The sequence below is a fragment of the Streptomyces sp. CB01635 genome (assembly GCF_002803065.1).
Classification (GTDB): Bacteria; Actinomycetota; Actinomycetes; order Streptomycetales; family Streptomycetaceae; genus Streptomyces.
Genome location: NZ_NNBL01000002.1, coordinates 738,023 through 793,499, shown reverse-complemented (window position 1 = coordinate 793,499; position 55,477 = coordinate 738,023). Strand labels below are relative to the sequence as shown.

Genomic DNA, 55,477 nt, shown 5'->3' with positions numbered 1-55,477 from the left:
CTGGTGGTGATCGGCAATCCGACGAACCCGACGTCGGTCCTGCACCCGGCCGCGCTCATCGCTGAACTGGCCCGTCCCGGGCGGGTGTTGGTGGTGGACGAGGCATTCATGGACGCGGTCCCCGGCGAGCGGGAGGCCCTCGCGGGCCGGAGCGACGTGCCGGGGCTCGTGGTGCTGCGCAGCCTGACGAAGACGTGGGGGCTGGCGGGGCTGCGGATCGGCTACGTGCTGGCGGAGCCGGACACGATCGCGGAGCTGGAGCGGGCGCAGCCGCTGTGGCCGGTGTCCACGCCGGCGCTGGCCGCGGCCGAGGCGTGTGTGTCGCCGCGCGCCCTCGCGGAGGCGGCGCACGCGGCGCACCGGATCGCGGCCGACCGGGCCCATCTGATGGCGGGGCTCGCGGAGTTCGCGGCGGAGGGCGTGTCGGTGGCGGGCCCTGCGGAGGGTCCGTTCGTACTCGTACGGGTCCCCGGTGCGGCGGCGCTGCGCGCGCGGCTGCGGGAGCGGGGTTTCGCGGTGCGCAGAGGCGACACGTTCCCGGGCCTCGGCACGGAGTGGCTGCGTCTCGCGGTGCGGGACAGGGCGACGACGGGCCGGTTCCTCCAGGCGCTCGACCAGGCGCTGACGAGCACCTGACGGGGCACGCCGAGGGGCGGGAGTCCCCAACTCCCGCCCCTCAGCTCCCCTCCGGTCCCCCCTCGGGCCCTCGGGTCAGGAGCGCCCGCGCCGCGCGACGGCGACGGCTCCGCCACCGGCAACCAGCAGCACGATGGCACCGCCCGCGATGTACGGCGTCATCGAGTTCCCCCCGGTCTCCGCGAGGTCCGCCTTGGCGGCGGGCTTGGCGATCGGCTCGGCGGCGCCGCCCTGGGGCTTCACGTCGTCGGCCGACTTGGCCGGGGGCTTCTGCGAGGGCGCCGCCTCGGGCGTCTCGCAGGTCGCGCCGGCGAGGGTCACCGTGCCCTCCACCTCCGCCACGTTCAGCTTGAGCGGGTTGACGGACACCTTCAGTTCGAGCGCCGAGGCGGCAGCCGTACGGGATGTGGTGTGCGTCTTCGAGAGGTCCAGCCGGACCTCGCCCACGCCCGGGACCTTCACCTCCGTGGTGCCGCCCGCCGACAGGGTCACCTTCTTGCCGAGGACCGTGACCGCGCCCAGGACGTTCGACTCGGCGACGGGGCGCTTGCCCGTCTCGCAGACCGCCTTCGACGTGACCTGGCCGACCTCGATGAGCGAGAGCAGCGGCAGGCCCGGGATGTGGACCTTGGCGTGGGCGAGGTTGCTGTAACCCTCCGCCTTGTGGTCGTCGACGGTGGCCTTCGCGGTCGCCACGTCCGCCCGCAGGACGTTGAACGGCCGCCCGCGGTCGACGCCGTCCAGCTTCACGGTGAGGGCGGTCTTCTCGGCACTGGCGGGGGCCTGCACCTCGTTGAGCGTGGCCGTGAGCGGGACGTTCACGGTCTTGTTGAGCAGGGAGACATCCAGGCCGGTGCGCAGGACGACGGCGCTCGACCTGCCGCCGTGGCCGCCCGTCGCGTGCGCGGTGCCCGCGGTGGCGAGCAGCGCCGGGGCGACTGCCAGGGCCGTGGCGGCGGCCGACGCGGCGAGGCGGCGTCCGGGCGTACGGAAGGTGGTGCTGGGCATGCTGATGGGACCCCCACGAGAGAAATGGAGCCGTCGGCCCCGCCCCGCCATGGGGGACATCGCTGGGGCGCGCCGTCGGCCTCGATGCAGGGAATCTTTACGCACTGAGAGTGAACGGGCAGCAACCTGACGTCAGTTCACTCCAAAGTGAGGTTTCCGAGCTGGTCTTCGAATCTTTGGGCTCGGTTGTTCCCTGTTACCCCACTGTTGTCACCCGGTCGACCGGCGCTTGCCGAACGCGCCGGTCGGCCGCGCGGGCGCGCACGAGTGGTGTGCAACGAGCGGGCGGGCGTCGGCGTCACGTTCCGTCAACCCGCGTCCTCCGCGGCCGGTTCAGCCCACGATGCGGCCGCGCAACACCACGCGCCGGGGCGAGGCCAGGACCCGTACGTCGGCGCGGGGGTCCGATTCGTAGACCACGAGGTCGGCCGAGGCGCCCTCCTCGAGGCCGGGCCGGCCGAGCCAGGCGCGGGCGCCCCACGCCGTCGCGGAGAGCGCGTCCACGGCCGGGAGTCCGGCCTTGACCAGTTCGGCGACCTCCCCGGCCACCAGGCCGTGCGCGAGCGAACCGCCGGCGTCGGTGCCGACGTAGACGGGCACCCCGGCGTCGTACGCTGCGCGCACCGTGTCGTAGCGGCGCTCGTACAGGCGGTTCAGATGGGCCGACCAGCGGGGGAACTTGGTCTCGCCGGCCGCCGCGATCTGCGGGAACGTGGCGATGTTGACGAGGGTCGGGACGATCGCGACGCCGCGCTCGGCGAACAGCGGGATGGTGTCCTCGGTGAGGCCCGTCGCGTGCTCGATGCAGTCGATGCCCGCCTCGACGAGGTCGCGCAGCGAGTCCTCGGCGAAGCAGTGGGCGGTGACGCGCGCGCCGAGCCGGTGCGCCTGAGCGATGGCGGCCTCGACCTCCTCGCGGGGCCAGCACGCGGTCAGGTCGCCCGCGTCCCGGTCGATCCAGTCGCCGACCAGCTTCACCCAGCCGTCGCCGCGCTTCGCCTCCCGCGCCACGTAGGCCACCAGCTCGGGCGGCTCGATCTCGTGCGCGTAGTTGCGGATGTAGCGGCGGGTGCGGGCGATGTGCCGCCCGGCCCGGATGATCCTGGGCAGGTCCTCGCGGTCGTCGATCCAGCGGGTGTCCGAGGGGGAGCCCGCGTCGCGGATCAGGAGCGTGCCGGCCTCGCGGTCGGTGAGGGCCTGCTTCTCGGCTACGTCGGCGGGCACCGGGCCGTGCGTGTCCAGGCCGACATGGCAGTGCGCGTCGACGAGTCCGGGCATGGCCCACCCGTCGACGGTGGTGATGTCGAGGCCGGGCCCGGCCGGCCGGTCGTACGTCACCCGCCCGTCGACGACCCACAGCTCGTCCCTGACGTCGTCGGGTCCGACGAGGACCCGCCCCTTCACGTGCAGCACCGTGCGCTCACTCATGTCGGAAGCCTATGAGGCCGGTGGGTACGCTCGGAACGGCAGCCCGCCGTACGAACTCGTGAACGAAGATCACGGGCGACGTGAGCGAAGAGAGCGAAGAGAGCACGATCGTGACCCACCCTTTTCTTGACCTGGCCCCCCTGAGCGCCGAGCACTTCGCCTCCATCGAGCGGCGCGTGGCCGGGCTGCTCGACACCTCGCAGGACGTCGTGATCATGCAGGGCGAGGCGCTGCTGCCCCTCGAAGGCGCGATCCGTGGCACCGCGCGCCCCGGCACCGTGGCCCTGAACATCATCACGGGCCCCTACGGCCAGACCTTCGGCGACTGGCTGCGGGACAGCGGCGCGACGGTGTACGACCTGGCGGTCCCCTTCCACACGGCCGTGACGGCCGAGCAGGTGCGCGACGCGCTCGCCGAGCACCCCGAGACCGACTTCGTCTCGCTCGTGCACGCGGAGGCCGCGACCGGCAACACGAACCCGGTCGCCGAGATCGGCGAGGTGGTGCGGGAGCACGGCGCGCTGTTCTACCTGGACGCGGTGGCGTCGATCGCCGCCGAGCCGGTCCTGCCCGACGCGTGGGGCGTGGACCTGTGCGTGATCGGCGCGCAGAAGGCCATGGGCGGCCCGGCGGGCGTCTCCGCGGTGTCCGTCAGCGCGCGGGCGTGGGAGCGGATGGAGTCCAACCCGCAGGCGCCGCGCCACTCGTACCTGTCGCTGCTCGACTGGAAGCACCGCTGGATCGACGGCGGGCGCAAGGCGCTGCTGCACGCTCCGGCGCAGCTGGAGATGCTCGCTCTGGAGGCGTGCGTCGAGCGCATCGACGCGGAGGGCCTCGACGCTTTGACGGCCCGTCACGCCGGCGCTGCCGCGGCCACGCGGGCGGGTGCGCTCGCGCTGGGCGGCGGCATCGAGCCGTACGTGTACGAGGCGCGGGACGCGGCGCCGGTGGCGACGACGCTGCGTGCCCCGGCGGGGATCGACGCCTCGGAGCTGGTCGCGCGGGCGCTGGCGGTGGACCCGGTGCTGCCACTGGTGGCCGGCGGCGGGGCGCTCGCCAAGGAGATGATCCGCGTCAACCACTACGGCCCGCAGGCCACCCGGGGCGTCGTGCAGTCCTCGCTCGCGGCGCTCGGCGGTGCGCTCGCCGAGATGGAGGGGTCCGGCGCGCCGGTGGACCTGGAGGGCGCGCGCAGGGCCGTCGCGGCGGCCTGGGTGCAGCCCCTGTAGTCCCGCGACTTCACAAAGTAAGGCGCCGCCCCTTCAATGGGGTGGCGCCTTCTTTTCTTTTCCGAGTCAATTCTCGCGCATTTCTCAGCACAGCTTCCCATATTCTTCTGCCCGCTTTCCGGGGACGTAAACACTAAGATTTCAACAACGGGAATCGCCGTAATTCGGACGCGTCTCGCGCGGGTTTCGCTCTTGTGACGCACTCCACACCGTGGGCGATTTGCGCACTTCACCCCGGTAAAATCGGCACATATCACCGAGATTTCGCGTGCGCGCCCCCACCCGCGCGATAACACAGAGGGAGCGTTTACGTAACCCCTGCTCGCGATGCAATCCCAGAAATTGCTCGGTAAATTGAATTCACATGACCGCGCAATTCCTGGAAATGCCCGAGAGCCTGCGGATCGACCGGCCCGAGGTGGCCGACGGAGCCGCAATCTGGCGCATCGCCCGCGACTCGAAGGTGCTCGACCTCAACTCCTCGTACAGCTACCTGCTGTGGTGCCGGGACTTCGCCGCCACGTCCGTCGTGGCGCGTGACTCCGCCGGCTCCGTCGCCGGGTTCATCACCGGATACATCCGGCCCGAGAACCCACACACCCTCGTGGTGTGGCAGGTGGCCGTCGACCATGCGCACCGGGGGCGCGGTCTGGCCGGGGCACTGCTCGACGGCCTCTGGGCGAAGGTCGTCGCCGACGGCGCGACGACCGTGCTCGAGACGACGATCTCGCCCGACAACGCCGCCTCGCAGCGCCTGTTCGCCTCGTTCGCACGCCGCAACGGCGCGGAGGTCGCGCAGACGGTGCTGTTCGACGCGGGCCTCTTCCCGGACGACGGGCACGAGCCCGAGGTGCTCCACCGCATCGGGCCGATCGTCTGACCCACGACCGGCCTCCCATCACTTCTCTGCAGCGCAAGACCGCAGACCGCACGACCTCTTCCACGCCACCCCCACTCCCATCTCCCAGGAGATTCGCTGTGACCATCACCCAGCCGGACCTGAGCGTCTTCGAGACCCTTGAGTCGGAGGTGCGCAGCTACTGCCGCGGTTGGCCCACCATCTTCGACCGGGCGCAGGGCAGCCGCATGTTCGACGAGGACGGCCACGAGTACCTCGACTTCTTCGCGGGCGCGGGATCGCTCAACTACGGGCACAACAACCCGGTCCTCAAACGCGCCCTGATCGACTACCTGGAGCGCGACGGCGTCACGCACGGGCTCGACATGTCGACGACGGCGAAGCGCGCCTTCCTGGAGTCGTTCCAGAACATCATCCTGCGCCCGCGCGACCTGCCGTACAAGGTCATGTTCCCGGGCCCGACGGGCACCAACGCCGTCGAGTCGGCCCTGAAGCTGGCCCGCAAGGTCAAGGGCCGTGAGTCGATCGTGTCGTTCACGAACGCCTTCCACGGCATGTCGCTCGGCTCCCTCGCGGTGACCGGCAACGCCTTCAAGCGGGCGGGCGCCGGCATCCCGCTGGTGCACGGCACCCCGATGCCGTTCGACAACTACCTGGACGGGCAGACGCCGGACTTCATCTGGTTCGAGCGCCTCCTGGAGGACTCGGGCTCGGGCCTGAACACGCCCGCCGCCGTGATCGTCGAGACGGTGCAGGGCGAGGGCGGCATCAACGTCGCCCGCACGGAGTGGCTGCGCAAGCTGGCCGATGTCTGCAAGCGCTGGGACATGCTCCTGATCGTCGACGACATCCAGATGGGCTGCGGCCGCACCGGTGCGTTCTTCTCCTTCGAGGAGGCGGGCATCACACCGGACATCGTGACCGTGTCGAAGTCCATCAGCGGGTACGGGCTCCCCATGTCCCTGTGCCTGTTCAAGCCGGAACTCGACGTCTGGGAGCCGGGAGAGCACAACGGCACGTTCCGCGGCAACAACCCCGCGTTCGTGACGGCCGCCGCCGCCCTGGAGACGTACTGGACCGACGGCCCCGCCATGGAGAAGCAGACGCTCGCCCGCGGCCAGCAGATCGACGAGGCCCTCGGCGCGCTCCGCGACGAGTTCCGCGACGACACCGTCGAGTACCGCGGACGCGGCCTGGTGTGGGGCCTGGAATTCCGCGACAAGGACCGGGCGAACAAGGTCGCCAAGCGCGCCTTCGAGCTCGGTCTGCTCATCGAGACCTCCGGCCCCGAGAGCGAGGTCGTCAAGCTGCTTCCGGCGCTGACGATCACGCCCGAGGAGCTGGAAGAGGGACTGCGCACGCTCACCCGGGCCGTGCGCGAGACCGCCTGATTTCCGCTCGAGCGGGCAGGCGCCCCCTCACCACGTAGAAGAGAAAGGCAGCAACTCACCGTGATCGTCCGTTCGTTCAAGGAGATCGAGAACACCGACCGGCACGTGAAGTCGGCGACCGGCACCTGGGAGAGCAAGCGCATCGTCCTTGCCAAGGAGAAGGTCGGCTTCTCACTGCACGAGACGATCCTCTACGCGGGCACGGAGACCGACATGTGGTACGCCAACCACATCGAGGCCGTGCTGTGCGTCGAGGGCGAGGCCGAGCTCACCAACAAGGAGACCGGCGAGAAGCACTGGATCGAGCCGGGCACGATGTACCTCCTGAACGGCCATGAGCGCCACACCCTGCGCCCCAAGACCGACTTCCGCTGCGTGTGCGTGTTCAACCCTCCCGTGACCGGACGGGAGGACCACGACGAGAACGGCGTCTACCCGCTGCTGACCGAGGAGGCCTGATCCTGATGAGCACGGAGACACGTACCGACCTCTACCCGACCCGCGGCGCCTCCGAGGTGGCGACGCCCCGCGTCGACCCCGTCGTCTGGTCGCCGCCGGACGCGCGCGGTCCGATCCGCCAGTCGGACCTCGCGGGCTTCGAGCGGGACGGCTTCCTTGCGATCGAGGAGCTGATCGGTCCGGACGAGATCGGCACGTACCAGGCCGAGTTGAACCGGCTGATCACGGATCCGGCGGTCAAGGCCGACGAGCGTTCCATCGTCGAGCCCACGTCGCAGGACGTGCGGTCCGTCTTCGAGGTCCACAGGATCAGCGAGGTGTTCGCGAACCTGGTGCACGACGAGCGGGTCGTGGGCCGGGCACGGCAGATCCTCGGCTCGGACGTGTACGTCCACCAGTCGCGGATCAACGTGAAGCCGGGCTTCGGTGCGAGTGGCTTCTACTGGCACTCGGACTTCGAGACCTGGCACGCGGAGGACGGCCTGCCGAACATGCGGACCGTGTCCGTCTCGATCGCGCTGACCGAGAACTACGACACCAACGGCGGCTTGATGATCATGCCGGGGTCGCACAGGACGTTCCTGGGCTGCGCGGGCGAGACGCCGAGGGACAACTACAAGAAGTCCCTCCAGATGCAGGACGCGGGCACACCGTCGGACGAGGCGCTGACCAAGTTCGCGGACCGGCACGGCATCCGCCTGTTCACGGGCAGCGCGGGCTCGGCGACGTGGTTCGACTGCAACGCCATGCACGGCTCCGGGGACAACATCACCCCGTATCCGCGCTCGAACGTCTTCATCGTGTTCAACAGCGTGGAGAACACGGCGGTGGAGCCGTTCGCGGCTCCGGTGCGACGGCCCGCGTTCATCGGGGCACGGGACTTCACGCCGGTGAGGTAGCGCTGCTCCCGGCTGGGGGTTCGGGGGGCGCCCCCCGAAAGACACAGCATCGGGGCACGGGACTTCACGCCGGTGAAGTGACCTTCGTGCGCGCACAGTTGGGGCGGCTCCCGGTCGGGGGCCGCCCCAACTCGCGTATGCGGAAGCGGTCAGGCGGAAGGGCTCAGGCGGTGAGCGCCGGGTAGTCCGTGTAGCCCTTCGCGGCGCCGCCGAAGAACGTGGCCGGGTCCGGGGTGTTGTACGGACCCTGCGTCTTCAGGCGGGCCGGCAGGTCGGGGTTGGCGAGGAAGAGCGCGCCGAACGTGATGATGTCGGCGATGCCGTCCTCGATCACCGAGAGTTCGCCGTGCCCGGTCGGCCCGTCGCTGAGGACGTTGATGACGAACGTGCCCGAGAACTGCTTGCGCAGCGCCAGGGTCAGCTCGCGGATGTCGGAGCTCTCGAGGACGTGCAGGTAGGAGATGCCGAGCGGCTCGATCTCCTTGACCAGGGCGGTGTACGTCGGCTCCGGGTCGCTCTCCTCGATGGAGTTGTACGAGTTGCCGGGCGAGATCCGCAGGCCGGTCCGCTCGGCGCCGATCTCGGCGACGACGGCCTTGACGACCTCGACGGCGAAGCGGATGCGGTTCTCCACGCTGCCGCCCCACTCGTCGTCGCGCAGGTTGGTGTTGGGCGCGAGGAACTGCTGGATGAGATAGCCGTTGGCGCCGTGCAACTCCACGCCGTCGAAGCCGGCCTCGATCGCGTTGCGGGCGGCGGTGGCGAAGTCGGCGATCGTGGCGCGGACCTCGTCGCCGGTCAGCGCGCGCGGGGTGGTGAAGTCCTTCATGCCCTCGGTGGTGAAGCCCTGTCCCGCCGGGGCGACCGGGGACGGGGCGACCGGGGTCTCCCCCTCGGGCAGCAGCACCGGGTGGCTGATCCGGCCCGCGTGCATGATCTGCGCGTAGATCGTGCCGCCCTTGGCGTGCACGGCGTCGGTGACCTTGCGCCAGGACGCGATCTGCTCGTCGCTGTGCAGGCCGGGGGTCCATGCGTAGCCCTGCCCGACGGCGGACGGCTGGATGCCCTCGGTGATGATCAGGCCGGCCGAGGCGCGCTGCGCGTAGTACTCGGCGGTCAGGTCGGTGGCGGTGCCGCCCTCGCCGGCCCGGCTGCGGGTCATCGGGGCCATGGCGATGCGGTTGGCGAGCTGGACGCCGGAGAGGTCGATCGGGTCGAAGGCGGTGGTCATGGCTACTCCATCCAAGGGCAGGCAACGTAACGCCGACCAATATGTGGTCGGCCAAGTAATCGAGCCGTGTGCCACTGTAACCCATTCATTGGCCGACCAAGGTAATCTCTGGGTGAAGACCGAACCCCCGTGGAGAGACCGGACTCCACGGCGAGGCCGGAACCGATCAGGAGTCGCCATGACGGACGAGCCAGCCTGTAGTGAGCACCTGCCCGAGGCCGCCCGTTGCGGTCCCGTCAGCCATGCGCTCTCCCGCGTGGCGCGGCTGCACCGGATCACCGCGGGCAAGCTGCTGCGCGGGCTCGGCCTCTATCCGGGCCAGGAGTTCCTGATGATGCACCTGTGGGACAGGGGGCCCGTGCGCCAGTCGGAGCTCATCAAGGCGGTCGACCTGGACCCGTCCACGGTGACGAAGATGCTCCAGCGGCTCGAACAGGCCGGTCATGTACGCCGCTCCCCCGACCCGCGCGACCGGCGGGCCGTGCTCGTGGAGACGACGGACGCCAGCTGCGGCCTGCTCGGCGACGTGCAGCACAAGTGGGGCGACCTGGAGGACCACACGCTGCGCGGCCTCGACAAGGAGGAGCGGACCGAACTCCTGCGGCTGCTCGCCAAGGTCGAGGCGAATTTGTGCACGGATCCGGCGAGCTGCCCGGGGGCGGAGCCTGCCGACGGGTGATCCGGGGATTGCGGGCGGGCCTGCTCCGGACGGTTGGCGGAGGCCGGAGCGGCCCGACGCGCAGGGTCGGCCCGGCGGGTTCAGCCCGACAGCGCCTCAAGGAGCCGGTCGACGTCGGAATCCGTGTTGTACAGGTGGAAGGCCGCCCGCAGGTTGCCCGCGCGGTTGGAGACCTCGATGCCGGCCCGGCTCAGCTCCGGCTGCCGAGCGCCGAGGCCCGGGACGGAGACCACCGGCGAGCCCGGCGCGGGCACGGGCTCGTGGCCAAGTGTGGCGAGGCCCGCGCGGAAGCGCTCCGCCAGGGCGAGGTCATGGGCCCGGATCGCGTCGACGCCGAGTTCCTCGATGAGCGCCAGGGAGTGCCGCGCGCCCGCGTACGAGAAGAGGCTGGGGCTCTCGTCGAACCGCCGCGCGGAGTGGGCGAGCTCCTCGACGGGTCCGTAGCAGCTGTCCCACGGGTGCTCGCCCGCGACCCAGCCCGCGAAGACCGCGCTGAGGGATCCCATGTCCTCCGGGACGACCAGGAAGCTCACGCCGCGCGGGCACAGCAGCCACTTGAAGCCGACGGTGGACGTGTAGTCCTGCGCGTCCGCGTCGACGGGCAGCCAGCCCGCGGCCTGGGAGCAGTCGATGTAGGTGCGGGCGCCGTGGGCGCGGGCCGCCTCGCGGATCGCGGGCAGGTCGGCGACGCGTCCGTCGGCGGACTGGGCCGCGCTGACGGCGACCAGCGCGGTGCCGGGCCGAACGGCGTCGGCGATCCCTTCCAGGGGCGCGGTGCGGACCTTGAGGTCGCCGCGTACGTAGAAGGGGTTCACGGTGGAGCTGAAGTCGTCCTGCGCGGTGAGGACCTCGGCGCCCGCCGGGAGCGAGGCGGCGATGACTCCGGTGTAGACGGCCACCGAGGCGCCGGCCGCCACCCGGTCGGCCGGAACCCCGGCAAGCCGGGCGAAGGCGGCGCGGGCGGCCTCGACGTCCGCGAACATGTCGGCGGGGCGGCCGGCCGCGACGGAGGCGACCGCGTCCTTCATGGCCGCCACCGTGCGGGACGGGAGCAGCCCGGTGCTCGCGGTGTTCAGATAGCTGGTGACGGGTGCGAACTCGGCGCGCACGAGCGCGTGATCGAGAGTCTCCATGAGTCCACTGTGCCGCCTGGCCAACTATCGGTCCATTGCGTGTTGTTGAGCAGTACCCCTAAGCGTCTCTTATAAGTGCTGCTCCGGGGGCTGCGTGCCGCTCCCGCGGCCCGTGTCAGTTCTGCGGGACCGCGCATCCGTCCGGGCCACAGGCCTCGGCGTCGCCGCTGTCGATGACCTGGAGCGGCGAGCGGCTGCCCCACGCCTGCTCCAGGGCCTGGGCGAAGACCTCGGCGGGCTGGGCGCCGGAGACGCCGTACTTGCGGTCGAGGACGAAGAAGGGCACGCCGTTCGCGCCGAGCTCGGCGGCCTCGCGCTCGTCGGCACGCACGTCGTCGGCGTACCGGGCGGGGTCGGCGAGGACGGCGCGGGCCTCGTCGGCGTCGAGTCCGGCCTCGGCGGCGAGGCTGATCAGGTACCCGTCGGCGTCGGCGAAGACGGACCGCTCGTCGGCGAAGTTCGCGCGGTACAGGAGGCCGATCAGCTCGTCCTGGCGGCCCTGCTCCTTCGCGAAGTGGAGGAGGCGGTGCATGTCGAAGGTGTTGCCGTGGTCGCGGCCCTCGGTGAGGTAGGCGAGGCCCTCGGAGGCGGCGTTCTCGCCGAGGTTGCGCTCGGCGGCCTGCGCCTGGTCCTCGGTCATGCCGTACTTCTGCGCGAGCATCGGGATGACGAGTCCGCTGTCGCCCTTGGCGCGCGTCGGGTCGAGCTCGAAGGAGCGGTGGACCACCTCGACGCCGTCACGGTGCGGGAAGGCGGCCAGGGCCTTCTCGAAGCGGGCCTTGCCGACGTAGCACCAGGGGCAGGCTATGTCGGACCAGATCTCGACGCGCATGGGGGTCACTCCAGATTCGTACGGCGCAGGGTGTGCCCTGCGACCCCCTTCAACGCCCGGCTCCGGCGGCTCATTCCCCGGGCCGGGCGGTCAGGTGCCCCTGGGTTCCCGAGGTGTCAGGAACCGTCCTTCAGGCCCTGCGGCCAGCTCGGGCGGAACTCGATGGCCTCGTACGTGACGACGCAGCCGTCACCGACCGGGGCCTGCGCCATGAAGCCGACCAGGGCCGCTCCCGCGGACTCCTCGTCGCCCAGCGAGAAGATCCGGACGAAGGTCCACTTCTCGCCGTCCGGCGAGGCGTGGAAGGCGAACGCCGAACCGGTGCGGCTGATGCGCAGCCACACCGTGCTGCCGCCCACGACGAACGCGTTCGCGTCGTCGGAGTGGCCGCGCGTGACGACGGTGCAGACGGTCGGCTCGTCGGGCGAGCGCTCCAGGCAGAGCTTGGCCCACTCGCGCTCGCCGACGTGCAGATAGAGCACACCCGCGTCGAAGGCGGCGGTGAAGCCGACCGTGACCCGGGCGAGCAGCTGGAAGTCGCCCTTCGGCGCCCCGAGCAGGCGGGGCGCGTCGGACGCCGGGTCCAGGGCCGTGCCGGTGGGCGGCACGAAGCGGTCCTGGCGGGGTCCGGCCCAGCCGGTGAGCACCCCGTCCTCGTACGACCAGTGCCCGTCGGGGCCGTAGGTGCGCAGCGGGAACGGGAGTTCGGGGAGTTCGATGTCCATCGGGTCAGTTTTCCAGGTGCGGGTCGGGCTTGCCGGTGAGGGCGGGCGGGTTCAGAGTTCCTGGCGGCCTTCGTAGCGGCGCGGCAGGCCCAGCGGGTTGTCGTCGCGCAGCTCAGGCGGCAGGAGTGCCTCGGGGGTGTTCTGGTACGCGACCGGGCGCAGCCAGCGCTCGACGGCGGTGCCGCCCACGGACGTCGACGTGGACGTCGTGGCCGGGTACGGGCCGCCGTGGTGCTGGGCGGGGGCGACGGCGACGCCGGTGGGCCAGCCGTTGACCAGGACGCGGCCCGCGAGCGGGGTGAGCTCGGCGAGGATCTCGGCGCCGCGCCCCTGGCCCGCGGCCTCGCCCTCGGACAGGTGGACGGTGGCCGAGAGGTTGCCGGGCAGCCGCGAGAGCACGGAGGTGACCTCGGCGTCGTCCTCGTAGCGGGCGACGACGGTCACCGGACCGAAGCACTCCTCGAGGAGGAGGTCGTGGTCGCCGCCATCGGTGGCCAGGCGCTGGGCCGGGACCGTGAGGAAGCCGGGACTGACGGTGTGCTCGCTGCCCGCGCCCGGGGTCACGGGGGCGTCCACGTCGGGCAGCTCCGCGCGCTCGGCGACGCCCGCGACGAAGTTGTCGCGCATGCGGTGGTCGAGGAGCACGCCCGCGTCGGTGTCGCTGACGGCGTCGGTGAGGGACTTGACGAGGCGGTCGCCGTCGGCACCGTTGGGCGCGAAGACGAGGCCGGGCTTCACGCAGAACTGGCCGACGCCGAGCGTCATGGAGCCCGCGAGCCCGGCACCGATCTGCTCGGCACGCTCGGCCGCGGCCTCCGCCGTGATGACCACGGGGTTGAGGGAGCCGAGTTCGCCGTGGAAGGGGATCGGCACGGGGCGGGCGGCCGCCGCGTCGAACAGGGCGCGCCCGCCCCGTACGGAACCGGTGAAGCCGGCGGCCGAGACCAGCGGGTGCTTCACGAGCTCGACGCCCGCCTCGAAGCCGTGGACCAGGCCGAGTACGCCCTCCGGGATGCCGTGCTGGGCGGCGGCCCTGCGCAGCACGGAGGCGACCAGTTCGGAGGTGGCGGGGTGGTCGGGGTGGGCCTTGACGACGACGGGGCAGCCCGCGGCGAGCGCGCTCGCGGTGTCGCCGCCGGGCACGGAGAAGGCGAACGGGAAGTTCGACGCCGAGTAGACGGCGACGACGCCCAGCGGCACCTTGTAGCGGCGAAGGTCCGGGATCGGCGGGGTCGCCGAGTCGTCGGGGTGGTCGATGACGATGCCCAGGAAGGCGCCCTCGTCGACGATGTCCGCGAAGGCGCGCAACTGGTAGCTGGTGCGGGCGAGTTCACCGGTGAGGCGGACGGGACCGAGCGCGGTCTCCGCGTCCGCGGCCTCCACCAGGTGGTCCTTGGAGGCGTCGAGGAGCTCGGCGGCGCTGCGCAGGAAGGCGGCGCGCACGGTGCGGTCCGCGAGGGCGCCCGTGGCGGCGTGCGCGGCGCGGACCGCCTGGTCCACCTCCTCGGCTGTGGCTTCCACCGCAACCTGCTCCCGCTGCTTCCCGGTTCGGGGGTCGACACTCCAGACTGGTGCTGCTGCCACCGCGGGTTCCTCCAGATTTGTGCCGCTCACCTGACGACGAACAGCAGCTGTTCGATATGCTGAACGCTGTCCCTGATGATGAATACGCTACGGACTCAGGACACTAATTCTGGTCGAACGAAGGGGTCAAGGGAATGTCGGCAGGTGAGACGGGCGGCGGGGCTCAGGTCAAGTCCGCGGTACGGACCGTGGAATTGCTCGAATACTTCGCGGGCCGGCCCGGAATGCACTCCCTGGCGGCCGTCCAGGAAGCGGTCGGTTACCCCAAGTCCAGCCTGTACATGCTCCTTCGCACGCTGGTCGAGCTCGGCTGGGTGGAGACGGACGCGACAGGCACGCGGTACGGCATCGGCGTACGCGCCCTGCTCGTCGGCACGTCGTACATCGACGGCGACGAGGTGGTGGCCGCGGCCCGCCCCACCCTCGACCGGCTCTCCGACGACACCACGGAGACGATCCACCTGGCGCGCCTCGACGGCACGAACGTCGTCTATCTCGCCACGCGCCAGTCGCAGCACTACCTGCGGCCCTTCACCCGCGTCGGCCGCCGGCTGCCCGCGCACTCCACATCCCTCGGCAAGGCGCTGCTCGCGACCCACACCGACGAGCAGGTCCGCAAGATGCTCCCCGAGACGCTCCCGGCCCTCACCGAGCACACCATCACCGACCGCGAGAAGCTCATCGAGGAGCTGCACACGGTGCGCGAGCAGGGCATCGCGGTGGACCGCGAGGAGAACACGCTGGGGCTTCGCTGCTTCGGCGTCGCGATCCCGTACCGCACACCGGCGCGCGACGCGATCAGCTGCTCGGTGCCGGTGGCGCGCCTGACCCCCGCGCACGAGCAGATGGTGAAGGACGCGCTGTTCGACGCCCGGGACCGGCTGACGCTTGCGACACGGAGGCTCTGATGGAGGTCGCGCTGCGTGCCGTCGAGGAGAGTGACGTCCGCGTCTTCTTCCGGCACATGAACGACCCGGAGGCGGCCCGCGTCGCCGCGTTCGTCTCGCCCAGGGGGTCCGACTGGGACCACTTCGAGGCGCACTGGAAGCGGATCCGCTCGTCGTCCGACGTGGTGCGCGCCGTCGTCGCCGACGGCGAACTCGTGGGGAGCGCAGCCGTGTACGGGGAGCCGGGCGATCTCCAGGTCACGTACTGGATCGACCGCACGCACTGGGGGCGCGGACTCGCCACGGCGGCGCTCCGCACGCTGCTCGCCGAGGTCCCGGAGCGCCCGCTGCACGCGCGCGCCGCGACCGACAACATCGGCTCGCTGCGCGTCCTGGAGAAGTGCGGTTTCCGCGTCATCGGCCAGGATTCGGGCTTCGCCCACGCGCGCGGGAAGGAAATTCCCGAGTACGTGCTGGTGCTCGACGCGTAAGCGGTACACGGCGGGTGCCCCGTGCGCCTGCGGCGGCCGTGGCCTCCCCCGTGCGGCGGAGGCGGATCGGCTGTGGGCACGACGTGCGGGCGCGGGCGGCGCGGGAGCGTGGGGGCATGACGCAGACAGCCGCTCCCGCCTCCCGTACCGCTCCCCGACCGGCACTCCGCAGCGGCAGACTCAGGCGCGTGCTGCGGGCGGTCGCCGTGGTGTCGTGCCTGCCGTACCTCACGCTCAAGATCGCCTGGATCGGCGGGAGTCACCTCGGGATCCCCGAGGGCAGCCCGCTGCTCGACCACCGGGCGTCGATGGCCGCCGCCAACAGCGTGACCGTGCTCATGGACGGCGCCGTGATCGTCCTCGCGCTGCTGCTGACCCGGCCGTGGGGGCGGCGCGTCCCGGCCTGGCTCCTCGTGTTCCCGATGTGGGTCGCGACCGGGCTGCTCACCCCGATCATGACCGGGTACCCGCTCCAGCTGCTGGTCAGGGCCTTCGGCGGCTCCGTGAACCACGGCGGGTCCAAGGGCGGACCCTTCCTCGACGAGTGGGTGTTCGGGGTCGTCTACACCGGCTTCATCCTCCAAGGGCTCGCCCTCGGCACCCTGTTCGCCCTGTACGCGCGCGACCGCTGGGGCCACACGTGGCGCGGCCCGGTCCGGGAGCTGCCGCCTCCCCCGGCCGACGCCGCCCGGCGGACCCCGGCGGTCGCCGCCGCGGTGCTCGCCCTGTTCCCCCTGACCCTGCACCTGCTGTGGGCGTGCGGCGCGACCACCGGCCTCAGCTCCGCCCGGATCGCGGACCGTTCAAGTGACTTCTACGTCCTCGAGGCCACGGACGTGGCCTTCCTCGCCGCCGCCGTGCTCGGCGCGCTGTCCCTCACCTTCCGGCGCGGCGGCGGCCTGCCGGTGAAGCTGCCGCTGGCCCTCGCGTGGCTCGGCTCGGGGGCCGTGGCCTGCTGGGGCGGCTGGCTCGCGCTCGCTTCCCTCGCCGGCGTCGACGACATCACCCGGCGGCCGACGCCGGTCATGAACCTCACCTACGCTGTCCAGATGATCGTCGGGATCCTCGTCGCCGCCGTCGGTGTCCGCTTCCTCGCGGGCCGCGCGGAGCGACGTACGGCGTCATGAGGGGTTTCTGGAGCGCCCTGTTCGGGCGGCGGGCGCGTCGGCGGTGGATCCATCTGATCCTCGGCGGCGCACTCGCCATGCCGTACGTCCTGGTGGGCTCGGTCGTCATCGGGTCGCTCACCGGCGTGAGCGATGTCTTCACCTCACTGACCCTCCAACTCGGCTCGTTCGCCGTGGGGTTGCCGCTCGCCGCGGTCACCGCTCTGTTCCCGCTGACCCGGCCGATCTCGGTGGCGGCGGTGCGCGCGCTGTGTGGGGTGCCGGGCGACGCACTCGCCGACGGGCCGCCCCGGAGCCGCGCCGCGCGAGGGCGGACCGTCGCCTGGTTCACGCTGCACCTCGGATTCGGCGGGGTACTCAGTGGGATGACGCTCGCGCTGCCCCCGTTCGCGGTGACGCTGATGGTGCTTCCCCTGTTCGCCGGGCTGCGTGACTCGGCCCTCGCGCTGCCCGAAGTCCTGCACCACGCGTGGGCATTGGCGCTCGCCCCCGTCGCGGGCGCGGCGATGCTCGTGGCGCTCGCGGGCTGCGCCGCGGTGGCCGGTGCCCTCCTGGCGCGGTGGGCGCCCGTGCTCCTCGGGCCGACTCCGGCGGACCGGCTCGTCGTGGCCGAGCGGCGCGCCGCGGACCTCGCCCTACGCAACCGGCTCGCGCGCGAGCTGCACGACTCGGTGGGCCACGCCCTGAGCGCGGTCACCCTCCAGGCGAGCGCGGCTCGCCGCGTCCTCTACCACGACGTGGAGTTCGTCCGCGAGGCCCTCGCCGCGATCGAGGACACCACGCGGCGCACGGTGGGCGAACTCGACGCCGTACTGGGCGTGTTGCGGGAGGCGGGCGACCCCGCGTCCACGGCGCCCGCGCCGACACTCGCCGCCGACCTGGACGGGCTGCTGAGCCGCACGCGGGCCGGCGGCCTGCGCCTACAGGCGGATGTCGTGGCCCTGGACCCGGCCGCGCTGCCGCCGCTGGTGTCCCGCGAGGCGTACCGGATCGTGCAGGAGGTGCTGAGCAACGCGCTGCGGCACGCGGGCACGTCCCTCGCTCTGCGTCTCGCGCGCGACGGCGACGACCTGCTGATCACCGCCGAGAACCCGCTGCCGCCGCACCCGCCGCGCGCCCGCCCCGGCGGCGGCCACGGGCTGCGCGGCATCGCGGACCGGGCCCGGCTGCTGGGCGGCGCGGCCGAGGCCGGCCCTGCGGACGGTGCGTGGCGGGTGTCGGTACGGCTGCCTCTGAAGGCGAACGCATGAGGCGAACGCACGAGGCAACCGCACGAGGAATCGCATGAGAGGAACCACCCCATGACCGCGATCCGTGTCGTCCTCGCCGACGACGAGCGCATGGTGCGCAGCGCCCTGCGCGCCATCCTGTCCGCCGAGGACGGCATCGAGGTCGTGGGCGAGGCGGCGACCGGCGCCGAAGCGGTGTCCGTGGTGCGCGAGCTGGCGCCCGACGTGGTCCTCATGGACGTACGCATGCCGGAGACCGACGGCATACGCGCCACGGAACAGATCCTCGGATCGATGGCCGCGCCCCCGCGCATCGTCGTGGTCACGACCTTCGAGAACGACGCCTACGTGTACGAGGCACTGCGCGCGGGCGCCGCCGGGTTCCTCCTCAAGCGCGCCGAGGCGGACGCGCTCGTGCAGACGGTGCGCCTCGTCGCGCACACCGACTCCCTGCTCTTCCCCGCGGCCGTGCGCGCCCTCGCCGCGGAGTACGGGCACACCGGGCCCGCGGCGGCCGCGTGGGTGGCGCGGCTCACGGGCCGCGAGAGCGAGGTGCTGCGGCACATGGCGTCGGGCCTGACCAACGCGGAGATCGCGCGGCGGATGGGAGTGGGCCCCGCCACGGTGAAGACGCATGTGGCGGCGGTCCTGGCGAAGACCGGGGCCCGGGACCGTACACAGGCCGTGATCGCGGCGTACGAGGGCGGCTTCATGAAGGCGTGAGCCTCGTGACAGCGGCCGCGTCCGGGCCGGCGTGACGCGGATCTCTTGATGAGGATTCACTGAGAAACCGGGCCGGAACGGAACGATCCGCTCTCGTCCGCTCGTCTTCTGTGCGGGATGAACAAGACGATCAGACGCGCCTCGGTCTTCTGTCTGCTCCTCGTGCTCGCTCTGCTGGTGAGGGCGACGTGGGTGCAGTTCTACGACGGCCAGGCCCTCGCGGACAACAAGAACAACCGGCGGAACGTGATGCAGCAGTACGCGTATCCCCTGGGCGACATCATCGTGGGCGGAGAGGCGGTCACCGATTCGAAGAGAACGGGCACGGGCAGCGACCTCGCGTACAAGCGCACGTACAAGGACGGCGAGCTCTATGCGGGCGTGACGGGCTTCAGCTCGCAGGTGTACGGGCAGACGCAGCTCGAGGGCATCTACCAGGACATCCTCGACGGGACGGACACCCGGCTCAAGAACCCCGTCGACGCGGTCACCGGCAAGCACACCGAGCCCGGTGACGTGGTCACGACCATCGACCCGGCGGTGCAGAAGGCCGCGTACCGCGCGCTCGGCGACAAGAAGGGCGCGGCCGTCGCGATCGACCCGAAGACCGGCAAGGTGCTCGGCCTCGTCTCGACGCCGTCGTTCGACCCGTCGAAGATCAGCGGCTCGGACCCGTCCACGGACGGCAAGGCGTGGACGGCGCTGTCGAAGGACAAGGACCAGCCGACGCTGAACCGGGCGATCAAGCAGGCGCTGCCGCCCGGGTCCACGTTCAAGCTGGTCGTCGCGGCAGCGGCGCTGGAGGACGGGCTCTACTCGTCGGTGGACGCGAAGACCGACAGCCCGAACCCGTACCGGCTGCCGGGCACGGCCACGGACCTGAAGAACGAGAGCGCGTCCGCGCCCTGCGAGGACGCCTCGATCCGCACGGCGCTGAAGTACTCCTGCAACAACGTCTTCGGAAAGCTCGCCGTCGACCTGGGCCAGGACAAGGTCAGGGCGATGGCCGAGAAGTTCGGCTTCAACGACGACAAGCAGGACATGCCGGTCCGGGCCTCCAAGAGCGTGTACCCGAAGGACATGGACAAGGCGCAGACGGGCCTGTCGGGCATCGGCCAGTTCGACGTGACGGCGACGCCGCTGCAGATGGCGATGGTCTCGGCGACGATCGCCAACGGCGGCGAGCAGGCCTCCCCGCACATGGTCTCGCAGGTCACGGACGCCGACGGCAACGCGATCAAGAGCTTCGCCGACGGTGACAGCACGCGCGTCGTGAGCACGTCCACGGCCTCGCAGCTCCAGTCGGCGATGGAGACGGTCGTCTCGCAGGGCACCGGTACGAACGCACAGATCCCGGGCGCGACGGTGGGCGGCAAGACGGGTACGGCCCAGCACGGCGAGAACAACAGCAAGACGCCGTACGCCTGGTTCACGTCGTACGCGAAGGACGACTCCACCGGCAAGGAGGTCGCGGTGGCGGTCGTGGTGGAGCAGTCGGACGCGGCCCGCTCGGAGGTGAGCGGCAACGGTCTGGCGGCGCCGATCGCGAAGGCGATGATGTCGGCGGCGCTCAAGGGGTAGACGGGCTCGGCGAGGTGCCGGAACCGGTGTTCCGGCACCTCGCCATGAAGGCCCTAGCGGCTCCGGCCGCGTAGCGCCCAGGCCGTCACCGGCGGCACCAGCGCTCCCACCAGCAGACCCACCGCGAGACCGACGCCGAAGCCTGTGCCGGTGCTCGCCGCCACCACGACAGCGGCGACGAGGGCCAGGGCGCCGCCCTTGAGTACGTAGCCGCGCCGGAGCCCCGGGAACGTGGGGCGCCGCGGGACCGGCGGCGGTTCGGACGGCGCGGGCTCCGGGCCGGCGCCGACCGCCTTCTCACGCTTGAACCACGCGTACACGACCCAGCCGCCGCACGGCTCCCAGCCGTCGGGCGCGAGCCGTTCGTCGAGGCCTTCGCCGCCCCCGGTGATCAGCTCGCGCCGGTACTCCCAGCGCCGCGGCCGCTCCGGGTCGCGGTGGCTGACGAAGCGGCCGAGCGGGTCGACCCGCTCGACCTCCCAGCCCTCGTCGCCGAAGCGGTTCAGGAGGTGCTCGTCGGCATACGTGTCGGCGAGCCAGCGCCAGGTCTCCAAGTGCTCGTCGGCTGCGGACGTCCCGGACGGGGCGAGGCGCCGGGCGAGCGCTTCGGCCGGACCGAACGCGTCCTGCGGGTCCGCTCCCCCGGCCTGCGCCAGATACGCCGCGAGATCGGCGACCGTGGCGGCGACACGGTCCGGCGGAAGGCCGTGCGCCTCGCGCAGCAGCTCCGCGAGGCGGTCGAGATAGCCGGTCACGACCCGAGCCTAGATCACGGCCCTACGGCGTCACTTCACGCCGAGCAGCTGCTCCACGGGGTCGATCGCGAAGTACACGAGGAAGAGCGCGGCCGCGCCCCACAGCAGCCAGTGCACCTCACGCGCCTTGCCGAGGGACGCCTTGATGACGACGTACGAGACGAAGCCCGCGCCGATGCCGTTGGTGATGGAGTACGTGAACGGCATGACGGCGATGGTCAGGAACGCCGGGATGGCGATCTCGAACCGCTCCCAGTCGATGTGCTTGACCTGCGTCATCATCAGGAAGCCGACCGCGATGAGGGCGGGCGCCGCGGCCTGCATCGGCACGATCGTCAGGACCGGGGTGAGGAACAGGGCGAGCGCGAACAGGCCGCCGGTGACCAGGTTCGCGAAGCCGGTGCGCGCGCCCTCTCCGACACCCGCGGCCGACTCGACGTACGTGGTCGCCGAGGAGGCGGAGGCGGCGCCACCCGCGACGGCGGCCACGCTGTCGATGAACAGCACCCGGCCGACGTTCGGCACCTGGCCGCGCTCGTCGAGCAGTCCGGCCTCGGCCGTGATGCCGACGACGGTGCCCATGGTGTCGAAGAAGTCCGAAAGGATCAGAGTGAAGACGAACAGCACCACCGTGAGCGCGCCCACCTGGCCGAAGGCACCGAACAGATCGAAGTGACCGAGGAGGCCGAAGTCCGGCGAGGCGACGAGCTTGTCCGGCACCTGGGGCACGGTGAGACCCCAGGACTTGACGTCGGCGAGCTCGTTGACCGCGATGGCGACCAGCGTCATCGCCACGATGCTGATGAGGATGGCGCCCTTCACCTTGCGGGCGAGCAGCACGATCGTCAGGAGCACCCCGGCGCAGAACACGAGCATGGGCCAGCCGGTCAGGGTGCCGGTGCCGAGCTGCACCGGCACGGTGGTGTTCGCGACGTCCGGAATGCGGGTGACGAAGCCGGAGTCGACGAAACCGATGAAGGCGATGAACAGGCCGATACCTACGCTGATGGCCTGCTTGAGCGGCTGCGGAATGGCGTGCATGACCGCCTCGCGCAGGCCCGTCAGGACCAGGACGCAGATCAGCAGGCCCTCGAGCACGATGAGCCCCATCGCGTCGTCCCAGGCCATCTGGGGCGCGAGCTGGAAGGCGACGACAGCGTTGAGCCCGAGGCCCGCCGCGAGGGCGAGCGGCAGATTGCCGCCGACGCCCATGATCACGGTCATCACCGCGGCCACGAGAGCCGTGGCGGTGACGAGTTGGACCGGATCGAGCTGATCGCCGAACTTGTCCTTGGTACTGCCGAGGATGATCGGATTGAGGACGAGGATGTACGCCATGGTGAAGAACGTGGCGAATCCGCCGCGTATCTCCCTGCCGTACGTAGAACCGCGCTCCGATATACGGAAGTAGCGGTCGATGGCACTGCCCGATCCCGCGGGGGGCGCGGTGGTGGAGTTCACCGGGCCGGTCGCGTTGGTCTGCATGACTTCTCCAGGCTCTACAGCGATCTGAGGATCCAGAGATCCAGGGATCCCGGCGTGCCGTACCGCACGCCAGGGACAGCTCTCTCGTGGGATTCACCTATCACCGCACCGTGTGAGCCATGGACGAAAGCGCACACGGGCGAGACCGGATCATACGTGCGCTCACGGGAACCGAATTCCCGCCCAGAGGGCACTTGTTCAGGCTATTTGCCGATAACGGAACATCACATTCAGTCCCAAGAGCTCCATACGATCCCCGAACTGCCTCCGCGTCCGACTCCACCTCCTGTCGGTTCCTACGAAATCTCGATTCCACTGTCCGTCTAAGTCATGATTGCTGCGGAACGGTCGAAAACCGGCCAGGCGAACACTCCTTACTCTGTGCTGGTGCATCGTCACCCGACAGCGGATCCGACACCCCCCTTCAACGCCAGAGCCGCGCGCACCATCCGGGAGAACCTCGGGATGGCTCCCGGTCACGTTGCGTACGGCATGCGCGCGTCGTACGGAATGAGTCACATCACTCCGGACCACATCACCGCGTGGGAGCGCGGCACCGCACTGCCCAGTTCGACCGAACTCACCGCGCTGGCGGGCGCGTTGTGGTGCGCGCCCCACCAGCTCATCGGCGCCCCGCGCACCTTGCGGGAGCATCGCCTCGCCCGCGGTCTGGCCGTCGAGGACGTGGCCCGCGGCATCGGCCTCGACGTCGGCGCGTACCAGCAGATGGAGGCGACCGGCCAGTGGGGTGGCAACCACCGCCAGTCCGCGGCGCTCGCCTCCGTACTCGCCCTGGCCCCACGGGACCTGATCTCCATCACGGGCCGCGAGGACGACTTGGCGCAGCTGCTGCGGGACGCCGTCGGTACCCGCTGGCAGGCACACGTCCGCGCGATCGCCAAGCTGCTCTCGATGGAACGCCGTGACCTCGACGGCGCGTTGCGCGAAATGCACCAGGAATACCAGACCCTGATGGCGGCGACGCTGAGCCGGGCGGGCGGTTCGATCGCCTCGGGCGAGCCGGGCCAGCGCTATCTCGACGACATCGTGGACCACTTCTGGCAGAGGGTCCCCTCCGCGTAGCTGCCGCAGATCGCGGGCGGAGTACAACCGACGGCTGCGGACCTGCGGCAGCGGCGCGCACCGGTAGCCGACCCGGTGCACGCCGACGCTCGCGGCCGTGCGACTAGCTGACGTAGTACGTCGGGTTCGGGAACTTGTACGTCTTGTCGGCGTAGCCGCCCTCGAGGTCGGAGTACTGGTCGCCGAAGTTGCCGACGATGTCGTAGCCGAGGGACTCGATGTGCTTGCGGGTGCCGGACTTGTACTGCACGGTGGTGCAGTTCCAGGCGCTCGCGGTGGCGCAACCGCTGAGGTAGGCGGGCGGGTTGGTCTTGTCCTTGAGGAAGACATGGTCGGCGTCGAGGTTGACGTCGATGCCGACCTTCTTCAGGTTCTCGACGGCGGCGGCGCGCTGCGTCTCGCCCAGACCGGAGTTGTAGAAGACCTCGACACCCTTGGACTGCGCGTAGTCGATGAGACCGGGCGTACCGAAGACGGCCGGTCGGTCCGCCTTTGCCACGTACTCCTTCCAACTGGCGTCGTTGTAGACGTAGTTGGTCTTCTTCTCGTAGTCGAGGCTGAGGAGAAGAGTGTCGTCGATGTCGAAGACGACGGCGGGCTTGTCACCTTTTCCGTGGTGCTGCTTGGCGGCCTTGGCGATCTGCCTCTTCGCACCCGCCTCGATGCGCGCCAGGTCCTTGGCGTACTGACTGTCGGCCGAGGCCTGCCACACGCCGGCGCTGTCCTGCGTGGCACCGTAGTACGAGGTGATCTCGGTGGTGAGGAGACCGATGTTGTGGGGCTCGGCGGTGGTGCTCGCCGACGCGCCGCCGGCACTCGCCGCGCCCGTACCGTAGACGGCACCGCCCGCGAGGGCGCACGCCGCGGCGATCCCCGCGACTCTGATGGACTTCCGCATGAATGGTGTCTCCGGATCTGGCCTGCAGCGGCCGTCGGGTCGGAAGGAGACCCGGCGCGCACATCGCGTCGCGTGATCGTTCGCGCCAGGTCACCGCTTGTCTACGCGCATCACACGAGCGGCGACAGGTGCTTTATCCGATCGATACGCGATCCATAGGAATCCAGCCCTGCGGTTCCGCTGCTCCTCGGTGCCGTGCGGGCACGAACGGTCCTGCCGATGTGCGGGCGGGGCGCCCAGTGCCTGGACGGCCATCAGCCGTCTCGACGCGTCCCCGGCCATTTTCGGCACACCCGGCCGTCTCCGTTTCCTGGGCGCGCTCATGGCTGCCCTCCAGCGCACAGGTGATGGGTCAGCGCTTCCGACGGAGGCGGAGAACGTCTCCCTCGCGGGCCTGCGACGTCCGGCCGCCGAAGACAGCCCCCGCGCGGGCCGTCGCCGCCTCGGCGGTGAGCGTGGGGCCGACATGGGTGATCACCAGCTCCCCGACGCCCGCCGCCCTCGCGACGGCCCCCGCGTCCTCCGGGGTCAGATGGACCGGCTCACCGTCCCGCCGCCGGTCGATGTCGGCCTCGCACAGGAACAGGTCGGCTCCGGCGGCGAGTTCGGTCAGCTCGGGGCAGGGTCCGGTGTCCCCGGAGTACGCGAAGACCACACCCTCGTACTCGACGCGCAGTCCGTACGCCTCCAATCCCCCGTGCGCCACACGTCTGCTCTCCAGGATCAGGCCGCCGCCCAGGTCTGCCCGGTGTCCGTCGCCCAGGTCGCGGAAGTCGAAGACCTCCGCGACCTGCGACGGGTCGTCGCTTCCGAAGAACCCGGCCAGCCTCCGCGCGCAACCCGCAGGGGCGTGGACCGGCAGGGGTACGGGCACGGTGAGGCCGCCGTCACCGATGCCGGCCGCCGCCGCGATGAGGTCGGCCCAGTGGTCGGAGTGCAGGTGCGAGATCCAGACGGCGGTCAGCGCCTCCGGGGTGGCGTGCCGCTGAAGTTCGGCGAACGTGCCGGGGCCCGCGTCCACCCAGACCCGTACGTCTCCTGCCGTCAGGAGGTATCCGGAGCAGGGGTGTCCGGGCCGCGGGTGGGGCGATGCGGTGCCGAGGACGGTGAGGGTGAGCGCCATCCCGGCACCCTACGGTGCGCGCCGAGTGGGTGGACGGGTTTCAGGGGGCGGGCCTCCACTGCGGTTCGCGGCCGCTCAGCCCCACGACCCGGTCCAGGAGTGGTGCCTCGTCCGGGACGGGGACCACGGGGCCGAAGATGGGCGGGCGGTCCGGACCCGTGGACTGCGCGAGGAACGCGTGGGCCGCTCCCAGGGCAGCCTCCTCGGGGTCGTACTCCTGGCCCGTGGCCCTCGCCAGGTCCCAGCCGTGCACGACGAGTTCGTCCAGGGCGACGAGGCCCGCCACCCCGGCGGGCAGGTCGACGCCGCCCGCGCGGGTCATCCCCTGCCAGGCCTCCGGGTCGCGCCAGGCCTCCGCGAGTTCGTCGAGCGCCTTGGCCAGCGCCTCGCGCCAGCCGTCCGTGATGTCGGGCAGGGACGCCGTCGGGTTCGTGTCCGTCGTCGGGCCCAGGTTCTTGCGGGCGGCGTCGCCGAAGGCGACAGTCAGCCCGAGGATGTGCCCGAGCAGGTTGCGCACCGAGTACTCCGGGCACGGGGTCGCCAGGTTCAGCCGGCCCTCGCCCACTCCGTCCGCGAGGCGCGCCACGAGCCGCGTCTGCGGGCCGAAGTCCACCATCTGCTGCGCCGTCTGGTCGATCGCGTCGGGCATGTCGGGCTCCTTGCTCGTTCTCAGGACTCACAAATCCAGGACTCGCATTGCGTACTCACCTGTAGACCCCGGCTCCGCCCGAAAGTCATCGGCGCGTCCGCCTAGGGCATCCGCCCGATCCCCCGCCGGGGGCCTTAGCACCACGATGACCTGGCATGACGTTCACTTCTACCGCCACACGGGGCGGTTCCCGGCTCCTCCTGGCCGGCATCGTCGTGTCCGGGTTCGGTACCTCCGCCATGTGGCTGGCCGCCGGGATCTGGGTGAAGGACCTGACCGGCTCGGACAGCCTCGCCGCGCTGTGCGCCTTCGCGCTGTGGGCGCCCACGCTCGCCGGGCCCCTGCTCGGCACGGTCGCCGACCGCACCCGGCGACGGCCCCTCCTCGTCGCCGCGAACCTGGGCCTCGGCCTGCTGCTCCTGTCGCTGCCGGCCGTCGACTCGGCGGGCCGGCTGTGGATCCTGTTCGCGGTCCTCTTCGCGTACGGGACATGCGGGGTCGTCACCGACGCGGCCGAGGCCGCCCTCGTACCTGCTGTCGTCGGCAAGGACGCGCTCGGTGACTTCAACGGGCTGCGGATGACGGCCAACGAGGGCATGAAGCTGGTCGCCCCGCTCGCAGGCGCGGGCCTCTTCGCAGTGTGCGGAGGCGGGGGCGTGGCCCTGCTCGACGCCGCGACCTTCGCCGCCGCGGCCGGGCTCTACGCGCGGCTCCGGATCCGGGAGCCCGCGCCCGCACGCCGGACCACGGGCGTGCGGGCCCGCACCGCGGAGGGCGTACGCGCGCTGTGGCGGCAGGAGCGGCTGCGCCCCCTCGTCCTGGCCGCCGCGGCCACCATGCTGCTGGCGGGCCTGAACGGCGCCGCGCTCTACGCGGTCGTCGACGGCGGCCTCGGCCGCTCCCCCTCGTACGCGGGGGTCTTGTCCGCCGTGCAGGGCGCCGGTTCGGTCGTGGCCGGGCTCGCCGCGGGAGGGCTGCTGCGGCGGCTCGGCGAGCGCCGGTTCTCGGCGGCGGGGATCGCCCTGTTCGCGGCGGGCGCGGGCCTGCGCGCGCTCCCGTACGACGCCGTGGCACTCGGGTGCAGCGCGGCGATCGGCATGGGCCTGCCGTGCGTCCTGATCGCGGCGCTCACCGCGGTCCAGCGCGAGACCCCGGACGCGCTCGTCGGCCGCGCGGTGGCGACCGCGAACACACTGATGTTCGCGCCGAACGCGGTGGCCCTCGCGATGGGCGCGGGCCTCATCGCGGTCGTGGACCACCGCGTCCTGCTGCCGCTGCTCGGCGCGGCCGGACTCGTGCTCGCGTGCGCTACTGCACGCCGGCCCAGCGCTTGATCGTGGCGACGGCCTTGGTCTGCTCGTCCGCGGGCAGCTTGGCGATGGCCGCGCCGTGGTTGGAGCCGGGCACGACGTAGCGGTACGAGTCGTGCTTGCTCGGGGTGAACTTCTCGGCGCTCCACGGGTCGTTCTGCCCGTACACGAACATCATCCGCTCGCCACGCGTCTTCACCCACTTGTCGACGCCGGAGATCGCCGAGCCGTCGTAGGTGCCGCGCATCGCGGCGGGCAGGACCGAGTTGGGCTGGTAGATGTCCGGGTAGTGGCGGACGTCCTTGAGGTGCTTGAACTTGAGGTCGGCCCAGCCGAGTTGGGTGGCGGCCTGCCGGTAGTAGGGGCCGGTGCCGTTCGTGCCCAGGGTCTCGTCCTGGTAGACGCTGAAGCCATGGCCCTTCGACCAGGTGTAGAGCTCGTCGTCGGTGGCCTTCTTGGCGTCGGGCACGGTCGGGCAGTCGTCGATCGTGCCGCTCTGCCAGAAGTTCCAGACCTGGTCGAGCACGGCGAACTCGTAGGCCCTGTCGGTGGTTCCGAGGGTTTCCTCGAACGTGTCACCGGCCGCCGCCGCATCGGCCTCGAACTTCGGGACGAGGGCGTCGCGGCGCACCAGCATCTCGCGCTGCACGGCGTTCAGGGCGGCGCGGCACTCGGGCGTGCCGACGGTCTTGAAGAAGTCCTCGTAGCCGCTGTCGTCGTTGTTGTTCGCGTCGTTCGGAGCGACGAACGCGACGACGGCGTCGAGGTCCTGCGGGTAGAAGCGCTCGTGGAAGGTCGCGGTCATGCCGCCCTTGCTGCCGCCCGTGGCGAGCCACTTGCCCTTCTCGATGGTGCGCAGGGCCTGCGTGATGCGGTGCTCGTCGCTGGACTCCTGCCAGACCGTGAGCTTGGACCAGTCGTCACCTGCCGCGCCCTTGGGGCGGGACTCTGCGAAGTAGCGGTGTTCGATGGAGACCTGGTTGGCGTCGAGCAGCTTGGTGATCTCGCGCGTGCTGGAGGAGAGGGTGTAGCCGCCGGTGTAGAAGACGGTGGGCTTGGCGGCCGCCTTGTGCCAGAGCGTGAGGCGCTGGGTGAACGTGCCGGCCTTGGGGTTGCGGTGGTCGACCGGCTGCGCGTACGTGAGCGTATAGAAGGGGTAGCCCTCCTTGTCGGTCACCGAGACGACCGTCATGCCGGGGATGGCCGCCAACTGCGCCTGGATGTCCTCCTGTTGGGCGGCGGTACCGAGGACGTTCCCCTGCGCCGCCCCCGCAGGGACGGTCCCGCCGAGCACCGCCGCACCCGCCATCATCCCCGCGCACAACAGCGCGGCCGTCCCCCGGCCACGACCCTGGCTGTGACCCCGTCTACGACCCTGGTTCCGCCCCTGGTTACGCACGCGCACCTCGTGTCCCCTCCGTAGGAAGCGTCGATTGTGGTGCGCGGATGGTAACCGCTTTCAGGCGAGGTCCGACAGGCCCTCCGCGATCAGCTTCAGATCGCTGTCCGCCGCCAGCCCCGCATGATAGAGCCGCAGTTCGTTCGCACCCAGTCCGGCCGCGTGCCGGGCGTCGGCGGCGAGCGTGGCGGGGCTCCCGCCCATCCCGGCGACCACGGTGAGGTTGGCCGCCACAACTCCCCTGCCCTGAGCGGCAAAGGGGGCTATCAGCTCCGCGCCGCCGGTGCACGGCACGACCACCCCGTCCGCGACGGCGAGGATGTGCGCCGGGTCCACGCCCGCGTTCGCCCCGCAGTGGTACGACGCCGGGTCGGCGTGCAGCAGGATCCGGAACCCGTCCGGGGCCTGCGCGCGGACCGCGGCGACGGCTTCCTCCTGAAGGCTGCGGGCGACGCTGTCACGCCAAGCGCGCGCGCCCGCCGCCGTGCGCGCCCCGAGCAACTTCTCCACCGCCTCCCAGCCGCCGTCCGGGGTGCCGTTCCCGCGCCACAGAGGCTCCAGCGCGTGCCGGACGTCACCCGCCAGCTTCGCGGCGTCCAGCCCTTGTCGGCCGTATCCGTCGCGGCACGACGGGCAGAAGCAGAGCGACATCAGGTACTGGCCCGCGTCGCCGAGGCCGACGCCCGCGGTCTTGTCGTGGGCGTGCAGATGCGCGAGCCCGTACCAGCCGAGGGATTCGAGTTCGGTGCCCTGCGCGCCGGGCCGCACGGCCGCCTCCGCCGCCAGGTCGACGAGGTACGCGCGCGTGGCGGACTGTGCGATGCAGGGGGCCCACGGGTAGCGGTCGCCGTAGGCGTTGACGACGGAGGTGTCCGGATGTTCCGCGCCCAGACGGGAGTTGTGCGCGAGGACGACCCAGGTGTGGACGTCGAGCCCGGCGCCCGCGAGCGCCTCGGCGGCCTCCCCGAAGGCGTCGCCGGGAGCCCAGTCCCCCGCCTCGTACGGCCGCAGGTCCCGGCCCTGCCAGCGGTCGCCCGGCGGGTAGAGGACCGCGGCGTGTTCTGCCGTGACGACGCGGTGGCGCGGGTGACGCGGAGTCAGGGCGCGGGTGGAGTGGTAGGCGGAGGCGAGGGTCGCCTGCTGGACGCCGAGGCCCGCGATGCGACGGGCGGCCTCGGGGTCGCCGTTGACGTCCCAGGGATAGACGAAGGCGGATGCCCTCATGCCTGGTCCCCCGTCTCCGCGAGGAGCGCGCGGCCGCGCTCGACGATGCCGGCGAGCCGCTTGACGTGGTCGTCGGTGGGCTCGTGCAGGGGCGGGCGGACCTCGCCGACGTCGAGGCCGGTGAGCCGGACGCCGGCCTTGACGAGGGAGACCGCGTAGCCGCGGCCCTCGTTGCGGAGTTCGACGAGCGGCCGGTAGAAGGCGTCGAGGAGGCGGTTGGCGGTGGCGTCGTCGCCGGTGCGCAGGGCCGTGTGGAAGGCGAGGGCGATGTCGGGCGCGAAGCAGAACACGGCGGACGAGTAGAGGCCGACGCCGATGCCGCGGTAGGCGAGGCCGGTGAGTTCCGCGGTGGGCAGGCCGTTGAAGTAGAGGAAGTCGGTGAGTCCCTCGGCGCGTACGGCGCTGATGGTGCGCTGGAGCAGGTCGAGGTCGCCGAGGCCGTCCTTGAGTCCGAGGATCTTGGGGTGGCGGGCGAGGGCGACGACGGTCGCCGGCGTGAACACGGCGTTGTCGCGCTGGTAGACGATGATTTCCAGAGAGGTCGCGTCGGCCAGCTCCGAGTAGTGGCGCAGCAGGCCCTCCTGGCCGGCGACCACGAGGTAGGGCGGCATCGCGAGGAGCCCGTCGGCGCCGGCTTCCTCGGCGAGGCGCGCGTAGCGCACGGCGAGGGCCGTGCCGTACCCGGCGCCCGCGACGACCGGCACCCGTCCCGCCGTCTCCTCCACGGCCGCGGCCACGCACGCCTGGAACTCCTCAGGGGTCAGGGAGTGGAACTCGCCCGTCCCGCAGCACGCGAAGACCGCGGCGGCCCCTGCCTCGACGCCCTGGCGCACATGGGTGCGGAAGGTGTCGAGGTCGAGGGTGCCGTCGGATCCGAAGGCGGTGACCGGGAAGAACAGCGGCCCGCTGGGGATGCTGAGTCGAGCGGCGAGAGGGGCTGACGTCACGGGCTCTCCCTTGGCGTGCACGGTTCTGATTTGCGTCTATATTTCTGAACTCGCTCACGCTAATCCGCCCCCAGGGCGCGGGTCAAGCACGCTAACTCGCATCCTGGCAGCGGATTTCCAGCCTCCGCGGGAGACTTGACTACGCCCTGCGGCAATCTTTAGCGTGTCCATAGATGTGAATGCCGTGCATGAATGCGGCCATCTGTCTGACTATTCGAGGAGACTCCGCATGCCCGCTCCCCGCACCGTCCTGCTCACCGGAGCCGCCGGCGGCCTCGGCACCCTGATGCGCGGACTGCTTCCGGCCTACGGTTACGAGCTGCGCCTCCTCGACGCCCGCCCGATCGAGGGCGAGCCGGACGCGATCACGGCCGACCTCGCCGACCGGGACGCCCTGCGCGAGGCCGTGCGCGGCGTCGACGCGATCATCCATCTCGCGGGCATCTCCCTGGAGTCCAGCTTCGACAAGATCCTCAAGGCGAACATCGAAGGGCTCTACAACCTCTACGAGGCCGCGCGCGAGGAAGGCGTGCGCCGCATCGTGTTCGCCTCGTCGAACCACGCGATCGGCTATACGCCGCGCCCCGCGGACGGCGACCCCCGCGTTCCCGTCGACACGCCCCGCCGCCCCGACACCTACTACGGCCTGTCCAAGTCGTTCGGCGAGGACCTCGCGCAGTTCTACTGGGACAAGTTCGGCCAGGAGACCGTGTCCGTGCGCATCGGCTCGTGCTTCATGGAGCCGACGAACGTACGCATGATGTCGGTGTGGCTGAGCCCGGGCGACGGCGCGAGGCTCTTCGACGCGGCGATCAGGGCCGAGGGCGTCGGGCACACAGTCGTCTACGGCTCGTCCGACAACACGCGCGTGTGGTGGGACCTGTCGTCCGCGCGGGCACTCGGTTACGAGCCGCAGGACGACTCGGAGCAGTACGCCGAGAAGCTGATCGCCGAGTTCGGCGAGCTGGACCCGGCCAACCCCGACCACACGCGGATGGGCGGTCACTTCGTGACGAACCCGCCCGTCTGGCCGTACTGAGGCGGCGGTTCAGAGCCCTGTGTCACGGCTCCTGAGGTCCTCGGCCGACTCGCGGCGCACCAGGAGCCTGGCCCGCCCGTCCGCCACGGCGACGACGGGCGGCCGTCCCACCAGGTGGTGGCCGGACGCCGTCGACAGCTGGTAGGCGCCCGCCACGGGCACGGCGAGGAGGTCCCCGGGCCGTACGTCGTCCGGCAGCGGCACGTCCGAGGCGAGGACATCGCCCGCCTCGCAGCGCCGGCCGACGACCGTGACGGGGCGCGTGGCCGCCGTGGAGCGCCTGCCGACGAGGCGGGCCGCGTAGCGGACGCCGTGGAGCGCGGGCCGTGGGTTGTCGCTCATGCCTCCGTCGACGGCGACGAAGACGCGGGCGCCGGTGCGCTGCACGGCGAGCACCCGGTACAGGGCCACGCCCGCGCGGGCGACGACGGCCCGGCCCGGCTCGACGGCGAGGCGCGGCACGGGAAGGTCCGACTGGGCGCAGGCGTCGGCGAGTTCGCGGCGCACGCGGCGGGCCAGCTCCGGTACGTCGAGCGGGTGCTCGCCGGGCCGGTGGGCGACCGCGTGGCCGCCGCCGATGTCGAGCTCGGGCAGCGTGATCCCGTGCCGGTCGCGGATGCGGGCCATCAGGCCGACGAGGTGCCGCACGGCGACGACGTACGGCTTCACGGTGTCGATCTGCGAGCCGATGTGGCAGTGCAGTCCGGTCAGTTCGAGCCCCGGCTGCTCGACGAGGCGGGTCACGGCGTGCATCGCGGAGCCGTCCGCGATGGACAGGCCGGACTTCTGGTCGTCCGTCCCGGTGCGGCTCGCGGCGTGCCCGCCCGCGGCGACGCCCGGCACGACGCGGGCCATGACGCGCTGCCGGGTGCCTCGGGGGACGTACGCGGCGAGGCGTGCGATCTCGGAGGTCGAGTCGACGACGATGCGCCCCACGCCGTGCCGCAGGGCCGCGCGCAGGTCGTCGGGGCTCTTCGCGTTGCCGTGGAAGACGATCCGCTCGGGCGGCAGGCCCGCGATGACGGCGAGTTCCAGCTCGCCCGCCGAGCACACGTCGAGCCCGAGGCCCTCCTCGTGGACCCAGTGGACCATCGCGCGGCACAGGAAGGCCTTGGCCGCGTAGAGGACGTCGGCGCCGGGGAAGGCGCTGCGGTAGGTGCGGCAGCGTTCACGCACGTCCGTCTCGTCGAGTACGTGGACGGGCGTGCCGAACTGCTCGGCCACGTCGACGAGTTCGACCCCGGAGACGGTCGGGTCGCCGTGCGGGCCCCGGACGGTGGTGGCGGGCCAGACGGAGAGATCGTCGGGCGACTGCGCCAAGATCGCGGCGACTACGGTCGTGACGGCCATGTGGACGGGCCCCTCAGCCGCGGTGGCCGGCGGGCGCGGGCGCCGGGCTCGGGTCGACGGTGAGCTCGGTGACGCCCACCGGTCCCGTGAGGGCCCGCAGGGCGGGTTCGGCGAGCCGGATCCACGGCTGCCCGGGCCCGAGCAGGTCGACGAGGAGACGCTCGCTGGTGAAGCCGACGGCGGTGCGGCCGCCGCGCGCGGTGCGGAAGAGGCGGGTCGCGCAGGTCCCGGGTCCCGGCCGGACGGGGACGAACAGGGGCCCGGCCGGGGTGGGTTCGCAGGGTTCGGCGTCGTCGGCTTCGATGCGGTCGTTCACGGCTGCTCCTGGGTGGCGAGGAAAGCGTGCTGACGGAAGAGTGCTCCGGCAAGGACGTTATGCCCGCCTGTCCCCTCTCCGGCCCCGCCGATGACGCACTGTTGACGCCTTCTCGGCGCTCCTTGACGCAAAGCGAGCGGGGCAGGCGGGCAGCGAACGGGCTGCCGCGGCCCCCCGAACGGGCATCGTCCTGCCCGCTTCCGCGCGCCGCCCCAGGTCCGAGGCGGGCAGGTGCCTGTGTGAACGGGCACAGACGGGCAGCATCGGACCGGTAACGAACCTGGTCACAGCCGCGGGCCCGCTGTACAAATTTCCCAGAGTCACCGCACGGGCCCGAACGGGCGGCGGACCGGTCACCGGGCACACCCGGCCCGGAACGCACAACAGGGACCGCACGGTCCGGACAGCACAGCAAGGACCGCACAGAGAGGTGCACAGCATGAGCGCGGAGGAACGCCAGCGGGAGATCGTGCGCGCCGCACGCCGCAGCGGCTCCGTCGACGTCACCGTGCTCGCGGCCCGACTCGGCGTCGCGAAGGAGACCGTACGGCGCGACCTGCGGGCCCTGGAGGACCACGGCCTGGTGCGGCGCACGCACGGCGGCGCCTATCCCGTGGAGAGCGCGGGTTTCGAGACGACGCTCGCCTTCCGCACCACCATGCACGTCCCGGAGAAGCGCCGGATCGCCGCCGCGGCGGCCGAGCTGCTCGGGGACGCGGAGACCGTCTTCGTCGACGAGGGGTTCACCCCCCAGCTCATCGCCGAGGCCCTGCCGCGGGACCGGCCGCTCACCGTGGTCACCGCGTCGCTGGCCACGGCGGGCGCACTCGCCGAGGCCGAGAACACGACGGTGCTGCTGCTCGGCGGCAGAGTGCGGTCCGGCACCCTGGCCACGGTCGACCACTGGACGACGAAGATGCTCGCCGGGTTCGTGATCGACCTGGCGTTCATCGGCGCCAACGGCATCTCGCGCGAGCACGGCCTGACCACGCCCGACCCCGCGGTCAGCGAGGTCAAGGCGCAGGCCGTGCGGGCCTCCCGGCGCACGGTGTTCGCGGGTGTGCACACCAAGTTCGGGGCGGTCAGCTTCTGCCGGTTCGCGCCGGTCTCCTCGCTGGAGGCGATCGTGACCAGCACGCAGCTGCCCGCGTCCGAGGCTCACCGCTATGCGTTGCAGGGGCCCCAGGTCATCCGCGTCTGACACCCCTGCCTGCGTACGCCGACGGGTTCCGCACACCCCGGCGTACCCCTTTTCTCCCTATTTGCCTCATACGTTCAGGAGCATTCATGCGAACCCAGAGCCGACGGAGGCCGCGCGCGCTGTGCGCCGCGGCCGCCGCAGGGACGCTGCTCGCCCCGCTGCTCTCCGGCTGCTGGGCCGGTGCCGGCGGGACCGGCTCGGGCGGTGACTCCATCAACGTCCTGATGGTGAACAACCCGCAGATGACCGAGTTGCAGAAGCTGACCGCCGCGCACTTCACCAAGGAGACCGGCATCAAGGTCAACTTCACCGTCCTGCCGGAGAACGACGTCCGCGACAAGATCAGCCAGGACTTCGCCAACCAGGCGGGCCAGTACGACGTCGCGACGCTGAGCAACTACGAGATCCCCATCTACGCCCGCAACGGCTGGCTGCACGAGCTGGGTTCGTACGCGCGCAAGGACACCGCGTACGACGAGCGGGACATCCTCAAGCCGATGCGCGAGTCGCTCACCGGGGACGACGGGAAGCTCTACGGCCAGCCGTTCTACGGCGAGTCCTCCTTCCTCATGTACCGCAAGGACGTCTTCGCGAAGAAGGGCCTGCGCATGCCCGCGCACCCCACCTGGCGGCAGGTCGCCGACCTCGCCGCGAAGGCGGACGGCGCCGAGCCCGGCATGAAGGGCATCTGCCTGCGCGGACTGCCCGGCTGGGGTGAGCTCATGGCGCCGCTGACGACGGTGGTGAACACCTTCGGGGGCACCTGGTTCGACAAGAACTGGAAGGCGCAGCTCACCTCGCCCGGATTCGAGAAGGCGACCCGTTTCTACGTGGACCTCGTCCGCAAGCACGGCGAGTCCGGAGCGGCCCAGTCCGGCTACGCGGAGTGCCTCAACAACCTCACCCAGGGCAAGACCGCCATGTGGTACGACGCCACGGCCGCCGCCGGTTCGCTCGAGTCGGCGAAGTCCCCGGTCAAGGGCAAGATCGGCTACGTACCCGCGCCGGTCGAGAGGACGGAGAGCTCGGGCTGGCTCTACACCTGGGCCTGGGGCGTGCAGAACGCCTCGCGCAATCCCGACAAGGCGTGGAAGTTCGTCTCCTGGGCGTCGGGCAAGGGCTACGAGAACCTGGTCGGCAAGGAGATCGGCTGGTCGAACGTGCCGGCCGGCAAGCGCGCCTCGACGTACACCAACCCGGAGTACCGCAAGGAGGCCGCCGCCTTCCAGGACGTGACGCGCGCGGCCATCGAAGGGGCGCGCCCCCGCGACCCGGGCGTCCAGCCGCGACCCGCGCCCGGCATCCAGTTCGTCGGCATCCCCGAGTTCACCGATCTCGGCACCAAGGTCTCGCAGGAGATCAGCGCGGCCATCGCCGGACGCCAGTCGGTCGACACGGCCCTGAACAAGTCCCAGAAGCTCGCCGACGAGATCGCGAAGGAGTACGAGGGACGATGACCGCGACCACGACCGTTCCCGTCGCCCACGCGCGCGTGGGCACCGCCAAGTCCCCCGGCCGGCTGCGCGCCTGGGCCACCAGGGCCCCGCTCCTGCCCGCCCTCGTGTTCATGATCGTGGTGACCCAGCTGCCCTTCGTGGCGACGCTGGTGATCTCGTTCTTCGACTGGAACGCCCTGTATCCGGACGCCCGCCGCTTCGCCTGGTTCGCCAACTACAGCGAGGTGCTCACCGACCCGGACCTGCGCAAGTCCGTCCTGACGACGATCCTGCTGACGGCGACCGTCGTCGTCGTGAGCCTGGTCGTCGGACTCGGCCTCGCGCTGCTCCTCGACCGGAAGTTCCGCGGCCGCGGCCTCGTGCGCACGCTCCTCATCGCGCCGTTCCTGCTGGTCCCCGTCGCCGCCGCGCTGCTGTGGAAGCACGTCCTGTACAACCCCGAGTACGGGCTCCTCAACGGCCTGCTGCACTACGTCGGCGGCCCTCAGCCCGACTGGATCTCCAACACCCCGCTGCTCGCCGTCGAGACGGCCCTGGTGTGGCAGTGGACGCCGTTCATGATGCTGATCCTGCTCGCGGGCCTGCAGTCGCGCTCCCCCGAACTGATCGAGGCGGCCCGGATGGACGGCGCGGGCAACTGGCAGGTCTTCCGGTATCTGACGCTGCCCCACCTGCGCCGCTACCTCGAACTGGGCGCCCTGCTGGGCTCGGTGTACATCGTGCAGAACTTCGACGCCGTCTTCACGATCACCTCGGGCGGCCTCGGCACCGCCAACCTGCCGTACACCGTCTACCAGAGCTTCTACCAGGCCCACGAGAACGGCCTCGCGTCGGCCGCCGGCGTCCTGGTCGTCATCGGCTCGATCATCATCGCGACGTTCGCGCTGCGCGTGGTGTCGTCGCTGTTCCGTGAGGAGGCGTCCCGCGCATGAATCTCCGTATCCCGCGTCTGAAAGGGCTGGGGCTCGTCGCCTGGCTCGCCGGCATCCTGTTCTTCCTGCCCATCGCCTGGATGGTGCTGACGTCCTTCCACTCGGAGGAGAACGCCGCCACCAACCCGCCCTCGTTCGCGGCCTCCCTCACCCTCGACGGGTACCGCGACTTCTTCGGCACGGCGGGCGGCGCGAGCCCGTGGCCCGCGCTCATCAACTCGACGGTGGCGTCGCTCGCCTCGACGCTGTTCGTCCTGGTACTGGCCCTGCCGGCCGCGTACGCGCTGTCGATCCGGCCCGTGAAGAAGTGGACCGACGTCCTCTTCTTCTTCCTGTCGACGAAGATGCTCCCCGTCGTGGCGGGCCTCCTGCCGATCTACCTGTTCGCCAAGAACGCCGGGATGCTCGACAACATCTGGCTCCTGGTCATCCTCTACACGTCGATGAACCTGCCGATCGCGGTGTGGATGATGCAGTCGTTCCTCGCCGAGGTGCCGATCGCGGTCATCGAGGCCGCGCGGATCGACGGGGCGCGCCTGCCGACCCTCCTCGCGCGCGTGGTGGCCCCCATCGCCATGCCGGGCATCGCCGCGACCGCGCTGATCTGCTTCATCTTCAGCTGGAACGAACTCCTCTTCGCGCGCGTACTCAGCGGTGTCGTCGCCCAGACCGCGCCCGTCTTCCTGACCGGCTTCATCACGAGCCAGGGCCTGTTCCTGGCGAAGGTGTGCGCCGCGTCCCTCGTTGTCTCCCTGCCGGTACTCGCCGCGGGATTCGCCGCCCAGGACAAACTGGTCCAGGGCCTGTCGTTGGGAGCTGTGAAATGAAGGCCGCCGTCATCGAGTCCGTCGGCAAGGCAGTGGTCACGGAGGTCCCCGACCCCACGCCGGGTCCGCGTGACGTGGTCGTGGAGGTCGCGGCGTGCGGGCTGTGCGGCACCGATCTGCACATCCTCCAGGGCGAGTTCGCGCCGACGCTGCCGGTGGTGCCCGGTCATGAGTTCGCGGGGGTGGTCGTCGGTCTCGGGCGTGACGTGCGCGAGGTGTCGGTCGGCGACCGCGTCGCCGTCGACCCGTCGCTGTACTGCTACGAGTGCCGGTACTGCCGCTCGGGCCACAACAACCTCTGCGAGCGGTGGGCCGCGATCGGCGTCACCACCGCGGGCGGCGCCGCCCAGTACGCCGTCGCGCCCGTGGCCAACTGCGTACGCCTCCCCGACCACGTCCGCACCGAGGACGCGGCCCTCATCGAGCCCCTGTCGTGCGCCGTGCGCGGCTACGACGTACTGAACTCGCGCCTCGGCTCCCATGTGCTGATCTACGGCTCCGGGACGATGGGCCTGATGATGCTGGAACTCGCCAAGCGGACCGGCGCCGCGAGCGTCGACGTCGTGGACCTCAACGCGGACCGGCTCGCCACCGCCCGCAAGCTGGGCGTCTCGGGGTCCGGGGCCGACGCGGACGAGCTCGACCGGCCGCAGGGCTGGGACGTCGTCATCGACGCGACGGGCAACGCGGGCGCGATCCAGGACGGTCTCGAGCGCGTCGCGAAGGCGGGGACGTTCCTCCAGTTCGGCGTCGCGGACTACGCGACGCGTGTGTCCATCGACCCGTACCGGATCTACAACCAGGAGATCACCATCACCGGCTCGATGGCCGTCCTGCACAGCTACGAGCGGGCCGCCGAACTGTTCGCGGGCGGTGTCCTCGACCCGGACGTGTTCATCAGCGACCGGTTGCCGCTCGAGGCGTATCCGCAGGCGCTCGACCAGTTCGCGTCCGGCGTGGGGCGCAAGATCGTGGTGGTGCCGTGAGCCATCGGTGCGAAGTCATCGGCAGGTAAGGGAACGGCAAAGCCGTATCGCTCGTTACCCCGGCATGACCGCTATGACCCCCGGCTCGAACATCCCGCTGTCCACCGCCCGCGTGGCGGTGGACGTCGCCGCCCCGGTGCGGCTCGACGTCTCGGGCCTGCTGCTCACCGCCGACGGCAAGGTACGTTCCGACGACGACTTCATCTTCTACAACCAGCCCTCGGGCCCGGGCGTGACCTACCGCTCGGGCGGCGGCACGGCACCGGACGCGATCGTGGTGGACACGGCCGCCGTGCCGCCGGGCATCGAGAAGATCGTCGTCACCGCGAGCCCGGACGCGGCCGGCCAGACCTTCCAGGGCATCGAGCCCACGGCCACGATCAAGGCAGACGACGGCTCCGTGCTGGCCACGTTCACGCCGCCGCAGCTCGGCACCGAGACGGCTCTCGTGATCGTCGAGATCTACCTCCGTAACGGCGCCTGGAAGGCGCGCGCGGTGGGCCAGGGCTATGCGAACGGCCTGGCGGGCATCGCCACGGACTTCGGTGTGAGCGTCGAAGAGCCCGCGGCCCCGGCTCCGGCCCCCACACCGGTGCAGCCCGCACAGCCCGTGCAGGCCATGCCCGCGCCGACCACTCCCCCGGTCGACCCGCGCGTGGCCCCGCCCGCGCCCACTGCCGCCCCGGCCGCCCCGCCCGCCGCTCCCGCTCCGGGCGCCGGGAAGATCAATCTGGACAAGGGCCGCGTCAGCCTCCAGAAGAACCAGACGGTGTCCCTGGTCAAGGGCGGGCAGCCGCTGCTCTCGCAGGTCAAGATGGGCCTCGGCTGGGAGCCCGCGTTCCGCGGCAAGGACATCGACCTGGACGCGTCGGTCATCGCCTTCGGCCCCCAGCGCAACCACGTGGACAGCTGCTACTTCGGCAAGCTCTCGATCGTGAACGGCGCGATCAAGCACTCCGGCGACAACCTCACGGGCGAGGGCGGCGGGGACGACGAGGTCATCGTCGTCGACCTGGGCCGGCTCCCGCAGGAGGTGACGGGCCTGGTGTTCACGGTGAACTCGTTCTCGGGCCAGAAGTTCACCGAGGTCGCCAAGGCCTACTGCCGCCTCATCGACGCGGCGACGGGCGAGGAGCTGGTCCGCTTCGACCTGACGAACGCGGAGGCGCAGACGGGCGTGATGATGGCGAAGCTGATCCGCCAGTTCACCGGCGAGTGGGACATGACGGCCATGGGCGACTTCGTGAAGTCGCGGACGGTACGCGGCATGGTCAAGCCGGCGGCACAGGCACTCTGAGAACGGCCGACGGCACAGGCCCCCCGAGGACGACAGTCCCTCGCTCATGCGAGCGAGGGGTTGCCGCCGGGATGCGGGGCGTCACGAGGGGTGACGGGCGGACACGGCGGAGGCGGTCGGCGGCACGGAAGCGCGTGCTGCCGACCGCCTCTTGGCGTCGGTCTCCGAAGCCGTGGACACGACCCCCGAATCCAGGGCGCCGGTTCCGAAGCGTCGGATACGTCAGAGCTTGGACAGCTTGGAGAACGGTGTCAGGAACCGGCCCTGCTGCCCGGCGAAGTCGATGAGCACGGCTTCGTCGCCCTCGACCCCGATGATCCTGCCGAGGCCGTACTGATCATGGGAAACGCGGTCGCCCACGGCGAACTGCTCTACCGGCGGAGCGGGCTTCGCCGGAACGTTGAAGGGGCTGCCCGGAAGTTGGCGGCGCGTACTGGGGGGCCTTGTCATTCAACGAGTATGCGCCCCGCGCACCCACGGACACCACGTCTTCGTCCTCACACTTCGGTGACGATGTCCGTGAAACACCCCTCTCGACCTGCGCTCACCTGCGCCTGAGCCCTCCGGCGTGGGCTTTTGCAGCGACGCAGATCACTGGAACAGCGCGCTGTAGGCGTTCAGGGCGGGCTGGCCGCCGAGGTGGGCGTACAGGACCGTCGCGTCGGGGCCGATCTCGCCCCGGGCGACCAGGTCGATCATCCCGGCCATCGACTTTCCCTCGTACACGGGATCGGTCACCATGCCCTCCGTGCGGGCGGCCAGCCGCATCGCGTCGAGGGTGGCCTCGTCGGGGACGCCGTACGTCCCCGCGTGGTGGCGCTCGTCGAGTTCGACGTCGTCCTCCGTCAGCTCCCTCCGTACGCCGACGAGCCCGGCCGTGCCCCGGGCGATCCGCAGGATCTGCTCGCGGGTGCGGTCCGGTTCGGCGGAGGCGTCGACGCCGAGGATGCGGCGAGGGCGGCCACCGGACTCGACGAGCGCCGCGCACCCGGCGATCATCCCCGCCTGGGTCGACCCGGTGACCGAGCAGACCACGACGGTGTCGAAGAAGACGCCCAACTCCTCTTCCTGCTCGGCCAGTTCGTAAACCCACTGGGCGAATCCCAGGCCGCCCAGGCGGTGTTCGGAGCAGCCGGCCGGGATCGCGTACGGGCGACCGCCCGCCTCCTCCACCTCGCGGACGGCCTGCTCCCAGCTCTCCTTGACGCCGATGCCGAACCCGGCCCGGACCAGACGCACCTCCGCACCCGCGAGCCGGGAGATGAGGATGTTGCCGACCTTGTCGTAGACGGAGTCGGGCCACTCGACCCAACTCTCCTGCACGAGGACGCACTTGAGGCCCGCGCGGGCCGCAACGGCCGCGACCTGGCGGGTGTGGTTGGACTGCACCCCGCCGATCGACACGAGCGTGTCGCAGCCCTGCGCGAGGGCATCCGCGACCAGGTACTCCAGCTTGCGGGTCTTGTTCCCGCCGTACGCGATTCCGGAGTTGCAGTCCTCCCGCTTGGCCCAGAGAGAGGCCCCGCCGAGATGCGCGGTGAGCCGGTCCAGCGGGTGCACGGGCGAAGGGCCGAAGAGCAGGGGGTAGCGCTCGTACGCGTCGATGGTCACGGGACCTCCCGGGGTCGGTTCGGTCGGTTCGGGGTCGCGGGTGCGGGGACCCGCCTCATGGGCCGGCCGGCTACGCCTCCTCGTCGGCCAGCTCCTCCAGTACGCGCCAGATCTCCGTCGTGATCCGCACCGCGCCCGCCGCGTCCCCCGCGGCGCAGGCGTCGATGAGGCGGGCATGGGGCTCGGCGGAGCCGCATGCGGCTCCCTGCCCGAAGCGGCGGCGCTCCAGGCGGCGGATGAGGGGCGTGTAGCGGGCGATGGTGGCGGCCGCGGCACGGTTGCCCGAGACGCGGACCGGGACGCCGTGCAGCTCGTCGTCCGCGCGCAGGGCCGCGTCCACGTCCCCGGCCGCCACGGCGGCGGCGAACCGTGCGTTGGCCTCGCGCATCGCGTCGGTGTCCGCGCGGGCGAGGCGGGGCACGGCGGTGCGGACGGCGAGCTCGTGCATGGCGCGTACGACGGCGGCCGCGTCCCGTACGTCGGCGGCCACCACTGGGGTGACCCGGGTGTGGCTCTGCGGCTTGGTCTCCAGGAGCCCCTCGTCCACGAGCCGTGAGAACGCCGCGCGGACGGGCGCGCGGGACAGGCCGAGGAGTTCGGCGAGATCCGCGTCACGTACGACCGCGCCCGGCGCGATGTCCCCGCCGACGATGGCGTCACGGATCGCGGTGCACGCCTGGTCTCTGAGGAGGGTGCGCTGCACCCGTCGGATGGCCGCCATGAACTGAAATGTTAGATACCACTGCCCTTCGCGGGAACCCCCCGGTGCCTGCCTGGCGTCGCAGTGATCGTCGGCGGTACTCGGCGGCCCGGGTCTTCCGGGCGTCCCTGCCCGCCGACGGCGAGCCGCGGTACCGCTGTTCGAAGCCGTACAGGAGGATGGCGTTCCATGGTGCGTCTCGCGGGTTACCGCCTCGTCAGTCAGCTCGGCGAGGGCGGCACGGGGACCGCGCACCTGGCGCGCTCACCGGCGGGCCAGGTCGTGGTGGTCAGGACAGTGCGGGAGCCTCTCGCCGCCGAGCCGCTGTTCAGGGCGCGGTACCGGTGGGAGACCGAGGCGGCGCGGGCCGTGCGGGGGCCCTTCACTGCGGCCGTGCTCGACGCCGACCCCGAGGCGGCGGTGCCCTGGACCGCGGCGGAGTTCTGCGTGGGCCCCTCGCTGTCCGAGGCCGTGGCGGCGCTCGGCCTGCCGGACCCGGGTGCCCTCGCCGCGATCGGCGCCTCGCTCGCCGGGGCGCTCACGGCGATCCATGCGACGGGGCTCGTGCACGGCGATCTCAAGCCGGCGAACGTCGTCGTGACGGCCGCCGGGCCCAAGGTCATCGACTTCGGAGTCGCGAAGGCGGCGGTTCCGGGCGGCGGGACGCCCGGCGTCGGCGAACCGGCCGCCGAACCGGTCGGCTCCCCCGGCTTCATGTCGCCCGAGCAGATCACCCACGCCGTCCCGGCCGGTGCCCCCGCGGACGTGTTCGCGCTCGGCGCGCTGCTCGGCCTCTGCGCGACGGGCCGCAATCCGCACGGCGCGGGCAACGCCCCGCACGTCATCCACCGCACGCTGCACGAGCAGCCCGACCTGGTCGGAGTCCCGGACCAGGAGTGGGAGGCGTTCCTCGGCGGCTGCCTGGCCAAGTCCCCCTACGCCCGTCCGACGGTCCCCGAGGTCCTGGCGTGGTGCGTGGCCCGGGCGACCCCGTATCCCTGGTGGGAGCAGGAGGAGGTCTCGGCCCTCATCCACGTGCACGAGGAGTCGCTCGCGGAGAGGCTGTCGGCGGAGGAGCAGGACTGATCCGGGGACGACCGCGGCCGACGCGCACGGCAGGTGCGTGCGCGCCGGCAGGAGGTCAGCCGTCAGTCGCTTCGGGCGGGGCGTGATCAGTTCGAGCGCTGGCGCTTCCACGGCCCCGTGATGGCGAGCATGATGCCCGGGGTCTGGATGTTCGCGTAGAGGGTCCGGCCGTCGGGCGAGAACGTGACGCCCGTGAACTCGCTGTACTCCGGCTCCTGTTCGGTGCCGATGTTCAGCTCGTTGCGCGCGATCGGGTACGTGCGTCCGCTGTCGGTCGCGCCGAACAGGTGCTGGATGCCGTTGCCGTCCTCGGCGATGACGAGGCCGCCGTACGGGGAGACCGTGATGTTGTCCGGGCCGTCGAAGGCGCCGTCCTTGGACGGGTCCGCGTTCACGCCGAGCAGGACCTTGAGCGTCAGGGTGCGCCGCTTGGGGTCGTAGAACCAGACCTGTCCGTCGTGCTGGACGGGGCTCTCCTCACGGGCGAACGAGGAGACGATGTACGTGCCGCCGTCGGCCCACCACATGCCTTCGAGCTTGCGGGCGCGGGTGACCTCACCGTCGGCGAACTGCTTGCGCACGGAGACCGTCTTGGCGTCGCGGTCGGGCACGTCGATCCAGTCGACGCCGTAGACCGTGCCGATCTGCGTGGCGCGCGACAGGTCGTCGACGAAGCGGCCGCCGGAGTCGAAGCACTTGGTGGCCTGGAGGACGCCCGCGTCGTCGGCGAGCGTGCGCAGCTTGCCGCGGCCGTGGTGGAAGCCCTTCGGCGGGGTCCAGCGGTAGAGCAGGCCGTTGGGGCCGGACGCGTCCTCGGTGAGGTAGGCGTGGCCGCGCTTGGGGTCGATCACGACGGCCTCGTGGGCGTACCGGCCGAAGGCCTTGATCGGCTTGGGCCCGCGGTTCGCTCGGCGGTCCGCGGGGTCGACCTCGAAGACGTAGCCGTGGTCCTTGGTCATGCCGTTGGCGCCGGCCTTGTCCTCGGTCTCCTCGCAGGTCAGCCAGGTGTCCCAAGGGGTGCGCCCGCCGGCGCAGTTGGTGGCGGTGCCGGCGATGCCGACCCACTCGGCGACGTGTCCGTCGCGGCGGACCTCGACGACGGTGCAGCCACCGGCCGCGGCCGGGTCGTAGACGAGACCCTCGGCGAGCGGGACCGGGTACTTCGCCTTGGTGCGGGCGCCACCGATCTCGTGGTTGTTGACGAGCAGCGTGGCGCCGCGGGGACCGTCGAAGGTGGCGGTGCCGTCGTGGTTGGACGGGGTGGACTCGCCCGACTCCAGCGTCGTCTTGCCCGTGTACGTGATGACGCGGTACGAGAATCCGGCGGGCAGCGCGAGCAGGCCCTTCGGGTCGTCGACGAGCGGGCCGTAGCCGACACCCTGGTGGTGCCCGTCGTGGCCCTCGTGGCCCTCGTGGCCCTCGGCGTGCTCGTACTCGCCGTCGGCGGCCAGCGCACCGGGAGCGGTGGCGAGCGCGCCGACGGTGCCGGCCAGGGCGATGCCCGCGCCGGTGGCGGCGGAGCGTCTCGTGAAGTCCCTGCGGGTGAGCGACATGGTGTCTCCTGTGACCGGGTGGCTGTGGCGGTGGAGCGGGCGCTGATGCCGTTTCGGCCACACGTTCCCCGTCATGCCTGAACGGGGGTTGAACTCCGCACGACGCAGGCAGAGCGAACACGTTCACGGTCGTCGGCGGACGGGGCCGAGGGATGAGCGGGACGGCCGGTACGCGAAGGGGGCGGGGCGCCCTCGCGCCCCGCCCCCTCCCTGTCGCCGGCGTCGTCGTCCGTCATCCGCCCTGCGCGGACCGCGCCTTGAACGCCGCCTTGCGGGCCTCCTTGGCCACCTTCTTGTCGGGATGCAGGCGCCCCATCGCCTCCAGGACGTCCGCCGTCGCCGGGTGCTCCACCTTCCAGGCCGCCGCGAAGAACCCGCGGTGCTGGGCCGCGAGCCCCTCGACCAGGCCCTGGAGCTCGTCGGAGTTGCCCTCCAGGGCGAGCTGCGCGGCGATCGTGTCGACGGTGAGCCAGAAGATCAGGGACTCCGGCGGCGCGGGCACGTCGCTCGCCCCGTGCTCGGCGAGCCAGACCCGCGCGAGACCGCCCAGCTCCGCGTCGTCGAGCACCTCCCTGAGCGCCGGCTCCGCCTCGCGGCCCACGAGGGACAGCGCCTGCTGGCAGCGCAGCCGCCGCAGCGGCGCCCCGGCGTCCGCGCCGCGCGCCGCGGCCAGCAACTCCCGTGCCGCCACGAGCGGTTGGCGCCGTGCGAGCCACTGCTCGATCTCGGCCTGCGCGGCGGCCTGCGGGAACGACGACGTGCCGTCGAGCAGCGTGTCGGCGCCCTTGTCCGCGAGGTCACCGACGACGGGCGCGTCGAGGCCCGCGTCGATCATGCGCGCGCGGACGCCGTGGAGCCCGAGCGGGGTGAGGCGCACCATGCCGTACCGCGTGACGTCCGAGTCGTCGAAGGCCTCGGGCTCGTTGACCCCCTCGCCCTCCCCGATCTCCGCCATCAGGGCCTCGTCGACCGGCTGGTACTCGACGAGCCCCACCGGGACGAGCAGCCGGAACTGGTCGTCCAGCTTCAGCATCGCGTCCGACACCTGCTCCAGGACGTCGTCCGTGGGTTCGCCCATGTCGTCGGGCACGATCATCGACGCGGCGAGGGCGGGCAGCGGGACGGGCTCGTCGCCGGCGCCGCCCTCGGTGACGGTCAGGAGATAGAGGTTGCCGAGGACACCTTCGAGGAACTCGGCCTCCGCCTCGGGGTCCCAGTCGAGCTGCGAGAAGTCGACCTCGCCGGTCTCCTCCAGGACGTCGACGAGGTCGTCCAGGTCCGGGATGCTCGCGTCGGCGAGCGCGGTGTCCAGGGCGCCGAGCCAGAGGGCGAGGATGTCCTGCGGGCTGCCGGAGGCGACGACGGCGAGGTCCTCGCCCGCGGCGACGGTGCCCTCCTCCTCGTCCACGATCTCCACGAGCCCGGTGTCGACCGCGACCCGCCAGGCCTCGCTGGCGTCGGCGGCACCCTCGGCATCGGCGCCGAGCCCGAGTTCGAGCGCCGCGGCGGGCAGCTGTTCCTCGACGAGTTCGCCGCCCGCGCCGACCCGGGTCGCGGGTCCCGCCCAGCGGGCGAGCCGCACCGCGCGGGAGAGCAGCGGGGTGGCGAGGGCGTCGCGCGCGAGTTCCGCTTCGGAGCGCAGCCTCGCCGGCGGCAGGGGGGAGCTGTCTGACATCGCCTTGTTCTCCTCCGGACGTGTTGTGCGACCGCTCAGCCTAGACGGATTTGGCAGCATGCCGCCCGGTTCATGTACCCGTCAGGAACCGTACACCGCTGAAACCTTGACAACTCCCCATGCTCCACAAGACATTTACGCGCGTAGAAGAGCACGGAGCGGCCCGCTCGCTCCACCCTCGTCCCGGCGCCTCACGCACGTCCCCGGAGGGACCCCTTGCCGAGCAAGAACTCGTCGCGCCTCGCCGCGCTGACCGTCGCCGCCGTCTGCTCCACCGTCTCCGCCGTCGCCCTCACCTCGCCCGCGCACGCGGACGCGATACGCATCCATGACATCCAGGGCGCGACCCGGACGTCCCCGCTGGCCGGGAAGCAGGTCACGGACGTGGCCGGTGTGGTCACGGGCGTCAGAACCTACGGCTCGTCCAAGGGCTTCTGGATCCAGGACACGGCGCCCGACGACGACCCCGCCACGAGCGAGGGCGTCTTCGTCTTCACCAGCTCGGCCCCGAAGGCCGCCGCCGGCGACGCGGTGACGGTCTCGGGCACGGTCTCGGAGTACGTCCCCGGCGGCGCCTCGTCGGGCAACCAGTCCGTCACGGAGATCACCAAGCCGACGGTCACGGTCGTCTCGTCGGGCAACGCGCTCCCGGCCGCCACGGCCATCGACGCGAAGTCGGTCCCCGCCGCGTACGCTCCGGCCGGCGACCCGGCGGCGAACGGCTCGGTCAACGCGCTGCCGCTGCGCCCGTCGAAGTACGCCCTCGACCTCTACGAGTCCCTGGAGGGCATGAACGTACGCGTCGGCTCCTCCCGCGTCGTCACCGCGTCGGACGCGTACGCCGAGCTGTGGGTGACGGTCGAGCCGCACGAGAACCCCACGCGCCGCGGCGGCACCGTCTACGGCTCGTACGGGTCCCAGAACACGGGCCGTCTGCAGATCCAGTCGCTCGGCACGGTCGCCGACTTCCCCGCCGCGAACGTCGGGGACACCCTGGCGGGACGGACCGAAGGGCCCCTGGACTACAACCAGTTCGGCGGTTACACGCTGGTCGCGCGGGAGCTCGGCACCCTGGACAAGGGGGGCCTGGAGCGGGAGACGACGCGGCAGCAGAAGCGCGGCGAGCTGGCCGTGGCCACGTACAACGTCGAGAACCTGGACCCGGGCGACGGCACGTTCGCCGCGCACGCGGCCGCGATCGTCGACCACCTCCAGTCCCCCGACGTCGTGTCCCTGGAGGAGATCCAGGACAACAACGGCGCGAAGGACGACGGCACGGTCGCCGCGGACGTCACGGTGAACAAGCTGATCGACTCGATCGTCGCCGCGGGCGGCCCGAAGTACGACTGGCGCTCCGTCGACCCGGTCAACGACCAGGACGGCGGCGAGCCCGGCGGCAACATCCGCCAGGTGTTCCTCTTCAACCCCGAGCGCGTCTCGTTCACCGACCGCGCGGGCGGCGACTCCACGACCCCCGTGGGCGTCACTCGGACGCACGGCCGGGCCGCGCTGACCGCGTCCCCGGGCCGGATCGCCCCGGCCGACGAGGCGTGGAAGAACAGCCGCAAGCCGCTCGCGGGCGAGTTCGTCTTCCGCGGGAAGACCGTCTTCGTCATCGCCAACCACTTCGCGTCCAAGGGCGGCGACCAGGGCCTGACGGCCCAGTACCAGCCGCCGGCGCGCAGCTCGGAGACCCAGCGCCACGCGCAGGCGGACGCGGTGAACGGCTTCGTGAAGGAGATCCTCAAGGCGCAGAAGAACGCCGCCGTCGTCACGCTCGGCGACATCAACGACTTCGAGTTCTCCGGCACGACGCAGCGCCTGGAGAACGGCGGCGCCCTGTGGTCCGCGATCAAGTCCCTGCCGAGGAGCGAGCGTTACACGTACGACTACCAGGGCAACAGCCAGGTTCTTGACCAGATCCTGATCAGCCCGTCGATCCGGCACGACGACTTCGCGTACGACAGCGTGCACATCAACAGCGAGTTCAACGACCAGATCAGCGACCACGACCCGCAGGTGCTGCGGTTCCGTCCGTAGCACCTGCGGGTCTGTACGGAGCATCTGCGGGTTCTGTACGGAGCATCTGCGGGTTCTGTACGCAGCACCTGCGGGCCGGCCGGCGGGCGGGGTCGGTCAGGCGAAGACCCCGTCCAGCCAGCCGCGCCAGGCGGTCTCGTCCTGCGCGGCGTCGGCGTCCGGCGCGAAGTCGTGGACGACGATGCCGACGGGCGCGCCCCAGCGGCCACGGCCGAAGATGCGGTACAGGGCGTCGTCGGTGCGCAGGCCGATGAAGTACGGGTTGCGGTAGTCGAGCACGGCTTCCAGGGTCTCGCCGCCGGGGCCACGGACCCGCAGCTTGGTGCCCTCGGCGGCGTCGTCGGGCAGGCCGAGGGCGCGGCCGACGGCGGCGAGGGCCTCGGTGTTCGCGGACGCGGCGGGCCCGTCGAACATGGTGAAGGCGACGGGGCGGCCCGCGAAGTGGGTCAGGTACTGGCGCAGCGTGTGCAGGTAGAAGTCGGTGTGCTTGTCGGCGCCGTCGTAGTAGTCGTCCCAGTTGTCGGTGAAGATCCCGCTGTGGACGTAGCGGACCCAGGCGCGGCTGCCGCCGTCGCGGGCCTCGATGACGTGGTCCAGTTGATTGAGGGTCTGGAACGGGGGCAGCGCGTCCGGGTTGTCCGAGCGGGCGGTGAGGCGGTGCTCCGGATCCCAGGCCGTGATCGTGGCGCCGTGCGGCCCGCGGCCGCCCGCCTTCGGCTCGTACTCCATCGGCCACAGCCAGCCGCCGGTGCCCGAGGTGAGCGCCTCCCAGACCTGCTCGGGGGTGGCGTCGACCTCGAACTCGCGGGCGATCTCGAATTCCCTGGGTTCGTTCGTCATGGCGGTAACTCCTTGGTGCGGTCAGTGCGGTCGGTCTTCGAGGGGCGGTCGGGGCTGCGGATCCTTCACCGAGGGATGCACGGCGATCACCACGCGGTGGTCGCGGCCGCCCTCGGCTGATCCGTCGTGGTATTTGCGGACGAGCGCGCCGACTCCTTGGGTCAGCTCCTCGATGAACGCGGCCCGGTCCGCGGCGGACGCGAACCTGACCTCGCCGTCGAGGGCGTAGGTGGCGAGGCGCTTCTTCGCCTTGGCGGCCCCGGTCAGCAGCGCTCCCACGTCCTGTACGAGGCGGGCCGCGACGGCGAGCAGCCAGCGCGCGGAGAGCTGGTCGCGGGCCCGGTCCGGGTCGGGCTGCACGGCGCCGAGCGCGACCGGTGAGATCACGTACGAGGCGGCCGTGGCCCGCATCAGGCGCTCGGTGACATTGCCCTTGCGCCGCTCCCCCGCCAGCTCGACCAGGCCGTGCTTCTCCAGCGCCTTGAGGTGGTAGTTCACCTTCTGGCGCGGCAGGCCGACCTTGGGGGCGAGCATTGCGGCGGATGCGGGTCCGGCGGCCAGCTCCGCGAGCAGCCGGGCCCTGATCGGGTCGAGGGAGACTGCGGCTGCCGCCGGGTCCTCGATCACGGTGACGTCCAACATGACTCCACCGTCGCACCGAAAACTTTTTTTGTCCAGGCGACTCGATTGTTCGGCGAGTCGCGGCCGCCCGACGGACGTCGTTACGCGGCCGGCCCCGGCACGAGGCTCAGCGCGAGCCTGTAGCGGCCGGTCAAGCCAGGGACGGTGAGCGCCGCGTCATGGGCCTCCGCGCCGGCCCACTCCGCATAGGTGACGACCGTGGCCCCGTCCAGCGAGAGGTGGAAGTGGGCACGGACATCGCCGGACGACAGCGGGCCACCACCCTCGGCGGCCCCGAACACCGCGTCCACCCAGGCCCGTTGCCGGTCGGCGTCCGGCGCGTCGAAGGCGGTCCGGGTGAGCACGATCAGCCCGGGCACGGCGTCCGGGTCCGCGAGGCCGCCGCTGCGATAACGGCGGGTGCGGTACAGGCCCAGACGCTCGATGCCGGGGACGGCCGCGTCGATCTCGGCGTTGCGCTCGTCGCGCCCGTTGCCCGCACTGTCGCTCAAGCCGCGGAAGAAGTCGTCGTACGCCGCCTCGTCCCGCCACTGCGAGTGATGCATGAGCGTCCCTTCGTCCGTGCCGACACCTTCGTGAACGCTGTACGACAGGAGCCCCGCGTGCGGCCAGGGGCGGCCCTCCCAGGCGTGGGCGATGGCGTCGATGGCGGCCTTCGCGCGTTCCGGGCTCCCCACGCGCCAGGTGGAGAAGAACGCGAGGCCGGCGTCGGCGCGGGCGGGGTCGGGGTGGCCGGTCGTACGCGCGGTCATGGCCGCCTCCAGGAGTGGACGAAACTTCGGGTTGCCTCTCGCCTGCTCACCCTCGAATGTCAACCATGGTTGAGGTCAAGGACCCGGGGACAGGCAAAGGCGCGGGCGGATCACGGTGGCACCACGTGGTGCCATTTGAGGCACCAGAGTGGACGCGACCCGGCGTGGCACCGCTTTGACGCAACTCGACGCCACCACGTTTTCGCAGGTCAGATGCACCCTCCTATCCCTCATCTGCAATCACTTCCCCGCTGCGCTTGCGCATAGCGCCACGATGGTGCCACTATGGCGTCATGGACCTCACGCCGTATGTCGACAACCTCCGCCGCGAACTCGCGGTGGCCGCCGAAGCCGGCGGTGAAGAAGCCCGCGAGCTGGCCGAACGGCTCACCGCTCCCCTGGAGTCGGCGACCCGCCTGACGATGCTCAATGTGCTCTCCGCCGCGATGGACGAGATCACCCGTGAACTCGCCCCCGGCTCGGTCGACGTACGGCTGCGCGGGCTCGACCCCGACTTCGTGGTGACGCGGCCGGCGACCGACGAGGCGTACGAGGCGTCGTACGAGGACCGGAGCGGGCCCGCCGAGCCTCTCAAGGCGCCGGCCCCGGCGCCCGCCGACGGCGAGGACGGCGGCACCGCCCGAGTCAATCTGCGCCTGCCCGCCCACCTCAAGACGCGCGCCGAGGAGGCCGCGAACCGCGAGGGCCTGTCGGTCAACGCGTGGCTGGTACGAGCCGTGTCGGCCGCGGTCGACGGCGGCACCCCGCCACGTGCGCCGGGAGGCGCCAAAGCCACCCGCACCACCCGCACCGTCGGACAGAGCTTCACGGGCTGGGTGCGCTGACCGCGCCTCCGCCCGCCCGAATTCACCCGGAACTTCACCCTGAGACCCAAGAGGACGGGACAGCCATGCCTTCTTTCGACACTCCCGAGCCGATCTCGGCCACCGCCCACGTGGAAGCCGGGTCCATCCGGTTCATCGCCACCGACCGGCTCGACACCCTCGTCGACGTGCAGCCGCGCGACCCGAAGAAGGACCAGCACGTGCGGGCCGCCGAGCAGACCGAAGTGCGGTACGCGAGCGGCCTGTTGACCATCAGGACCCCCAAGGGCCGCCGCCTCATCGGCCCCTCCGGAGTTGTCGACGTGACGGTCGAGCTGCCCACGGGCTCGCACGTGGAGGTGGCCGGCGCCTGGACCCAGGTGAACGGTGAGGGCCGGCTCGGCGAGGTCCGCGTGAAGACCTCGTCGGGCGATGTCCGCCTCGAGACCAGCGGGCCGCTGCACCTGGCCGCGTCCCACGGCAGCGTCACCGTGGACCACGTCCAGGGATCCGCCGAGATCACCACCAGCTCCGGCAGCGTGCGCCTCGGCACCGTCGACGGTCAGGCCGTCCTGAAGAACTCCTCCGGTACCACGACCGTCGGCGACGCCCTGGGCGATCTGCGCGTGAACGGCGCCCACGGTGACATCTTCGTCGGGCGCGCAGAGGGCTCGATCGCGGCCACCACCGCCCACGGCGCCCTGCGCGTCGACGAAGTCGCCCGCGGCACCATCCAGCTGGAGACCTCCTACGGCGCCATCGAGATCGGCATCCGCGGGGGCACGGCCGCCTGGCTCGACGTGAGCTCCGCCGCCGGCCAGGTGCACAACGGGCTCGGCGCCTCCGACGGCCCCGACACGTCCGAGGACACCGTCGAGGTCCGCGCCCGGACCAAGTTCGGCAACATCGACATCCGCCGCGCCCGGGCCTGACCCGCCCCAACTTCCTTACACCACCGGCCACTTCACGGCTCACCACCCCACCGCCACCACGCCTTCGATCGGGAGGGCTCCATGTCTTCGTCTGTCATGCCCACGCCCAACTTGGGCAACGGCCAGCAACCGCCCGCCGCCGTCTCCACCGCCGATCTGCGCAAGTCGTACGGCGACAAGACCGTCCTCGACGGCATCGACCTGCACATCCCGGCCGGCACCGTGTTCGCCCTGCTCGGGCCGAACGGCGCGGGCAAGACCACCGCCGTGCAGATCCTGTCCACGCTCATCTCCGCCGACGGTGGCCAGGCCCAGGTCGCGGGCCACGACGTCGCCACTTCGCCGGAAGGCGTGCGTGCCGCGATCGGCGTGACCGGGCAGTTCTCCGCCGTCGACGGGCTGATCACCGGCGAGGAGAACATGTTCCTCATGGCGGACCTGCACCACCTGTCCAAGCGTGAGGGGCGGCGGGTCGCGGCCGAGTTGCTGGAGCGGTTCGACCTGACCGACGCCGCATCGAAGCCCGCCTCCACCTACTCCGGCGGCATGAAGCGTCGACTGGACATCGCCATGACGCTGGTCGGCAACCCGCGGATCATCTTCCTCGACGAGCCCACCACCGGCCTCGACCCGCGCGCCCGTCACAACATGTGGGGCATCATCCGCGAGCTGGTCTCCGACGGCGTCACCGTCTTCCTCACCACCCAGTACCTGGATGAGGCCGACGAGCTCGCCGACCGGATCGCCGTACTCAACGACGGCAAGATCGCCGCCGAAGGCACCGCCGAGGAACTCAAGCGCCTCATCCCCGGCGGACACATCCGGCTCCGCTTCACCGACCCGGACGCCTACCAGGCCGCCGCCCTCTCCCTGCGCGAGGCCCACCGGGACGACGAGGCCCTCGCGCTGCAGCTCCCCAGCGACGGCAGCCAGCGCGAGCTGCGCTCCATCCTCGACTGGCTGGACGCCGCCGCCATCGAGGCGGACGAGCTGACCGTGCACACCCCCGACCTCGACGACGTGTTCTTCGCCCTGACCGGCGGCGCCGGCGTGCCCGCCCAGCCGAACCAGCCCAAGGAGGATGCCCGATGAGCTCCCTGTCCCTCGCCGTGCGCGACTCGTCCACGATGCTGCGCCGCAACCTCCTGCACGCGCGGCGCTACCCCTCCATGACGCTGAATCTGCTGCTCACGCCGGTCGTGCTGCTGCTGCTCTTCGTCTACATCTTCGGGGACGTGATGAGCGCGGGCATCAGCGGCGGCGGTGCGGACCGCTCCGCGTACATCGCCTATCTCGTCCCGGGCATCCTGATGCTGACCATCGGCGGCACCACGATCGGCAGCGCGGTGTCCGTCTCCATGGACATGACCGAGGGCATCATCGCCCGCTTCCGTACGATGTCGATCCACCGCGGGTCGGTGCTCATCGGGCACGTCGTCGGGAGCGTGCTGCAATGCGTGATGAGCGTGGTGCTCGTCGGGGCCGTCGCCGTGGCGATCGGGTTCCGCGCCACTGACGCCACCGTCCTGGAGTGGATCCTCGCGGTCGGACTGCTGGCGCTCGTCTCCCTGGCGCTCACGTGGATCGCGGTCGGGATGGGCCTCTCCAGCCCGAACGCCGAGGCGGCCAGCAACAACGCCATGCCGCTGATGGTCCTGCCGCTCCTGTCCAGCGCCTTCGTGCCGGTCGACGCGATGCCGGGCTGGTTCCAGCCGATCGCCGAGTACCAGCCGTTCACCCCGGCCATCGAGACGGTGCGCGGACTGCTGCTCGGCACCGAGATCGGCAACAACGGGTGGCTGGCCGTGGCCTGGTGCGTGGCGCTGGCCGTACTCGGCTACGTCTGGTCGCGCTCGCTCTTCAACAGCATCGGCAAGCGCTGAGCACTGAGCACTGAGCACTGAGCACTGAGCACTGAGCACTGAGCACTGAGCATAGGAACGCACAAGGGCGGGGCGTCCACTCACCGACAGGAAGTGGACGCCCCGCCCTACTGCTGCCCCCCGAGCCGCGCGGCGCTGCGCTCCGCCTCGGCGAGGATCGCGTACCGGTCGGCCACGATCGCCTCCGCGTCGGCCACCGCCCGTTCGGCGGCGAGGCGGCGCCCGGCATGTGAGTGCGGGGCCGGCGCGGGGTGCCTGCGGCGCCACCAGCCGTCACACGCGGCGTAGACGCCACTCGCACAGATCAGCAGGGGAACGGCGAGAGCCAGGACGATGTCACGCACCACGGGATCCTTATACGTTCTATATATGTCTACGCATACATGCAACTTCTCCCTGATAACTCGGAATCCAGGCGCATTTCCTGAAGGTCGCCCCTCGGCCAATATCCCGTCGGAACTCGGCCACGCACCCTCGACTGCTAAGCAAGACTTGCCACTACCTCGTAGAAGAATTAAGTGGAGCTGCAC

Annotated in this window: 54 protein-coding genes (1 of these 54 only partly in view); 28 read left to right on the top strand and 26 right to left on the bottom strand. The window is 71.3% G+C overall.

All coding sequences use genetic code 11. The features are described from left to right. On the top strand, positions 1–636 hold the 3' portion of the coding sequence (gene cobC / locus CG723_RS07665) for an Rv2231c family pyridoxal phosphate-dependent protein CobC (RefSeq protein WP_100592471.1). The gene continues 423 nt to the left of window position 1, outside the view; the window shows 636 of its 1,059 coding nt (coding positions 424–1,059); its start codon lies beyond the left edge, outside the window; it ends in the stop codon at positions 634–636. A 75-nt stretch (positions 637–711) separates the two neighbouring features. Here cobC and CG723_RS07660 read toward each other — a convergent pair whose 3' ends face one another. Continuing rightward, a complete protein-coding gene (locus tag CG723_RS07660; protein WP_100592470.1) occupies positions 712–1,644 on the bottom strand; it encodes an SCO1860 family LAETG-anchored protein in 933 nt (310 codons plus the stop codon). A gap of 333 nt (positions 1,645–1,977) precedes the next feature. Next, entirely contained in the window at positions 1,978–3,072 is a 1,095-nt protein-coding gene (locus CG723_RS07655; RefSeq protein ID WP_100592469.1) for an amidohydrolase family protein, read from the bottom strand. Positions 3,073–3,182: 110 nt separating this feature from the next. Here CG723_RS07655 and CG723_RS07650 point away from each other — a divergent pair, with 110 nt between their 5' ends. The 5 genes from CG723_RS07650 (at position 3,183) to thpD (ending at position 7,909) form a co-directional block, all read left to right on the top strand. Beyond that, the gene (locus CG723_RS07650) at positions 3,183–4,301 is read left to right on the top strand and encodes a pyridoxal-phosphate-dependent aminotransferase family protein (RefSeq protein WP_100592617.1); all 1,119 of its coding nucleotides are present in this window, start codon (positions 3,183–3,185) and stop codon (positions 4,299–4,301) included. Positions 4,302–4,686: 385 nt separating this feature from the next. Next, positions 4,687–5,181, top strand: a complete 495-nt coding sequence (ectA, locus tag CG723_RS07645) for a diaminobutyrate acetyltransferase (protein WP_100592616.1) — start codon at positions 4,687–4,689, stop codon at positions 5,179–5,181. 98 nt (positions 5,182–5,279) lie between these two features. Beyond that, entirely contained in the window at positions 5,280–6,551 is a 1,272-nt protein-coding gene (gene ectB / locus CG723_RS07640) for a diaminobutyrate--2-oxoglutarate transaminase (RefSeq protein WP_100592468.1), read from the top strand. Positions 6,552–6,611: 60 nt separating this feature from the next. After that, positions 6,612–7,010 (top strand): ectoine synthase, encoded by a 399-nt coding sequence (locus CG723_RS07635; protein ID WP_100592467.1) that lies wholly within the window; start codon positions 6,612–6,614, stop codon positions 7,008–7,010. Positions 7,011–7,015: 5 nt separating this feature from the next. Next, the gene (thpD, locus tag CG723_RS07630) at positions 7,016–7,909 is read left to right on the top strand and encodes an ectoine hydroxylase (protein WP_100592466.1); all 894 of its coding nucleotides are present in this window, start codon (positions 7,016–7,018) and stop codon (positions 7,907–7,909) included. A 163-nt stretch (positions 7,910–8,072) separates the two neighbouring features. On the opposite strand, the gene CG723_RS07625 is transcribed toward thpD, so the two are convergent. Beyond that, a complete protein-coding gene (locus tag CG723_RS07625; protein ID WP_100592465.1) occupies positions 8,073–9,140 on the bottom strand; it encodes an alkene reductase in 1,068 nt (355 codons plus the stop codon). 178 nt (positions 9,141–9,318) lie between these two features. Here CG723_RS07625 and CG723_RS07620 point away from each other — a divergent pair, with 178 nt between their 5' ends. Further along, complete coding sequence (locus tag CG723_RS07620; RefSeq protein WP_100592464.1) at positions 9,319–9,819, top strand: MarR family winged helix-turn-helix transcriptional regulator; 501 nt, start codon at positions 9,319–9,321, stop codon at positions 9,817–9,819. Positions 9,820–9,899: 80 nt separating this feature from the next. Here CG723_RS07620 and CG723_RS07615 read toward each other — a convergent pair whose 3' ends face one another. The 4 genes from CG723_RS07615 to CG723_RS07600 form a co-directional block, all read right to left on the bottom strand. Then, entirely contained in the window at positions 9,900–10,952 is a 1,053-nt protein-coding gene (locus CG723_RS07615; RefSeq protein ID WP_100592463.1) for an aminotransferase class V-fold PLP-dependent enzyme, read from the bottom strand. A 115-nt stretch (positions 10,953–11,067) separates the two neighbouring features. Continuing rightward, complete coding sequence (locus tag CG723_RS07610; protein WP_100592462.1) at positions 11,068–11,784, bottom strand: DsbA family oxidoreductase; 717 nt, start codon at positions 11,782–11,784, stop codon at positions 11,068–11,070. Between the two features lie 116 nt (positions 11,785–11,900). Then, complete coding sequence (locus tag CG723_RS07605; RefSeq protein ID WP_100592461.1) at positions 11,901–12,509, bottom strand: DUF1349 domain-containing protein; 609 nt, start codon at positions 12,507–12,509, stop codon at positions 11,901–11,903. A 51-nt stretch (positions 12,510–12,560) separates the two neighbouring features. Continuing rightward, positions 12,561–14,093, bottom strand: a complete 1,533-nt coding sequence (locus tag CG723_RS07600) for an aldehyde dehydrogenase (NADP(+)) (protein ID WP_100592460.1) — start codon at positions 14,091–14,093, stop codon at positions 12,561–12,563. A gap of 134 nt (positions 14,094–14,227) precedes the next feature. Here CG723_RS07600 and CG723_RS07595 point away from each other — a divergent pair, with 134 nt between their 5' ends. The 6 genes from CG723_RS07595 (at position 14,228) to CG723_RS07570 (ending at position 20,131) form a co-directional block, all read left to right on the top strand. Next, positions 14,228–15,001, top strand: a complete 774-nt coding sequence (locus CG723_RS07595) for an IclR family transcriptional regulator (protein ID WP_100592459.1) — start codon at positions 14,228–14,230, stop codon at positions 14,999–15,001. Continuing rightward, positions 15,001–15,471, top strand: coding sequence for a GNAT family N-acetyltransferase (locus CG723_RS07590; protein ID WP_100592458.1), 471 nt, complete (start codon positions 15,001–15,003; stop codon positions 15,469–15,471). Before CG723_RS07595 ends, CG723_RS07590 begins: the two co-directional genes overlap by 1 nt. A 116-nt stretch (positions 15,472–15,587) precedes the next feature. Then, a complete protein-coding gene (locus CG723_RS07585) occupies positions 15,588–16,598 on the top strand; it encodes a hypothetical protein (protein WP_100592457.1) in 1,011 nt (336 codons plus the stop codon). After that, positions 16,595–17,848: a sensor histidine kinase gene (locus CG723_RS07580; protein ID WP_100592456.1), complete on the top strand. Its 1,254-nt coding sequence runs from the start codon at positions 16,595–16,597 to the stop codon at positions 17,846–17,848. The genes CG723_RS07585 and CG723_RS07580 overlap by 4 nt, the downstream gene beginning before the upstream one ends. A gap of 51 nt (positions 17,849–17,899) precedes the next feature. Beyond that, complete coding sequence (locus tag CG723_RS07575) at positions 17,900–18,550, top strand: response regulator transcription factor (RefSeq protein WP_100592455.1); 651 nt, start codon at positions 17,900–17,902, stop codon at positions 18,548–18,550. Positions 18,551–18,667: 117 nt separating this feature from the next. Next, on the top strand, positions 18,668–20,131 hold the full coding sequence (locus CG723_RS07570; protein WP_100592454.1) for a peptidoglycan D,D-transpeptidase FtsI family protein: 1,464 nt from the start codon (positions 18,668–18,670) through the stop codon (positions 20,129–20,131). A gap of 53 nt (positions 20,132–20,184) precedes the next feature. Here CG723_RS07570 and CG723_RS07565 read toward each other — a convergent pair whose 3' ends face one another. After that, positions 20,185–20,886: a hypothetical protein gene (locus tag CG723_RS07565; protein ID WP_100592453.1), complete on the bottom strand. Its 702-nt coding sequence runs from the start codon at positions 20,884–20,886 to the stop codon at positions 20,185–20,187. Positions 20,887–20,916: 30 nt separating this feature from the next. Beyond that, positions 20,917–22,371, bottom strand: a complete 1,455-nt coding sequence (locus CG723_RS07560; RefSeq protein WP_100592452.1) for an NCS2 family permease — start codon at positions 22,369–22,371, stop codon at positions 20,917–20,919. A 465-nt stretch (positions 22,372–22,836) separates the two neighbouring features. Here CG723_RS07560 and CG723_RS07555 point away from each other — a divergent pair, with 465 nt between their 5' ends. Then, positions 22,837–23,454, top strand: a complete 618-nt coding sequence (locus CG723_RS07555; protein WP_100592451.1) for a helix-turn-helix domain-containing protein — start codon at positions 22,837–22,839, stop codon at positions 23,452–23,454. Positions 23,455–23,557: 103 nt separating this feature from the next. Here the strand turns inward: CG723_RS07555 and CG723_RS07550 are convergent, their stop codons facing one another. From CG723_RS07550 to CG723_RS07540, 3 genes are all read right to left on the bottom strand, one after another. After that, entirely contained in the window at positions 23,558–24,352 is a 795-nt protein-coding gene (locus CG723_RS07550) for an HAD family acid phosphatase (protein WP_100592450.1), read from the bottom strand. A gap of 352 nt (positions 24,353–24,704) precedes the next feature. Continuing rightward, on the bottom strand, positions 24,705–25,475 hold the full coding sequence (locus tag CG723_RS07545; protein WP_100592449.1) for an MBL fold metallo-hydrolase: 771 nt from the start codon (positions 25,473–25,475) through the stop codon (positions 24,705–24,707). Positions 25,476–25,515: 40 nt separating this feature from the next. Continuing rightward, the gene (locus CG723_RS07540; RefSeq protein ID WP_100592448.1) at positions 25,516–26,124 is read right to left on the bottom strand and encodes a TIGR03086 family metal-binding protein; all 609 of its coding nucleotides are present in this window, start codon (positions 26,122–26,124) and stop codon (positions 25,516–25,518) included. Between the two features lie 155 nt (positions 26,125–26,279). Between CG723_RS07540 and CG723_RS07535 the strand changes: the two genes are divergently transcribed. Then, the gene (locus tag CG723_RS07535; protein WP_100592447.1) at positions 26,280–27,458 is read left to right on the top strand and encodes an MFS transporter; all 1,179 of its coding nucleotides are present in this window, start codon (positions 26,280–26,282) and stop codon (positions 27,456–27,458) included. Here CG723_RS07535 and CG723_RS07530 read toward each other — a convergent pair. From CG723_RS07530 to CG723_RS07520, 3 genes are all read right to left on the bottom strand, one after another. Further along, on the bottom strand, positions 27,433–28,746 hold the full coding sequence (locus CG723_RS07530) for a S28 family serine protease (protein WP_100592446.1): 1,314 nt from the start codon (positions 28,744–28,746) through the stop codon (positions 27,433–27,435). The genes CG723_RS07535 and CG723_RS07530 overlap by 26 nt on opposite strands. A 147-nt stretch (positions 28,747–28,893) precedes the next feature. Further along, complete coding sequence (locus CG723_RS07525) at positions 28,894–30,057, bottom strand: hypothetical protein (protein WP_100592445.1); 1,164 nt, start codon at positions 30,055–30,057, stop codon at positions 28,894–28,896. Next, the gene (locus CG723_RS07520) at positions 30,054–31,004 is read right to left on the bottom strand and encodes a 5-dehydro-4-deoxyglucarate dehydratase (protein ID WP_100592444.1); all 951 of its coding nucleotides are present in this window, start codon (positions 31,002–31,004) and stop codon (positions 30,054–30,056) included. Before CG723_RS07520 ends, CG723_RS07525 begins: the two co-directional genes overlap by 4 nt. 229 nt (positions 31,005–31,233) lie before the next feature. Here CG723_RS07520 and CG723_RS07515 point away from each other — a divergent pair, with 229 nt between their 5' ends. Continuing rightward, positions 31,234–32,043: an NAD-dependent epimerase/dehydratase family protein gene (locus CG723_RS07515; RefSeq protein ID WP_100592443.1), complete on the top strand. Its 810-nt coding sequence runs from the start codon at positions 31,234–31,236 to the stop codon at positions 32,041–32,043. Between the two features lie 9 nt (positions 32,044–32,052). Here the strand turns inward: CG723_RS07515 and lysA are convergent, their stop codons facing one another. Together lysA and CG723_RS07505 are read right to left on the bottom strand one after the other, a co-directional pair. Further along, entirely contained in the window at positions 32,053–33,393 is a 1,341-nt protein-coding gene (gene lysA / locus CG723_RS07510; protein WP_100592442.1) for a diaminopimelate decarboxylase, read from the bottom strand. A 13-nt stretch (positions 33,394–33,406) separates the two neighbouring features. Next, a complete protein-coding gene (locus CG723_RS07505; protein ID WP_100592441.1) occupies positions 33,407–33,709 on the bottom strand; it encodes an SAV_915 family protein in 303 nt (100 codons plus the stop codon). 439 nt (positions 33,710–34,148) lie between these two features. On the opposite strand from CG723_RS07505, the gene CG723_RS07500 reads away from it, so the two are divergent. The 6 genes from CG723_RS07500 (at position 34,149) to CG723_RS07475 (ending at position 40,409) form a co-directional block, all read left to right on the top strand. Continuing rightward, on the top strand, positions 34,149–34,910 hold the full coding sequence (locus tag CG723_RS07500; protein WP_199841682.1) for a DeoR/GlpR family DNA-binding transcription regulator: 762 nt from the start codon (positions 34,149–34,151) through the stop codon (positions 34,908–34,910). Positions 34,911–34,996: 86 nt separating this feature from the next. Continuing rightward, the gene (locus tag CG723_RS07495; protein WP_100592439.1) at positions 34,997–36,367 is read left to right on the top strand and encodes an ABC transporter substrate-binding protein; all 1,371 of its coding nucleotides are present in this window, start codon (positions 34,997–34,999) and stop codon (positions 36,365–36,367) included. Beyond that, on the top strand, positions 36,364–37,299 hold the full coding sequence (locus CG723_RS07490) for a carbohydrate ABC transporter permease (RefSeq protein WP_100592438.1): 936 nt from the start codon (positions 36,364–36,366) through the stop codon (positions 37,297–37,299). Before CG723_RS07495 ends, CG723_RS07490 begins: the two co-directional genes overlap by 4 nt. Next, positions 37,296–38,126 carry a carbohydrate ABC transporter permease gene (locus CG723_RS07485; RefSeq protein WP_100592437.1) on the top strand — a complete coding sequence of 277 codons (831 nt, stop codon included), beginning with the start codon at positions 37,296–37,298 and terminating at the stop codon, positions 38,124–38,126. Before CG723_RS07490 ends, CG723_RS07485 begins: the two co-directional genes overlap by 4 nt. Continuing rightward, entirely contained in the window at positions 38,123–39,112 is a 990-nt protein-coding gene (locus CG723_RS07480) for a zinc-dependent alcohol dehydrogenase family protein (RefSeq protein ID WP_100592436.1), read from the top strand. Before CG723_RS07485 ends, CG723_RS07480 begins: the two co-directional genes overlap by 4 nt. 73 nt (positions 39,113–39,185) lie before the next feature. Continuing rightward, a complete protein-coding gene (locus CG723_RS07475) occupies positions 39,186–40,409 on the top strand; it encodes a TerD family protein (RefSeq protein ID WP_100592435.1) in 1,224 nt (407 codons plus the stop codon). A gap of 222 nt (positions 40,410–40,631) precedes the next feature. Here CG723_RS07475 and CG723_RS07470 read toward each other — a convergent pair whose 3' ends face one another. The 3 genes from CG723_RS07470 to CG723_RS07460 all read right to left on the bottom strand — a co-directional run bounded on the left by CG723_RS07470 (position 40,632) and on the right by CG723_RS07460 (position 42,741). Then, positions 40,632–40,859, bottom strand: coding sequence for a CarD family transcriptional regulator (locus tag CG723_RS07470; RefSeq protein WP_100592434.1), 228 nt, complete (start codon positions 40,857–40,859; stop codon positions 40,632–40,634). Between the two features lie 141 nt (positions 40,860–41,000). Then, complete coding sequence (locus tag CG723_RS07465) at positions 41,001–42,020, bottom strand: 1-aminocyclopropane-1-carboxylate deaminase (protein ID WP_100592433.1); 1,020 nt, start codon at positions 42,018–42,020, stop codon at positions 41,001–41,003. A gap of 70 nt (positions 42,021–42,090) precedes the next feature. Further along, positions 42,091–42,741 (bottom strand): GntR family transcriptional regulator, encoded by a 651-nt coding sequence (locus tag CG723_RS07460; protein ID WP_100592432.1) that lies wholly within the window; start codon positions 42,739–42,741, stop codon positions 42,091–42,093. Between the two features lie 168 nt (positions 42,742–42,909). Here CG723_RS07460 and CG723_RS07455 point away from each other — a divergent pair, with 168 nt between their 5' ends. Beyond that, positions 42,910–43,806, top strand: coding sequence for a serine/threonine-protein kinase (locus CG723_RS07455; protein ID WP_100592431.1), 897 nt, complete (start codon positions 42,910–42,912; stop codon positions 43,804–43,806). Between the two features lie 86 nt (positions 43,807–43,892). Here the strand turns inward: CG723_RS07455 and CG723_RS07450 are convergent, their stop codons facing one another. Both CG723_RS07450 and CG723_RS07445 read right to left on the bottom strand, forming a co-directional pair. Beyond that, the gene (locus CG723_RS07450) at positions 43,893–45,359 is read right to left on the bottom strand and encodes an alkaline phosphatase PhoX (protein WP_100592430.1); all 1,467 of its coding nucleotides are present in this window, start codon (positions 45,357–45,359) and stop codon (positions 43,893–43,895) included. Positions 45,360–45,591: 232 nt separating this feature from the next. Next, positions 45,592–47,034, bottom strand: a complete 1,443-nt coding sequence (locus CG723_RS07445) for a hypothetical protein (protein WP_100592429.1) — start codon at positions 47,032–47,034, stop codon at positions 45,592–45,594. A gap of 216 nt (positions 47,035–47,250) precedes the next feature. On the opposite strand from CG723_RS07445, the gene CG723_RS07440 reads away from it, so the two are divergent. After that, complete coding sequence (locus CG723_RS07440; protein ID WP_100592428.1) at positions 47,251–49,074, top strand: endonuclease/exonuclease/phosphatase family protein; 1,824 nt, start codon at positions 47,251–47,253, stop codon at positions 49,072–49,074. Positions 49,075–49,170: 96 nt separating this feature from the next. On the opposite strand, the gene CG723_RS07435 is transcribed toward CG723_RS07440, so the two are convergent. From CG723_RS07435 to CG723_RS07425, 3 genes are all read right to left on the bottom strand, one after another. Beyond that, positions 49,171–49,914, bottom strand: coding sequence for an SRPBCC family protein (locus CG723_RS07435; RefSeq protein ID WP_100592427.1), 744 nt, complete (start codon positions 49,912–49,914; stop codon positions 49,171–49,173). A 21-nt stretch (positions 49,915–49,935) separates the two neighbouring features. Continuing rightward, the gene (locus CG723_RS07430) at positions 49,936–50,556 is read right to left on the bottom strand and encodes an ArsR/SmtB family transcription factor (protein WP_100592426.1); all 621 of its coding nucleotides are present in this window, start codon (positions 50,554–50,556) and stop codon (positions 49,936–49,938) included. Positions 50,557–50,636: 80 nt separating this feature from the next. Then, positions 50,637–51,308 (bottom strand): antibiotic biosynthesis monooxygenase, encoded by a 672-nt coding sequence (locus tag CG723_RS07425; protein ID WP_100592425.1) that lies wholly within the window; start codon positions 51,306–51,308, stop codon positions 50,637–50,639. Between the two features lie 293 nt (positions 51,309–51,601). On the opposite strand from CG723_RS07425, the gene CG723_RS07420 reads away from it, so the two are divergent. The 4 genes from CG723_RS07420 to CG723_RS07405 all read left to right on the top strand — a co-directional run bounded on the left by CG723_RS07420 (position 51,602) and on the right by CG723_RS07405 (position 54,947). Continuing rightward, positions 51,602–52,153 carry a hypothetical protein gene (locus CG723_RS07420; protein ID WP_100592424.1) on the top strand — a complete coding sequence of 184 codons (552 nt, stop codon included), beginning with the start codon at positions 51,602–51,604 and terminating at the stop codon, positions 52,151–52,153. A gap of 65 nt (positions 52,154–52,218) precedes the next feature. Next, positions 52,219–53,064 (top strand): DUF4097 family beta strand repeat-containing protein, encoded by an 846-nt coding sequence (locus CG723_RS07415; RefSeq protein ID WP_100592423.1) that lies wholly within the window; start codon positions 52,219–52,221, stop codon positions 53,062–53,064. A gap of 81 nt (positions 53,065–53,145) precedes the next feature. Beyond that, positions 53,146–54,156, top strand: coding sequence for an ATP-binding cassette domain-containing protein (locus tag CG723_RS07410; protein ID WP_199841681.1), 1,011 nt, complete (start codon positions 53,146–53,148; stop codon positions 54,154–54,156). Further along, positions 54,153–54,947, top strand: a complete 795-nt coding sequence (locus tag CG723_RS07405; RefSeq protein WP_100592421.1) for an ABC transporter permease — start codon at positions 54,153–54,155, stop codon at positions 54,945–54,947. The genes CG723_RS07410 and CG723_RS07405 overlap by 4 nt, the downstream gene beginning before the upstream one ends. A gap of 107 nt (positions 54,948–55,054) precedes the next feature. Here the strand turns inward: CG723_RS07405 and CG723_RS07400 are convergent, their stop codons facing one another. After that, the gene (locus CG723_RS07400; RefSeq protein ID WP_100592420.1) at positions 55,055–55,291 is read right to left on the bottom strand and encodes a hypothetical protein; all 237 of its coding nucleotides are present in this window, start codon (positions 55,289–55,291) and stop codon (positions 55,055–55,057) included. Between the last annotated feature and the right edge of the window lie 186 nt (positions 55,292–55,477).

Bases quoted from the DNA above. Each gene is read 5' to 3' on its own strand.
- lysA (WP_100592442.1), bottom strand. From the start codon at position 33,393: ATGGCCGTCACGACCGTAGTCGCCGCGATCTTGGCGCAGTCGCCCGAC.
- CG723_RS07425 (WP_100592425.1), bottom strand. From the start codon at position 51,308: ATGACCGCGCGTACGACCGGCCACCCCGACCCCGCCCGCGCCGACGCC.
- CG723_RS07610 (WP_100592462.1), bottom strand. From the start codon at position 11,784: ATGCGCGTCGAGATCTGGTCCGACATAGCCTGCCCCTGGTGCTACGTC.
- thpD (WP_100592466.1), top strand. From the start codon at position 7,016: ATGAGCACGGAGACACGTACCGACCTCTACCCGACCCGCGGCGCCTCC.
- CG723_RS07435 (WP_100592427.1), bottom strand. From the start codon at position 49,914: ATGACGAACGAACCCAGGGAATTCGAGATCGCCCGCGAGTTCGAGGTC.
- CG723_RS07655 (WP_100592469.1), bottom strand. From the start codon at position 3,072: ATGAGTGAGCGCACGGTGCTGCACGTGAAGGGGCGGGTCCTCGTCGGA.
- CG723_RS07495 (WP_100592439.1), top strand. From the start codon at position 34,997: ATGCGAACCCAGAGCCGACGGAGGCCGCGCGCGCTGTGCGCCGCGGCC.
- CG723_RS07420 (WP_100592424.1), top strand. From the start codon at position 51,602: ATGGACCTCACGCCGTATGTCGACAACCTCCGCCGCGAACTCGCGGTG.
- CG723_RS07540 (WP_100592448.1), bottom strand. From the start codon at position 26,124: ATGCCCGACGCGATCGACCAGACGGCGCAGCAGATGGTGGACTTCGGC.
- CG723_RS07530 (WP_100592446.1), bottom strand. From the start codon at position 28,746: ATGATGGCGGGTGCGGCGGTGCTCGGCGGGACCGTCCCTGCGGGGGCG.
- CG723_RS07545 (WP_100592449.1), bottom strand. From the start codon at position 25,475: ATGGCGCTCACCCTCACCGTCCTCGGCACCGCATCGCCCCACCCGCGG.
- CG723_RS07525 (WP_100592445.1), bottom strand. From the start codon at position 30,057: ATGAGGGCATCCGCCTTCGTCTATCCCTGGGACGTCAACGGCGACCCC.
- CG723_RS07555 (WP_100592451.1), top strand. From the start codon at position 22,837: ATGGCTCCCGGTCACGTTGCGTACGGCATGCGCGCGTCGTACGGAATG.
- CG723_RS07615 (WP_100592463.1), bottom strand. From the start codon at position 10,952: ATGGAGACTCTCGATCACGCGCTCGTGCGCGCCGAGTTCGCACCCGTC.
- CG723_RS07620 (WP_100592464.1), top strand. From the start codon at position 9,319: ATGACGGACGAGCCAGCCTGTAGTGAGCACCTGCCCGAGGCCGCCCGT.
- CG723_RS07590 (WP_100592458.1), top strand. From the start codon at position 15,001: ATGGAGGTCGCGCTGCGTGCCGTCGAGGAGAGTGACGTCCGCGTCTTC.
- ectA (WP_100592616.1), top strand. From the start codon at position 4,687: ATGCCCGAGAGCCTGCGGATCGACCGGCCCGAGGTGGCCGACGGAGCC.
- CG723_RS07450 (WP_100592430.1), bottom strand. From the start codon at position 45,359: ATGTCGCTCACCCGCAGGGACTTCACGAGACGCTCCGCCGCCACCGGC.
- CG723_RS07595 (WP_100592459.1), top strand. From the start codon at position 14,228: ATGTCGGCAGGTGAGACGGGCGGCGGGGCTCAGGTCAAGTCCGCGGTA.
- CG723_RS07500 (WP_199841682.1), top strand. From the start codon at position 34,149: ATGAGCGCGGAGGAACGCCAGCGGGAGATCGTGCGCGCCGCACGCCGC.
- CG723_RS07560 (WP_100592452.1), bottom strand. From the start codon at position 22,371: ATGCAGACCAACGCGACCGGCCCGGTGAACTCCACCACCGCGCCCCCC.
- CG723_RS07470 (WP_100592434.1), bottom strand. From the start codon at position 40,859: ATGACAAGGCCCCCCAGTACGCGCCGCCAACTTCCGGGCAGCCCCTTC.
- CG723_RS07535 (WP_100592447.1), top strand. From the start codon at position 26,280: ATGACGTTCACTTCTACCGCCACACGGGGCGGTTCCCGGCTCCTCCTG.
- CG723_RS07660 (WP_100592470.1), bottom strand. From the start codon at position 1,644: ATGCCCAGCACCACCTTCCGTACGCCCGGACGCCGCCTCGCCGCGTCG.
- CG723_RS07605 (WP_100592461.1), bottom strand. From the start codon at position 12,509: ATGGACATCGAACTCCCCGAACTCCCGTTCCCGCTGCGCACCTACGGC.
- CG723_RS07575 (WP_100592455.1), top strand. From the start codon at position 17,900: ATGACCGCGATCCGTGTCGTCCTCGCCGACGACGAGCGCATGGTGCGC.
- CG723_RS07625 (WP_100592465.1), bottom strand. From the start codon at position 9,140: ATGACCACCGCCTTCGACCCGATCGACCTCTCCGGCGTCCAGCTCGCC.
- CG723_RS07580 (WP_100592456.1), top strand. From the start codon at position 16,595: ATGAGGGGTTTCTGGAGCGCCCTGTTCGGGCGGCGGGCGCGTCGGCGG.
- CG723_RS07445 (WP_100592429.1), bottom strand. From the start codon at position 47,034: ATGTCAGACAGCTCCCCCCTGCCGCCGGCGAGGCTGCGCTCCGAAGCG.
- CG723_RS07455 (WP_100592431.1), top strand. From the start codon at position 42,910: ATGGTGCGTCTCGCGGGTTACCGCCTCGTCAGTCAGCTCGGCGAGGGC.
- CG723_RS07480 (WP_100592436.1), top strand. From the start codon at position 38,123: ATGAAGGCCGCCGTCATCGAGTCCGTCGGCAAGGCAGTGGTCACGGAG.
- CG723_RS07430 (WP_100592426.1), bottom strand. From the start codon at position 50,556: ATGTTGGACGTCACCGTGATCGAGGACCCGGCGGCAGCCGCAGTCTCC.
- CG723_RS07475 (WP_100592435.1), top strand. From the start codon at position 39,186: ATGACCCCCGGCTCGAACATCCCGCTGTCCACCGCCCGCGTGGCGGTG.
- CG723_RS07585 (WP_100592457.1), top strand. From the start codon at position 15,588: ATGACGCAGACAGCCGCTCCCGCCTCCCGTACCGCTCCCCGACCGGCA.
- CG723_RS07460 (WP_100592432.1), bottom strand. From the start codon at position 42,741: ATGGCGGCCATCCGACGGGTGCAGCGCACCCTCCTCAGAGACCAGGCG.
- CG723_RS07405 (WP_100592421.1), top strand. From the start codon at position 54,153: ATGAGCTCCCTGTCCCTCGCCGTGCGCGACTCGTCCACGATGCTGCGC.
- CG723_RS07515 (WP_100592443.1), top strand. From the start codon at position 31,234: ATGCCCGCTCCCCGCACCGTCCTGCTCACCGGAGCCGCCGGCGGCCTC.
- CG723_RS07570 (WP_100592454.1), top strand. From the start codon at position 18,668: ATGAACAAGACGATCAGACGCGCCTCGGTCTTCTGTCTGCTCCTCGTG.
- CG723_RS07485 (WP_100592437.1), top strand. From the start codon at position 37,296: ATGAATCTCCGTATCCCGCGTCTGAAAGGGCTGGGGCTCGTCGCCTGG.
- CG723_RS07410 (WP_199841681.1), top strand. From the start codon at position 53,146: ATGTCTTCGTCTGTCATGCCCACGCCCAACTTGGGCAACGGCCAGCAA.
- CG723_RS07415 (WP_100592423.1), top strand. From the start codon at position 52,219: ATGCCTTCTTTCGACACTCCCGAGCCGATCTCGGCCACCGCCCACGTG.
- CG723_RS07550 (WP_100592450.1), bottom strand. From the start codon at position 24,352: ATGCGGAAGTCCATCAGAGTCGCGGGGATCGCCGCGGCGTGCGCCCTC.
- CG723_RS07490 (WP_100592438.1), top strand. From the start codon at position 36,364: ATGACCGCGACCACGACCGTTCCCGTCGCCCACGCGCGCGTGGGCACC.